The organism is Epilithonimonas sp. (genome assembly GCF_032054305.1).
In the GTDB taxonomy this organism is placed as follows: domain Bacteria; phylum Bacteroidota; class Bacteroidia; order Flavobacteriales; family Weeksellaceae; genus Epilithonimonas.
The window spans coordinates 13,399-71,069 of record NZ_DAMBSX010000007.1 but is presented as its reverse complement, the minus strand read 5'-3'; the positions used below and the strand labels follow the sequence as shown (position 1 = coordinate 71,069).

Genomic DNA, 57,671 nt, shown 5'->3' with positions numbered 1-57,671 from the left:
AAAACCAGTCTTGAATGAGTTTGAAGATGTTTCGAAAATCAAAAACAGAGAAGATAAGAATATTAAATTCTATGTAGAATCTGACAAAGATGTTCAGGATTTCTATTACAGATATGACCGTGGACAGGAGAAAGTTGATATTTCAAAAGAATATAATCTGACAACTGGAAATCTCGAAAAATTAGATGCGAAAGACATTAAAAAACAGAATAATGTAACAGCTTATCAAATCGATTTTTCTAATAAAGGCGGATTGGTAATGCCGATTATTTTAGAATTCACATTTGAAGATGGCTCAAAAGCAACGGATAAAATTAGTGTTCAAATCTGGAGACATAACGAGCAAAAAGCTTCCAAAACTTATTATTTTGATAAGAAATTAAAATCTGTCCAATTAGACCCAATGAGAGAAACGGCTGATATTGATACTTCTAACAATTTCTGGGCAGCTTCGAGTTCATCAGAAATGCCAAGCAAATTCCAGGTTTTCAAACAGAAACAAAAAGATGCTGCAAGAGGTGCGTCCAATGGAAAAGTGAATCCAATGCAAGCGGCTGGGAAAAAATAAATCCAATTTGCAGGACAGAATAAGAAATAAAAATGGTCGAGAATTTTCTCGACCATTCTTTGTTATCAAAGATAACTTTTAACAAAAAATAACTTAAATTTTTATTATTTCCATCCGCCACCTAAAGCACGATACAAATCAACAATACTGCTGAGTCTCTGTCTCTTGATGGAAGCGAGATTCAATTCGGCTTGTAAAGAATTTCCTTGAGCTGTGATGACTTCCAGATAATTGACCAAACCGCTTTTATAGAGTTTTTCAGCGCTTTGGATTCCTGATTTTAAAGTATTCACTTGTTCGCTTGCTTTCTGTTCCTGAACTTTCAGGCTTTCATTAGACACCAATGCATCAGAAACTTCGCCAACGGCATTCAGAACAGATTGACGGAAGGCCAGAACATTTTTCTCCCTTTGGATTTTTGCTACATTCAGGTTGGTTTTCAATTGCCTTTTCTGGAAAACCGGTTGCGTGATTCCTCCTAAAGCAGAACCAAATAAGGAAGCCGGAATCTGAAACCAGTTATCAAACCTGAAAGAATTAACGCCTCCATTGGCTGTGATTTTCAAAGAAGGGTACATATTCGCCTGAGCAATTCCAATCAAAGCATTAGACTCAAGCAAAACCAATTCCTGCTGACGAACATCCGGACGGCGGCTCACCATTGCTGCAGGCAATCCCGCTGAGAAATTCTGAGGTAACGATGTATCAGACATCTCGATTGTTCTGCTGATTTTCGCCGGATTTTCGCCTACCAAAATACTCAACGCATTTTCCTGAATCTTAATATTCTGTTCCAGTTGCGTAATCAGAAGTTCTGTATATTCCTTTTGTGCTTTGGATTGCTGAACCCCTAAAGAGGTTGCATCACCGCTTTGCCAGATTTTTTCTGTAATATTAAGTGTGTTCTTACTTAATTCTAAATTTGATTTTGCAATTTCCAATTGTTTATCCAACATCAAAAGGTTATAATAACCTTGAGCAATGGCTGCCACAACTTGGGTTTGAATGGCTTTTGTCGCTTCATAGGTTTGCAGATATTGCATTTTGGAAACTTCCTGCTGATTCTTTATTTTGCCCCAGATATCGGCTTCCCAAGACAGATTGAACGCTGCATTGTAATCTTCAACATAACTTTTTCCAAGGAACAAGTTAATGCTTTGTCCGTTCAAACTGTTGTCGGAAGGTCGTGTGATCTGGCCTGTAACGCCAAAGCCAACTTCAGGATATTGCATATATTTCGCCTGTTTCAGTCGTTCCTGCGAAGAGGCAACCTGTTTCAAGGCAATTTGCAAATCATAATTATTTTTGATGCCTTTTTCAATAAGACCTTGCAAAATCGGGTCATTGAAAAACTGTCGCCATTCCAGGTTCGCCACGCTGGCTGTGTCAGCCGTTGCCGTATATTGAAAGGTTTCCGGCAGTTCAGGGCTCACTTTGTCCAAAGCTAATTTGGGCATACAGGAAACTGCACTTGCCACAACTACGGTTGAGACCAGAATCTCTTTTATCTTAGTTATTATATTCATTTATTTTTCTTTTGTATCAATTATTCAGAACAATTTGTGGGCAGCTTAATCCGCCTTCCGTTCCCAATCTTTTCACTCCACTACGTTGCGTAAAAAGGATTTCCGCTCAAGTCGGGCTGCGTGTAATTCTCTGCTCAATTTTAATCGCAAAGGCGCAAAATTTATCCTCGGAAAGCTTCTTCAAGTCGGAAAAAAATCGAAGATTTTTAAACTTTGTGTCTTAAAAACAAAGAATCATTCAAAAAAATCTTTGTGCCTTTGCGTTTAAACTTAAATTAAATTCAAAGCTGCTTTTTCTTTTTTCAGCTTGCGTTTCTTTTTGCTTGGCATTTGCTCATGCAGATATTGGAAAATCACATACATCACCGGAATAATGAAAATCCCGAATACAACACCCGTAAACATTCCGCCAACCGTACTGATGCCGATAGAATGGTTTCCTTTAGCCGCAGCACCTTGCGTCCAAACCAACGGTAACATCCCAATAATGAAAGCAAAAGATGTCATCAGAATTGGTCTTAATCTCAATCTCGAAGCTTGTAACGCCGATTCAATCAAGGTTTTGCCTGCTTTTCTTCTCTGAACTGCAAATTCCACAATAAGGATGGCATTCTTCGCGAGCAATCCAACGAGCATAATCAATCCAACCTGAACATAAATATTATTATCTATTCCAGCCAGTCCTGTAAAAGCAAACACTCCGAAAATCCCTGTCGGAACCGTTAAAATAACGGCAAACGGAAGAATGTAACTTTCGTATTGAGCTGCTAACAAAAAGTAAACAAACAAAATACTCAAAAGGAAAACGAAAGCCGTTTGTCCTCCGGTTTTGATTTCTTCACGTGTGATTCCTGTCCATTCGTAGCCATAACCTCTTGGTAAAGATTGTTTAGCCGTTTCTTCCACTGCTCTGATGGCATCACCTGTACTGTAACCCGGTTTCGGTGTTCCGTTGATGGTAACTGCGTTGAAAAGGTTGTTTCTTGTAACAGTTTCTGGTCCGAAAGTTCTTTTCAAAGTCACCAATGTTTTCACCGGTACCATTTCGTTCTGATTATTTTTGACATAAATACCGTCCAAAGAATTCGTATCGGTACGATATGGAATATCCGCCTGCGCCATTACCCTGTAGTATTTTCCAAATCTGTTGAAATCCGAAACGAAACTACTTCCGTAATAGATTTGCATTGTCTGCATCAGTTCGGTAATCGAAACACCTAACTGGTTGGCTTTATCGGTATCGACATCGATTGTGTATTGAGGATTTCCGGCTGCATATGTGGTAAAAGCAAAAGCAATCTCGGGGCGTTTCATCAGTTCTCCGATGAAAGCCTGAGTCGTTGTTCCCAATTGTTCAAAAGAACCGTTGGTTTTATCCTGAAGCATAAACTCGAAACCGGAAACGTTACCAAATCCTTGAACTGTCGGGAAGTTGAAGAAGAACGCATTCGCATCTTTTACCTGAGACACTTTTCCCGTCAAAGCGGCTGCAATCTGATCAGGATCTTTCATATCGCCGCGGTCTTCGTAATCTTTCAGTTTGATGAAACCTGCAGAGTAGGGCGAAGCATTGGCATTACTGATGAAATTCAGTCCGTCTGCCACCCAAAGATGATTGGTCGCACTTTCACCTTTCACAATTTTATCGATTTGTTCCGTTGCTTTGTGCGTTCTTTCCAATGAACTCCCCGGAGGCGTATTCACAGCATACAACACGAAACCTTGGTCTTCGGTCGGGATAAATCCGGTCGGTGCTTTGTTGATCAGGAAAATACTCGCAGCGATGATAATTCCCAAACCTCCAATTGCAACCCATTTATTCTTAATCAAAAACTTAACACTATAAATGTATTTTCTGGTCATATTATTGAATGCCACATTAAAAGCATTGAAGAATCTTGCTCCAAAACCTTTTTTGTGACCGTGTTCGCCGTGCTCTCCCTGAGGGTCGTTCAGGAACAATGCACATAAAGCAGGACTTAATGTCAATGCATTAACCGCAGAAATCATAATGGCAATCGCCAAAGTGAAGGCAAACTGTCTGTAGAAAACACCTGCAGGACCTTGCATAAATCCAACCGGAATAAATACCGCACACATTACCAATGTAATCGAAATAATAGCGCCTGAAATCTCTGACATTGAGCTCATTGTGGCTTGTTCCACAGGCATTCCTGTATGTTCCATTTTGGAATGGACAGCTTCCACAACGACGATTGCATCATCGACGACAATACCAATGGCCAGAACCAATGCAAACAACGTCAACATATTAATACTAAATCCAAAAAGCTGCAGGAAGAAGAATGTTCCGATAATCGCAACAGGAACCGCAATAGCAGGAATCAATGTTGAACGGAAATCCTGAAGGAAAATAAAAACAACAATGAAAACGAGAATAAATGCAATGACCAAAGTCTCAACAACCTGATGAATGGACGCATCCAAAAAGTCTTTGGAGTTGTACATGATAATTGGTTTCACACCTTTTGGTAAAGTTGTTTTGAACTCCTCAACCTGTTTTTCGATTTCAGTTAAGATTTCGTTGGCGTTTGAACCTGCGGTCTGAAGGATTGCGAAACCAGAAACCGGTTTTCCGTCAACTCTGTTTGCAGCGGTGTAAGTGTAAGAACCAAATTCTACTCTTGCCACATCTTTCAATCTTAGAAATGAACCGTCATTATTGGCTTTTATGGCGATGTTTTCGTAGTCCTCGTTCTTGCTCAGTTTACCTTTATATTTTAGAATATATTCGTAAGTTTCCTTGCTTCCTTGTCCCAAACGACCAGGAGCAGCTTCAAGGTTATGGTCTTTGACAGCATTCAGAACTTCCTGAGGAGAAAGATTGTTGGCCGCCAAACGGTCCGGCTTCAGCCAAAGTCTCATCGAGTAATCCCTTGTCCCGAAAACCTGAGCCTGCGCTACACCCGGAATACGCTGCAGCTGCGGAATGATATTGATTTTCATATAGTTCTGCAGGAATAGTTCATCATATTCTTTCGGATCTTCGCTATACAAACCCATAAACATAATGAAACTGTTCTGAACTTTCTGGGTCGAGATTCCTGCCTGAACAACTTCCTGAGGAAGCTGGCTCATCGCTTTGGAAACTCGGTTCTGAACATTCACCGCAGCATTGTCCGCATCGGCGCCTTGTTTGAAAAATACGCTCAAGGTCATCGTTCCGTCGTTACTGGAGTTGGATGTCATATAGGTCATATTTTCAACACCGTTCACCGCTTCCTCAATCGGAACAGCAACAGAACGCGCCACAACTTCGGCGTTCGCACCCGGATAAAATGCAGTTACCTGAACACTTGGCGGTGCAATGTCAGGAAACAATGTGATCGGCAGATTGAACACCGACAATGCTCCCAACAGCAATAATATAATGGAGATGACCGTTGAAAGGACCGGTCTTTCTATAAATTGTTTTAACATACTAGTTTAATTTTAATCTTCTGAATAATTTTTACAAAGGATTGGCTTTTAATAAACTGTCAGAAGAGATCGTTTTTGGTTTGATAAGAACACCGTCTTTTAAGTTTCCGATTCCGGTGAATACGATTTTGTCACCTTTATTCAATCCTTCGGAAATAAAGTAATAATGTTCTGTCTTACCTGAGATTTTTACAGGCTTACCGGTGACTTTGTTATCTTTTCCAAGAACATAGACATAAGTTTTATCCTGAATTTCGAAAGTTGACTCTTGCGGTATTACAACTGCATCTGATAATAGTTGCGGCATACGGACACGGCCTGTATTTCCGGTTCTCAAAGTTCCGTTTGGATTCGGGAACACGGCACGAACACTGATTGCGCCGGTTGTTTTATCAAATTGTCCGTCGATGATACTCATTTTTCCTTTTTCAGAATAATTGCTGCCATCTGCGATCACCAGGTCAACTGCTGGCATATTCCTCAATTTTTCTTCAAGCGTTGCGCCTGCATATTTCTTTTGGAACGCAATGAAATCCAATTCGCTCAGTGAAAAATAAGCATATATTTGGCTGATGTCCGATAACAAGGTCAATGGAGTAGCGTCTGTTCTGGAGATCAGGCTTCCTTTTTTATAAGGAATTCTTCCGATATAACCGCTTACAGGAGCCGTAATGGTTGTAAACCCGACATTGATCTTACTTCCGCCCAACGAAGCCTTTGCCTGAGCAGCGGCTGCAACGGCTGCTGCATAATTGGCTTTTGCTGTTTTCAGTTGAACATCGGAAACCACTTTGTCAGCAACCAGAGGCTGAAGTCTGTCAACTTCCACTTTTGCTTTTTGGATATTGGCATTGGCAGCCTGAAGGTTAGCAGAAGCCATATTCATCTGTTCGCCATAAACGCGTGGGTCAATTTTGAACAAGGGCTGTCCGGCTCTCACAAAAGAACCTTCTTCCACATAGATCCTGTCCAGATAACCGTCTACTTGTGAACGGATTTCCACATTGTTTTTACCTTCCAATGAGGTTGGGAATTCCTGATATGTCGTAGCAGGAGAAGTGATAACGGTATAAACCGGAAGTTCCGGCGTAGGGAAAGCCATTGCCGTATTGTCTGCAGTTTTTGTACAACTTTGTAAAAAGATAATACTCGATATCAGTACAATAAGTTTAGAATTGTTAGTTATTTTCATTTTAAGTTTTTAAGTGCTAATTTTAAGTAATAGTGTAATTGAATTAAATATTGTTAATTTATCTAACATTGTTAATTCATAAATTAAAAATATTGGCATAAAGTTTTACATTGTTTCCATATTTTGAAAGTTATTATATGTTAATTAATTTATCTGAACTATGTTCTTTTTTCTAACAGTGTTAATGTAAAGAAACTATTATATCAGATATTATTTGTTAATAATTAAAATAAAATTAATACTGTGTTAATATTCCTAACAGTGTTAATTTAAAATTTAAAAAAAATTTACAACGATTTGATATAAGCAGCAACAGTCTCATCAAGTGTTGTCTTATTCATCGTAGAAGGGATATCATCATTACGCATCATCATAATTGAAATCAAGCCGTGAACTGCCGAGAATAATGCGTGTGAGGAATGACAGGCATTATCCGGGTTTGAACCTTTTTTAAGGATAATATCGTACGTACAATCATACAGTAAATCCTGAAACGAAGAAAACTCTTCTTTCATCAATCCTTTTCCGCTGCATTGCATTCCCAATCCGAACATCAGCTGATAATACTCTTTGTTCTTAAAAGCAAAATTCCAGTAAGCATCCACGATAGAAACCAATTGTTCCTCCGGTGTGTCGTGTTTCTTCTGAGCTTTTAGCAGTTCTATGTGTAACTTATGAAATCCATTTAGAGAAATCTCAAAGAGAATAGCTTCTTTGTTTTCGAAATAATCATAAACCACAGGAGCGCTGTATTCTATAGCATCAGCAATCTTTCTGATGGAAAGAGAAGCCCAACCTTCTGTTTTGGCCAAAGAAAAAGCCGCATCCAAAATATTGGCGCGTATAGATTCTTTTTCTCTTTGTCGGCGTTCGTGTACTCCCATTTTATTTTTCCTAACAGCGTTAGCAAAATTATAAACTTTTTAGTTTAAGTTCCAAATAAATTTGAATTTTATATATTAATTATAATTTGATTTGTTTTTAATATTTTGAAAATCAGTAATTTGTTTTGTTTTTTCGTTAGGCAAATAATAAGGGATTCTTACAATTTTACGTGAGTTAGCTTTTTGAAAATGATAGATGAAAAATAATTATTTGTAAATTGGAGAAGATTATTATGAATTAATTTTTAATAAAATACCTTTATAGTACGGTATTTGTTATAACATATTTTGTAAACTATAAAGATTTGAAAAAACTCAATAAAAGAAAGATCCTTAGACGTACTCTAATAACCATTATTTCCATATTGGTTTTTTTTGTTTTGCTCATATTCAGTTTGAGATTGCCTTTTGTCCAAAATTTCATCAAGGATAAAGCAATTACTTATCTTGAAGGTAAAATCAAGACAAAAGTAAGTCTGGAAAAGATTTACATCGGTTTTCCAAATAGTGTTGTGATAGAAAATCTTTACTTGAAAGGTCAAAAAATCGATACACTTCTTGCAGTTAAGAAATTCGATGTTGGATTGGATATGTGGCAATTGATCAAAACCAAAGCTGATTTGACATCAATAGATCTGGAAGGTGTTCGAGCGAATGTTGTAAGAAATCCGCAAGGCAAATTCAATTTTGATTATATTATTGATGCGTTTGCAACTTCGGAAAAGGAAGAAAGTCCTTCAAAACCATTCATTATTTCTTTGGATAAAATCAAACTGAAAGATATCGGAGTTACTTTCAACGACCAACAATCCAAAAATGATATCAAGGTTTATTTCAATTCCTTCGATACGAGAGTTAAAACCTTTGACCTTCAAAATAATAATTATGCAATAAATGATATCAATCTTGATGGATTAAAATTAAAACTGAAACAAGATTTAATTGAGGAAGTTTCCAAAAATGTCGAGAAAAAAGTAGATTCTCTCAATCAGCAAAAACCAATGAAATTAGGTTTAAGCGGAATCAAATTGACCAATTTCAATATTGACTATGGCGATGATAATACAAAGACATTTGCAAAAGTCCTTTTCAAAGAATTGAGTGCGAAAGTTAATGATCTTGACCTTCAGAATAATTCATACGATGTTGGAAATGTTTATTTGACAGGCGCCAATATCAATGCTAACCTTTTTCTTCCAACTTCCAATGCTAATCCAAAAGATGAAAAATCTTCTGAAACTCCAACTGCTTCGGCGAAAGAAAAAGCAATGAAAGTGCTTCTGGGAAAATTGATTTTCGAAGACGTAAAAGTCATTTACAACAATACTGCAATTGCTCCAACCAAAACAGGAATGGATTTCAATCACCTTGATTTTGGAAAACTGAATGTTGATGTTCGTGACTTCAAAATGGAGAATGACGGTTTTGCAGCAAGTGTGAGATCGGCAGAAATTCAGGAAAAACGAGGTTTGGATATTCAGAAATTCAATACAGATTTTGTTTATTCTGACAAAGTAGCTTACCTGAAAGACCTTTATCTTCAGACGCCGAAAACGATATTGAGAGACGAGGTTATCCTTAATTATAATTCAATAGAGCAATTATCAGCAAACCCGGGCGCAGTAAAGATCTCTGCAAATATCAAAAATTCCAAAATTGGTTTTTCGGATATTTTAAATCTGGTTCCGACCTTGAGAACAACAGTTCCGTTCAATAAATATCCAAATGCTATTCTAAATGTCAATGCCAATGTAAAAGGATTGGTGAATGACCTTTTGATCAATGATTTGAAAGTTTCCGGTCTGGATCAGTTAAGGGTTTCAGCTTCGGGAAGAATCAAAAATGCGATGAATCCTAATAATCTTTACTATGATTTAAGAATCGGCGAATTGGCTTCATCCGGGAAAACAATTTTCAATTTGGTTCCGAAAGGTACAATTCCTTCCAACATTTCTCTGCCTTCGCATTTCAGTATCAAAGGTTTTGCTAAAGGAACTACGAAAGTTGTGAATACTAATTTGAACCTATATTCAACACTTGGAAATGCCGAGGTCATTGCACAAGTAGATATGCGAAGAAAAAACCGTGAGATTTTTGATGTAAAAGCCAATCTGCAGAATCTTCAGATCGGAAAATTAATTCAGAATAAAGATATTGGAGGGATCACAGCTCAGATTAATGCAAAAGGACAAAGTTTTGATCCAAAAATAATGTCGGCTCATTTGGCTGGTAATGTGAAATCTTCGACTTATAAAGGTTATACTTACCGGAATATGAATCTAAAAGGGAAGATCGATCGAGGTGCATACGATATTGAATTAAACTCAAAAGACCCGAATGCCAATTTACAATTAACAGCTTCCGGCGTTTATAATGATAAAAATCCGACTGTGAAAGTCAATGGAAATATTAATAAATTGGATTTGAACAAATTAGGATTTTACAGTTCTCCAATGATTTTGGCTGTTGCAATTGACGGTGATTTCAAAAGTCTTGATCCGGATAATTTGAATGGCTATTTGAACTTAAAAAACTTCGCTATTTCTGATACGAAAGAAGTCTATCCGATTCAGGAAATCAATTTGAAAGCACTTTCTACAGCTGATTCTACTCAGATCAAATTCAATTCTCAGATTGCAGATGTAGAATTGAATGGAAAATACAAACTAACTCAAATTTTCGGAGCTTTGTCACAAACGGTGAATCAATATTATCAATTCCAAAAACCAGATAAGACACAGAAAATTGATGCGGGACAATACTTCACCCTTAATGCCACGATCAAGAATGACGACCTGATCAGAAAATTCGTTCCTGATTTGAAAAGTTTCGAGACCATCAATATCACAGGGAATTACAACGCAGATTCTCAAAAAATTGAATTGGATGCAAAAATTCCGCAAGTTTTATACGGAACGAATTCGCTTGAAAATACGAACTTAAAAATCACCAATGAAAGTCAAGCTTTGCAATATGATCTTGATGTCACTTCTTTGAAAAGTGAAAGCTTTGCATTGAATAAAGTCAATATCAATGGAGATATTGCGAATAATGTCATTAATTATAATATCACGACCAAAGACGAAAAAGATCAGACTCAATTCCTGATTGCCGGAAATGCCAGATCGATGAATGACATAACCGAGATCTCCTTGAATCCAAATGGTTTGAAATTAAATTATGGCGATTGGGCAGTCGCGGAAGGAAATAAGATCCAGATCGGAAGCAAGGGAATTTTTGCAGATAATTTCAGATTGTCAAATTCTGGAAGTGAAATTTTGGTTCAATCTGAAACTAATTCTCCAAATAGTCCATTGAACATTACTTTGAAAGATTTCAAAATTGAAACACTTACAGAGATCATCAAAAAAGATTCTTTGCTGGCAAAAGGAACAATCAATGGAACTGCGCAATTGCGTGATCTGAACAAGAAAATGACCTTCACCTCAGACATCAATGTTTCCGACTTGTTTGTTTACGGAAGCCCGGTTGGGAATCTTACAGTCAAAGCCAATAATGCTTCGGCAGATATTATCAATGCAGATATTGCACTTTCCGGCAATGATAATGATGTTAAGATCACAGGAAATTATAATACTTCTGCGAGTAGTTTTGATTTGAATCTTGCAATGAACCAACTTCAGATGAAAACGCTTCAAGGTTTTTCCATGAATGCCATAACGAATACAGAAGGCTATCTTTCCGGAGATCTGAAGATTACCGGAACTACAACTGAACCGAAGATCTTGGGTGATGTCAAAATGAATAATGTCGGATTGATGATCGCACAAACCGGAAGTGATTTCAGAAAGATCAATGATAAGATCTCGTTCACGAACAGAGGAATTGAATTTGATGATTTCAAGATCAATGACAAAGATGGAAACTCACTTAAGGTCTATGGTCAGGTCTTGACTCAGACTTACAGAGACTTTGGATTTAATCTGGACATCGATGCGAAAGATTTCAAGGTCGTGAATTCGGAGAAATCAAACGATGCGATGATGTATGGAATCCTTGCTATTGATGCAGCTTTACACGTTCGTGGAAACTTAGACCTTCCAAAAGTTGACGGAAGATTGGCTGTTTCAGATGATACTGATTTTACTTTTGTTTTGCCTCAATCCAGTCCTTCATTACAGGAAAGAGACGGCATTGTAGAATTCATTGACCAAGACCAAATTGCATTGAATAAGACTATTGTCGCAGATTCTTTGGCTGCCAAAAACAAGATAAAAGGAATGGACGTTAGTGTGAACATCGAGGTTAGTAAAGAAGCTAAAATGTCCATCATTATTGATAAAGCCAACGGAGATTTTGTAAAACTGCAAGGCGAGGCCGAATTGACAGGAGGAATAGATCCATCGGGAAAAACAACGCTGGTTGGTATTTATCAAGTAGAGCAGGGAAGTTATGACATGACAGTGAGCCTTCTAAAACGGAAATTCGACATTCAGAAGGGAAGTACGATCACTTGGAATGGAGAGCCGACTTCTGCAACTTTGGACATTACCGCTGTATATAAAACACAAGCTGCTCCTCTGGATCTTGTGGAACAGCAGATCAGCGGAGAAAGTGCTTCTACACTTAATCAATATAAACAAAGGATGGAATTCAGTACTCTGCTTCAGATGAAAGGTGAATTGATGAAACCTGTCATTACTTTTGATATTACGACGGAAGAAAAGAATAATTCGGTTTCCACAAATGTGAAAGATGTTGTGGATCAGAAATTGGCTCAACTCAGAACAGATGAAAATGAAATGAATAAGCAGGTTTTTGCCTTACTTCTATTGAACCGTTTTATTGGAGAGAATCCTTTTGATAACAGTGCGGGACTTTCTGCCGAAGCGATGGCGAGACAAAGTGTAAGCAAAATTCTTTCTCAGCAATTGAACAATCTGGCTTCCGGTCTTATCAAAGGCGTTGACCTTAACCTAGGTTTAGAATCTTCCGAAGATTACTCCAGCGGTTCGAAAAACACCCGAACAGACCTGAATGTCGATATCAGTAAAAAATTATTGAATGACCGTCTGAAAGTTTCTGTAGGAAGTAATTTCGGAGTAGAAGGCGATGCAAGACAAAACGAAAATACAACCAATATCGCAGGTGACGTGACTGTGGATTACAGTCTTTCCAAAGATGGCAGATATATGCTGAGAGCTTATCGCAAGGATGAATATCAGGTGGCATTGCAAGGTCAGATCGTGGAAACAGGTCTCGGTTTTATCATTACTCTGGATTATGATAAATTCCGTGAGATCTTTCAAAAAACGAAAAGAGAAAGAACTAAAAAAGTAAAAGATAATAACCAAGTCGTAGATTTTAAATAATGAAGCTTAGTATTAATAAACATTTCAAACCTCTCATTGCATTGTCTACAATCGCAATCATTTCATCGTGCAGCAATACCAGGTTTCTGAAAGAAGGGCAAATGCTTTACACTGGTGCAGAAGTGAAGATCGAAAATGACAGTATTTCAAAAAAAGAAAAGAAAGCTTTAAGAGCCGAACTTGAGGAAAATCTTACTCCGAAACCCAACTCGACATTTTTAGGTTTGCGACCAAAATTGTACGCTTATAATATTGCCAAAGAACCAAAAAAGGAAAAAGGATTCAATTATTGGTTGAAATATAAATTCGGGGAAAAACCGGTTTTGTTGGGTGATGTTGATAAGGAGTTCAATAAGGATATTTTGGTCAATTATTCTGAAAATGAAGGCTACTTCAATGCGCAGGCGACTTACGACACGGTTTCAAAGAACAAGAAAGCGAAAGTTATTTATACCGTGAAGCCGGGAAATCAATATTTAATCAGTCAGGTCAAATTTCAGGAAGATTCGACTTTAGTGAATAAAGAGATCCAGAATTTGAAAGATAAGTCTTTGCTTAAAGTGGGAAATCCCTTTGACCTTGATGTCATCAAAGCTGAAAGAGCAAGAATAGACAATGGTTTGAAGGAAAAAGGATTCTACTATTTTCATCAGGATAATATCATCGTGCAGGCTGACAGCACAGTTTCCAAAAATCATAAAGTGGAACTGAATGTCAAATTAAAAGATCAGACTCCAGATTTGGCAACACAACAATTTTCTATTGACAAAGTTGTCGTTTTCCCAAATTATAATATCCGTGATGTAAAAGAAGGGAAGTATAGCATTCCAATGAATATAGACTCTCTTTCCAAATATACTTATGGCGATATTTATGTAATCGATCCCGATCATAAATTCAAACCGAAGATCTTTGATCGTGCTTTGTATTTTAAAAGAGGAGATCTGTATAACCGGGCTGATCATAATCTGACCTTGAGCCGATTGATCAGTTTAGGAGTTTTCAAGTTTGTAAAGAATGAGTTCGTGGTCTCAGACTCTTTGAATCATAAATTTGATGCTTATTATCTTTTGACACCAAGACAGATTCAGTCCTTACGATTAGAAACTTTGGCAAGAACCAATTCTGCAAATTATGGTGGAGGAGAGGTTAACCTGAACTGGACCCATAGAAATATGTTCAGAGGAGCGGAACAGTTCAAAGCTGCGATATATGGAGCTTTCGATGTGCAGATGGGTGGTGCGAAAGATGCCAATAACATCATCAGGGTCGGAGCCAATACACAACTTTCTATTCCGAGAATTGTGGCGCCTTTCCGTTTCAATTCTTCCAGCGAGTATGTTCCTAGAACGAATATCAGTCTTGGTTATGAATATCAAAGCCGAACGCAATTGTACACACTTCACAATTTCAATGCTTCATTTGGATATGCTTGGAAAGAAAATATAAGAAAAGAGCATGAGTTGAAGGTTATTGATATTACAATGGTTGCGCCCCAAACTGTGACCGCAAAATATCAGCAGCAGATCGATGGAGATCCCGAAAATGGAATTCCCGCAAACCCAACTTTGGGGCGAGTTGTGGCTAAACAATTGATCTTTGGACCAACTTATTCCTATACTTATACCAACACAACTTCGCCAAAAACCAACACGATCTATTACAAAGGAATGTTGGATCTGGCCGGAAATATTACAGGTCTTGTAACTGGTGCCAATGCCAAAAATGGTAAGGAAAAAGAAATTTTCAATGTTCCTTTCAGCCAATATGTGAAGATGGAAAATGACTTTAGATTTTATCATAAATTCAATGAGAAAACCAACTTTGCTTCCAGGATCATTGCGGGTGTTGCTTATCCGTATGGGAATTCAGAACTGATGCCTTATTCAAAGCAATTTTTTGTTGGAGGAAGTAATAGTATCCGAGCTTTCCGTGCAAGAACGCTTGGACCGGGAAGTTATGATCCAAGAACCCAGAATGCCAGTTTCTATTTTGACCAATCTGGTGATATCAAATTAGAAATGAATGCAGAATACAGAGCAAACCTATATAAATTCCTGAATGTCGCCGCTTTTGTGGATGCAGGTAATATTTGGCTAATGAACGATGACCCGACAAGACCTGGCGGAAAATTCTCAAAAGATTTTCTGAACGAATTGGCAGTGGGAGCTGGAGTCGGACTTCGTTTGGATTTCTCAATTTTGATTTTAAGATTGGATCTAGCAATGCCTTTGAGAGTTCCTTATTATGAAAAAGGAGATCGTTGGATTTTGGACAGGATCAAATTTGGGGATGGCTCTTGGAGAAAAGATAATCTGATCCTGAATATTGCAATTGGCTATCCGTTTTAAATACTTGACCAAAGCTTGAAAAACCTATTTCTGCCTATGAATGATTTTTCAGAATTCTATAAAACATTAGAAGTGGATAACGGACTTTTGGTCATGTTGATGGTCATGAGCGTCTTTGTAGCCATTTTTCATACATTTATTTTAATCGGATTATATGAAATCAATCTAAAACCAAAATGGCTTTTCTTTGTTCTGAATCCTTTATTGATTGGTCTTTGCTCACTTTATGAAAATAGATTGGCAGCTTTGGTAGCTATTATTCTATTTCTCTCGGTTTTCGTTTTGGGAATTATCGGGATGATTGTTTCTGTCATCAGAGACGGTTACCAAAGTTCAAAGGAAGAAGATGCGCGCCGAAGAAGAATGGGGAAAACGCCACTTCCAATCTGGGAAAAAATTCTTTACACATTTTCGGGATTGTTATTTTTTGGATTTGTATTCACTTTAGGAATCCCTTATTTCATCATTGTCGTATTCATTATTCTTCCGTTTTTAACCTCATTAAAACCAAATAACAAAAAGAGGTTCTACAAATTTCAACGGACGCTTCCGACTTCTAACATTCGTTCGGTTGCGATGGGTTTGGCAGAAATTTCTGGAAATGTCAAGACGATTGAGCCAATGTTTTCAAGAATTAAAACAAAAGAGTGCATCGGATTTCTTTACACGATTGAAAAGGTGACGACTGATGATGAAGGTAAAGATTCTTACTCATTGGAATCTTCGGAAACGATTTGTAAACCATTTTATGTTCAGGATAAATCAGGACAAATTAAAGTGATTACCAACGATATCGAGTTCATTGATTTTGAAATTGATGAGCAATACCAATCCTCAATGAAACGATACACGCAATATCTTCTGAAAGACAATATGGAAGTTTTGCTGATTGGTAAAGTTGGTTTGGCAGAGAATAATGAGCCCGTTTTTCAGAAAGAAGCAATCAAAGATGTGTTCGGGATTTCGCCGGTCGCAAGTGTGGAGAATTACAATACGATGCGACCAATTCTGCAGTCTGCAGGTTATTTCGCTTATTTTTGGGTAATTATCATTGCACTTATTTTTCTGACACCCATTTCAATTAAAAATAATACGATCGTATTTGGAAATATCAATCTTGATTTGCCTTTTCAAAATTCCAAACCTGTGAAATCTGTGACGGATTTTTATGATAATATATACGACAGCTACAAAAAAACAGAACCTGTTGAAAATGAATATAAACAAGACGCTGACAGTGCAGAGGTAACAGTTGCTCCAGCAGAATGAACTTAACAAAAAAATATAAAAACTATGATACAGATTTTCGCTTACGTCATCATCGGATTAGTCGTTTTAGGACTTCTGAACGTAATTGTTTCCACTTACAATAGGCTTGTAATGCTCAAAAATAATGTCGATAAATCATTCGGAAATATCGATGTTCTTCTGAAACAACGCGCAGACGAAATCCCAAATCTCATCAAGGTTGTAAAGGAATCAATGCGGTTTGAAGAATCGATGCTGACAAAATTGACGGAATTGAGAACCAGTTTTCTAAACGCCAATTCTGTTGAGGAAAAAGTAGAGTTGTCTAATAAGATGCAAAATCAGTTAAAATCAATCTTCGCTGTTGCAGAGAATTATCCTGATATCAAAACCAACCAGAATTTCCAATTGCTTCAAGGTCGTGTGTCTCAGATTGAAGATGCTATCGCAGACAGAAGAGAATTTTATAACGAAAGCGTTACCATGTACAATATCGGAATCGCAGAATTCCCGAATTTGCTTCTTGCCAAACCAATGATATACAGCAAAAAGCAATTGCTTCAGATCACCGAACAAGAAAAAAAATACGATGGAGTTACCTTTTGAAATCATCAACATCATCCGAAATATTGATGCGGAACCTGGAACTTTAGTTGCCTTTGCAGCTTTCCATCCTTTCGCATTGATCGTTCTTATTATCCCACTTTGGATCTTAAAAAAGATCGGGCTCTACAAACCTGTTCAGAATTTGAATTTATTTGGCTTCTCCATAGTTGTTATTTTTACAGTTGGCTGGTTACTTGGTTTCGTTTCTCAGATTTTATTGATGTTCGTGGGAGTTTCGGGACTCAAAATGCTGATGATCTATTTTTCCATGTATCTCTGCATCAGTGCTTTTGTTATTGTGAATGCATCAGGTTTGAGGAAAAAGTTCGATCAGGACCAATTGAAAAGGAAACCTGTGAATAGTTGATTATATTTACATCGAGATATAAGTCCCGATAAAATTTCGTTTTTTTGCAAAATCTTATTTTAACAGAAGTATGTCGAAGATTGATGATATCAGGTATTTTTATGATGAAGAAGTTAATGATGCTTTGCTAGGTGTTGCCAAACATCCAATGATGAAAGCGCTTATGCAGTTCACGTTTCCGAACCGGGAAGAAAGTCTTTGGCTTGAAGAATTTAAAAATATCCATTCAATAAATGATTTCCAGAATAGGATCATTTCCTATACTGTTCGTAGGATTCTTGAAAAAAGCTCAGAGGGGCTAAGTACTTCAGGATTTGATAAACTGGATAAAGATACGGCCTATCTTTTCATTTCTAATCATAGAGATATTGTATTGGATACCTCTTTGCTGAATCTGGCTTTGCTGGATAACGGATTGATCCTCACAGCTTCAGCTATTGGAGATAATCTTGTTCAAAAGCCATTTATACATGCTTTGGCAAAATTGACCCGTAATTTTTTGGTACAAAGAGATCTGCCGATTCGTGAACAGTTGAGTAGTTCAAAAATTCTGTCAGAATATATCTATGACCTTTTGAAGAAAGAAAATCGTTCTGTGTGGATGGCACAGCGAGAAGGACGGGCCAAAGACGGAAATGATCTTACACAACAAGGGATACTAAAGATGTTGGCAATGGCTAGTGGAGACATACCGATAACAGATTTTTTTAAAAGTTTGAAAATCGTTCCACTATCGATTTCTTATGAGTATGATCCAACAGATGCTCAGAAAATTCCACAATTGTTAGCAAAGTCGAGAAATGAGGCTTATATAAAAGATGATAATGAAGATTTCAAGACTATCCTGAATGGGGTTTTGGGACAAAAAAAACATATCCACTTGCATGCAGGCAATATCCTTAATGAAGAGTTGGATAACATCGCATTTGAACATGAAAATAAGAACAAGCAGCTTCAGGCGATTGCTCAGGTCATAGACGACTCCATTATAAAAAATTATAAACTTTGGCCCACCAAATATATTGCTTACGACCTTCTTTATGAAAGTGGTCAATATTGTGAGCATTATACGGAAGAGGAGAAGCAATTGTTTCAGCGCAGACTCGAGATGCGTATCAATAGCTTTGACGAGGTTCTTAAAAATAGCTTCCTAAAAATGTACGCTAATCCTGTGATCAACAAAATTCATACAGGCAAATAGATCTTTATTCAATAATAAAATTACATAAAAAGAAAAAGGCAAACCATAATGATTCGCCTTTTCAAACAAAATATAATTGTCTGTTAAGCCTCGATAAACTCCAAAAGGTCTTTATTGATCGTTTCGTGTTCTGTCGTAGGCATTCCGTGAGGGAAACCAGGATAAGTGATCAATTTTCCGTTTTTCAGCAATTTTGCAGATTTGATTGCAGAATTTTCGATTGGAACAATCTGATCATCTTCGCCGTGAAGAACCAAAACAGGAATGTCCACCGCTTTCAGATCTTCTGTAAAATCAGTCTCAGAAAACGCTTTGATTCCGTCATAATGAGCAACAATTCCGCCCATCAATCCTTGTCTCCACCAGTTTCTTTGGATTCCTTCTTTCACATTGGCGCCTTCTCTGTTATAGCCGTAGAAAGGGAAAGTCAAATCAAAATAAAATTGGTTTCTATTGTTCAAGGTTTGGTCTCTGATGTCATCAAAAACAGACATCGGAACACCATCAGGATTGCTTTCACTTTTCACCATTACTGGAGGAACCGCACTGATTAAAACCGCTTTTTTCGCTCTTCCGTTAGAATATTTGTTCACGTAACGGATAACTTCACCACCTCCAGTTGAGTGTCCGATGTGGATAACATCTGTCAATCCAAGGAAATCTACCAATTCCGCTGCGTCAGAAGCATATTGCTCAATCGTGTGGTTATATATATTCTGGCTGGAACGTCCGTGACCTCTTCTGTCGTGAGTAACAACTCTGTAACCTCTCTGCAGGAAGAAAATCACCTGTGCATCCCAATCATCAGAAGATAGTGGCCATCCGTGGTGGAACATTAATACTGGTCCTTCTCCTTGGTCTTTGTAAAAAATCTCTGTTCCGTCTTTTAATTTTAATGTGCTCATAATTTAATTTTTTAATTGTTTGTGATTAATTTATTTGATAATTATTTGTTGTCTTATTTCTTTAGCAAATGTATGGCGGTTAAATCTCTTGGAAATTAATCTAGTTTAATTTCGTCCATTTTATTGAATATTTTTTATTGGGGCAGCTTTATTCGCCTGGAGTTTATCCTGAGCTTGTCGAAGGGCTCCCGCTTTTTTTGTCATTGCGAACGAAGTGAAGCAATCTGTAGAACTTTTAGTCAATCGCAAAGACAAAAAAGAGTTCCGCTCAAGTCGGGCTGCGTGAGATTAGCTGTTTTAAAAAAGCTTAAGTGTATTTATAATACAGTTTAATAAAAACTTATAACAAACTTAAGTGTCAAAAGACTATTGTACCTTTTACGGTTTAACCAACCGCATTTTCCCGTATCAGCTGAAGCAACTCCATCGCACTTCCATTGAATTTTTTATCATTCACGAAAAACGATGGCGTTCCGTTCACTCCGCTCATAACCCCGCTTTCAAAATCCGAATCTACTTTCTCTTCCAATTCTACTTTCCGCAAATCTTTCTCAAACTGTGCAATATTCAGTTTCAATTTCTCTGCCAGTTTCATCAAGAAGTTTTCATTCAGGTCTCCCTGATTTTCATAAATCGCATCGTGCATTTCCCAGAATTTCCCCTGAAGATTGGCGGCTTCTGCTGCAATGGCTGCAATTCTCGCATATTGATGCATTTCCGACAAAGGAAAATTCCTGTAAACAAATTTTACCTGACCTCCGAATTCTTTCATTAACGCTTTCAAAACAGGATAAGCAGCTCCGCAATACGGACATTGATAATCGCCGTATTCTACGATGACCAGATCGGAATTCAAATTTCCTTGTGCATGGTCATTTTTGTTGACTGTTGGTTTTAGTGACATAATTATTTTGTGTTAAGTATTTCTAAAGCTTCCAAAATTCCGTCTGCTCCGGGATTAATGGCAGTAGGAGACAGGTAGCTCCATTCTATGATTCCATCTTTGTTGATGACGAATAACGCTCGTTTGCATTCGCCTTCTTCATCGTCGTAAACACCATATTTTTTTGCAATCTCTCCTTTGGCTTCAAAGTCTGCCAATAATGGAAAATGCAAGTTTCTGGATTGTGAAAATGCAAGATGACACCATTTGCTATCCACAGAGATTCCAAAGAGTTCCGCATCATATTTATGGAAGAACTTCAAAGTTTCGTTATACAAAGCCATTTGGTCGCTGCAAACAGGACTCCAGTCTGCCGGATAAAAAGCTAAGATGACATTTTTTCCTTTAAACTCAGATAAAGTTATTTTCTGGTCTGGCGTCGCAAACAATGTAAAATCGGGAGCAACAGTGCCTTTTTGTAACATAATATTTAGTTTTTTTTGGTTATCGAACTGGGAATTAATCTACTACAAGTTAATAATAAAACGGCAGGTAAAATTAAAGTCCAGTTTACCAATACATTAATTAAGATAGGAGCAAGCGCAGCGCCGGATAAAAATCCCATCCACAAAAGCAGGAGATGAATTGCATTGGCTCTAGACTCCTTCTTCTCATTTCCATCATTGCTCATTGTAAATATTGCGGTATTTCTGGCAAGGCTATTTAAAGTTCCGGTTACGAAATCGGTATTTACCTTTTGATTTCCCACGGTTGTTACAATCGTATTCATTATTCCCATCGCAAAACCAATAATAGCAATCGACGGAATATTACCCACTTGAAAATAGTAATTGAGAAGCGTATAAAGAATCAATATTCCTGAAACAATATAAAAAGCAATGGTTTTGATGTTGCATTTCTTCCATAATGATAAACACGTTCCTGCATAAATTCCTATCAAAAAGCTTACAATGACCATTGCTGATGAAATAATGATTCCAAATTTCTCACTGAAAAAAGCAGTTCCCAATTGCGTGGTGTTTCCACTCATAAAGGAAACGTAGGTTTTCCATTTGATCAATCCGGTTGCGTCTATATATCCTGCGATGAAGGCTAAAAAGATGGCTAATTTCTCCTGTACTTTGATTTCTTCGGAAGACAGAAGAGATTTTTCCGCAATCAAAACCATTATTTTTCAGGTTGAATGAATACTTTTTTTGAAGGGAATTTTTCAATTTCACCTTCTTTCAATCCAAAATTGGTTACTACTATATCTTTCGGATTTCCGGCTAACCATTCGCTTAAATCGATTGATTCATATGTTCCGCTATTAAATCCGATCAAAACTTTGCAAACCGTGTTGCCTGTATTTTTAATGTAATGTCCGGCTCCCATCGGAACATATCCGACATCTCCTGCATGAAACTGCTCAGTAACAATCGTACCTTCCGCCAAGAAAACCGACATCTCAGCCTGTCCGGAAATAAAATACTGCCATTCATCAGCGTTCGGATGCCAGTGCATTTCTCTCAAAGCCCCGGGTTGAAGTTCCAAAACAGAACCTGCCATTGTTTTACTTATTGGGAATTCTTTACTTGTTACCAATCTCTGCAAACCACCTCCGGGAATGATTCTCGGCTGTTGAGAATGCAAAGGATAATGGTGAAGGTTGGTCAATTCTATATCAGATTCTTCTGGTCGAGCAGTGGCATTGAAAGATAATTCATCAGGAACAATTCCCGCAGCAAAATAAGCTTCTTTTTGTGGTAATGCTGCGACTTCTTCAAGAGTTAATCCTAAGTTTTGGGCTGCAATTTCAGGTGGTACACTCGAAACAAAATCTGTAACGCTAAATGTGTGGTCTTCCGAAAAATTACCGTTATCAAAAATTAAAATGAAATGACATTCCTCCGTTCCTGTCGCCTGAATCGAGTGTCCGTACCCTTTTGGGAAATACCAGACATCTCCGGGTTCGAAGTTATCAGTATAGCTTTTTCCATCAGGATGGATAATGGTTGTACGAACCGTTCCGGAAATCACGTAAGCCCATTCTGCAGCGTTGGCGTGCCAGTGCAATTCTCTCATACTTCCCGGCTGTAGTCTCATAGAAACTCCGGCAATGCCGATAGAGGCTGGGAAATCTTTTACAGATGCGCCTCTGGTTGTTCCGCCATCATTGGTGCGAGCTTCTTTTTTCTCTAGTTCGTATTTGAAACTAAGTGATTCGGTATTCATAATTATATTTTTAGATTAAATCAGTTTATGTCTTTATTTCTACTGTAAAGTTACTTCCGAATCAGGCTTTTTTGAGTTCTCATTCGGTGAATGGGCAAAATCACTCGTTGAGTTTTATAATGGATCAGATGATGTTTAATTGAAACAACTTGTTCGGACGAAATGTAAATTGTATTTGGTTTAAAACAGACTCGCTAAAGAAAATGTAAGTTGTGTTTTGGTTTAAACAAGTTGCGGGAAAAAAAGTACAAAGTTGTTTTACTCTAAACAAGTTGCAGGAAATAAAACACAAAGTGGTTTTGTTCTAAACAGATTGCGGGAAACAAAACACAAAGTTGTTTAGTTTTAAAACGGTCGTTTTCTAATAAAAGTAAAATTTATTTGGTTTCAAAACGACAGCAGGAAACAAAACACAAAGTTGTTTAGTTACAAAACGGTCGTTTTTAAATAAAAGTAAAAGTTGTTTTGTCTTAAACAAACCGTGGGAAACTAAATAGAAAGTTATTTGATTTCAAAACGGTTGTTTTTAAATAAAGGTAGAGGTCGTTTTGTCTCAAACCAATCGTGGAAACAAAACACAAAAAATCACTGGAAAACTCCAATGATTTAATAAAATATAATTTATTGATTCTTTAAAAAGGCTGATTGTATTTGCCTGTCAATGCTTTGTTTTCGATGCTTTTTGCAAAGTTTGGCGTTTCCTCGTGGTTGTGAGCATCGGAAGCAGCTTGTCTAGAGGTAGCAGCATCAGTAAGGTTGACATTATGTTCTTTCAGATATTCGAACATTTCCGGAGTTGCCGTTGCGTGAATTTCGTTGGTGTACAAAGTCGTGTTGTCATCAATCTTTGTTGCTTTCAGTTCCCATAAAACCTGAACTTTCGTTCTTCCGTTTTTGGTGATCGAATCTGATATGGATAACATTCTGCAGTAATCCGGACGATAAACAGTTGCCACATAATGCTGAATCATCAAGGCATCGCCTATCGTCTCAACGTTTAAAGAAACCGGTTGTCCATCAAAAGTGGTAGAAATGGCTGCTCCGATGTGTTGTGTTGAGCATCTTTGATATTCCGCATCTGGTAAGTTTAATAACCAATCTGCGATATTAACTTTTTCGATTGGGGCATTGATGATTGCAGTTACACTTGAGTGGGACAATGCATTTTCTGTTGTTTGGAGAATTTCCATAATGTTTAAATTTTTATTGTTTGATTAATTTGATGATGTAAAGCTACAGACAACTAAATGGGAAATCTACCGAAGTTCGGTGAACAGGCGAAAAGTATCGTTAAATCAGTATGATGAAATTTTGTAGCCTGAAATTGTCTGTAAAATAAAAAATCACTGCATTTTTACAGTTATTCTTAGTTATAAATTGAAGGTAATTATATTATTTAAAAAGCCATTTCCTAATCAGTTTCGTATAATTCGGCATCACTACAAAAATGACCAGAAAAACCAGGCAACCAGTGCTTATTAAAGTGTCAGAATAGCGATTGGCAGGGATGCCAAGCTGCCTTAAAAATGGCAACAAAACCAATTGCATCAAAAGTGACAAAGGAAAGATGGCAGACCACGTTGCCAGATATTGCTTCCACCGAACAGGCGTTTTCACATCTGTTTTTTCGCCGTAGAAAAGAAAATCCAGTCCGGATTTGATTTCGTAATTGTCTTTCTTTGTAAACAAAGCATGTGCTTTTTCGATCAATTGTTTTCTGGCATCTGATTCCATCCAGCTTCTGAGATGCTCGATGGTATCAAAACGGATGATAACTGTATAAACAAACGTGAGATTAGGAATCGGGCGAACCATCTGCCAATCGATAAAACCATCTGCATTTTTGGCAATGGGCATGATCTAGTCCAGCCATCTTTCATATTCCGGCTGTTTTCCCTTGAGAATATGATGGGTAATAACAACAGATGCACCCTGGGTTTCCATAATGAAATTGGTTTTAATTAATTCAGTTGCTAATAGATCTCAAAAATAATTTGGCTTCGAAAAAAGATTTCAGCAAAACATCTTTTACTTCTTCCAAAGCCTCTTTTGATGCTGGATTTTCTTGTTGAGTTAATTCCAAAATGTTGAGTTTTTCCTCTAATAGTGGTAGTAATCCCATGATTGCGACACTCGATTTCAAATCGTGCGCTCTTAATTTCATCAGTTTGAAATCTTTGTTATCATACGCTAATTTCAATTCCTGTAAATGACTTGGTACTTTATCCAAAAACTGTTGCGTCACTGTTCTTTCAAAATCTTTATCATCGTTGCTGATGGATTTCATATAGCTAAGTTCTATGAACTCGTAATTAGAAGCGGTTTTTGCAACTTGTGTTTCAGTTTTTTCAGCTTCTTTCAACCCGAAATTGGAGATTAACTTGAATAATTCTTCCTCTTTGATAGGTTTGGAAATGTACTCGTTCATTCCACGGCTCATGCATCTTTCACGTTCGCCAGCCAAAGCGTGTGCAGTCATCGCGATGATTGGAATATCAAGATTCAATTCTTCACGGATTTTTTGAGTGGCGACATAACCATCCATTTGTGGCATCTGGATGTCCATTAAAACCAAATCACAATCATTATTTCTGAGGAATTCTACCGCTTCCAGACCGTTGAAAGCTACAGCGAAATCTATGTTCCATTGGGAAAGAAGATGTTTCATCAGACTTTGGTTAATGACATTATCATCCACAACCAAAACTTTCAATGGAGCGTTAGATTTATCTTTAAAATAATTGGTATCAACTTTCGTAATTACATTAAGTTGTTCTTTAGCGATTGTATAAGGAATGTAAAAATGGAAAGTCGTGCCTTTTCCTTGTTCGCTGATAACTTCGATATCACCATTTTGGAGCTGAATCAAGCTTTTCACAATCGATAAACCAAGTCCGGTTCCGCCATAATTTCTGGTCGTTGAATCTTCGCCTTGATTGAATCTTTCAAAGACTTCAAGGAGTTTTTCTTTATCAATTCCGATTCCTGTGTCAGAAACTTTGAAACCAACAATCACTTCGTTTTCAGTTTGCTGCTTATTGTAAATTTCGATGTTGATATTTCCCTGATGCGTAAATTTGATGGCATTTCCGATGAGGTTGACCAAGATCTGAGTGAGTCTCGTCGCATCACCATTCAAAGTATCAGGAATAGACGAATCTATTTTGCTGGAAATCGTTAATCCTTTTTCTTTAGCCCGTTCCACAAAAAAAGTTTCGACAGAATTTACCAATCCGTTAATGCTGAATATTCCTTTGGTAATGCGCATCATTCCGGCTTCAATTTTTGATAGATCGAGAATATCATTGATAATTGCCATCAGATTTTCTCCAGAACGCTGAATGGAGGAGACGAACTCTTTTGAAGTTTCATCCAAAGGTCTTTTCTCCAAAAGGTTGGTAAAGCCCAAAATTCCGCTCAGAGGCGTTCTTATTTCGTGGCTCATATTGGCGAGGAAATTTTCTTTGGTTTGTGCTGCGACAGAAGCTTTTTTCTCAGCAATATCCAAATCCTGAATCAATAATCTCTGACGTTTAAACTGACGAAGAATGTGATAACCGACAATGGAACCACTTAAAATCAGTAAAATCAATAAAGAAATATCATATAACCTTGCTTTTTGTCCCATGGTCTCGGTCTTTTTGCTGAGGTCAACCATATGAAGTTTTCTGCTTTCGTAGATTTTTGCTGTGATAGAAGTGATCTCATTGGATATTTTTCTGGCTCTGGGATTGGCGATAGATGTGTTGTCATCCATATTTCCAAGAGTGTGATAACGAAGCAATAATTTGTCCTTGGTCGTTTTCTTTTCCATCGCAAGAACGCTCAGTCTGTGAATCAGTTTTTCTTCAACATCGTCTGAATTGTCTTTAGAAAGGGAATCTAGGAAGTTTTCTATCTGACTGATTTTTTGATCGATTCCTTCGAGATGAGTAGTGTCATTGGTTGCTATTGAAGCTCTGATTCTACTTTCAACACCCAGAATGTCACGGTCGATTTCACGCAGATGATTACTCGAACGCAATTCGTTGAGCAGTTTATTGTTATTCTGAATTAGTTCCTTCGTATTTTGAGCTGAATTGATTTGAACCGCTATCAATAGGAGAGAACCCGCAATAAATGTGAGAATGATAAAGTAACTGAATCTTTTGTTGCCCATTACTGAGGATATTTTTTTCATAAGTGAATATGTGCTTTTATAACATATAGTTTGTAATCCCGTAGGAATTTAAACTGTTGAGATTCCTACGGAATGACAAAACACTGTTTTATGACAATATTTTTATACGCTGAATCTGCAGCCCGGCTTGAACGGAAATCCTTTTTTGCTGGTTCTTCAAGTTCTATTTAAACCAAAATTGTTTGCAAAAAAGATTGGGAGTGGAAGACGGAAATAGCTGCCCAAACCTACAAAGTGGTTAGACGTAGTCAAATAAAAATTAAAATTCTAAAAGACATTCATTCTCGTATTGAGTGCTTTTCTGTAAGCATCCGCAACGGGAATGAATTTTCCATTGATCATAATCCCGCCATCCTGAAGCGTGTCTATCTTGCCGACGGAAACGATGTAGGAGCGATGAACTCTGATAAAATTGTCTTTCGGAAGGCGTTCTTCCGCAGTTTTCATTTTGCCGTGGATAGCAAACATTTTTTCCCGAGTGTAGAATTTCACATAATCGCCCATTGCTTCTGCGTAAAAAATATCGTCCAGCTTCAACCGTCTTGTAATATTGGAATCTCTTACGAAAAGGAACTCATCTCTGGTCACTTCTACATTTTCTTTTCTGCTGTCAAGAATTGCCTGAGCTTTACTCACTGCCTGTAAAAACCTTGCAGGCATCACAGGTTTCAGGATATAATCTACGATATTGAGTTCGAAAGCTTCGAGTGCGTATTCTTTGTTCGAGGTCGTGAAAATGATGAGCGTGTCTTTCCCAGAAAGGTTTTTTGTGAGTTCGATACCGGTCATTTCCGGCATTTCGATATCTAGAAAAATCAAATCGACGTGGTTGGACTGCAAGTGGTTGTAAGCATCTATGGCATTAGAAAATTCGTTTTCAATCGTGAGATTGGGAATCTGTTTTGCCAAGTGTGCGAGTGTTGTTCTTGCAATATCGTTATCATCGACGATGAGAGCTTTCATAGGGATAGTTATTTATGGGTTACACAAATATAATTATTCCTTTCTGTTTTTCCCAATTATCTGAAGTATGAACGGATCATCCAAGCCATTTCTTCGTGCGTTTCCATCAATCCTGTGATGAAGTCGCTTGTACCATAATCTTTGAACTCTTCTGCAAAAGGTGTGATGTTTCCTCTTAGAAATTCGATAATGCTTTCGTGGTCACTTAATAAATCTTTCATATAACCTAAACCGTCGTTGGTTCTGTCGCTGTATTCGGTAAGATGGGTTAATTCAAGATAGCTTTTCATTGTGGCAGGAGCGTAATGTCCGATTTTTCGCATACGTTCTGCAACACTGTCTATCAGTTCGTCCAATTGTTTGTATTGCTCTTCAAAAAAAATATGATTGGCATGGAAGTTATCTCCGGTTACGTTCCAATGTGCATTTCTTGTTTTGATATACAATAAAGTTTCATCAGCTAATAGTTTTGCTAATTGTTCTGCAACTGCTTCTGTGTTTTGTTCTGTGATTCCGATTTTTGCTTTCATAATAGTAAGATTTAAGTTGTTCTTTTTTACTGGTGTAAAGTTCGGTTGGAATATTACTGAATTGAGATATTTTTCGTTGAATGGGCAAAATGAATCGTTGAATAAAAATTTTATCAAAGAAAGAGTTTTTACATTTTATTAAAATTTAAGAAGCTTTACTCCAAATGTGAAAAAAATCAATCTTTTTTTGATAATCTTTTAAACCATAATTCCAGGTCTTCATCTGCTGGTATTTGTAATTTGTTTCGGAGATTCTGTCGTCTGTTTCTAACAGTATTTATGGATTTAAAAGTATATAAAGCTATTTCTTTTGTAGTAAATCCCAGGAAAAAATATGCACAGAGTGTTAGCTCTGATATTCTTAATTTGTTGTTTATGGAAAGAATAGCATCTATTACTTCGGGATATGTTTCTTGAAAACGAGTGAAAAACTCAGGATTGTTACTTTTTGCCATAGCAAAGATGTCATCCAATGACCGATTGAGCTTTTGTTCCAGATTTTTTGTGTCTTCTTTGTAACGCAGAGTGATTTCTTCCTTTTGCTGAGTTAATATTTCTTCCTTTTGCGAAGATGTGTTTTCAAGATGTTTCAGTTTTTTTCTTTTTCTACTATACAATCTCCATGATCCTATGGATAAGGATACGATGACAATAGCCAGTGCAATTATTATACGATTGGTTTTTGTGTCTTTTTTTGTGAATTCTGCTTTTTGATCAGAAAGTACGGAGTTGATTATCAGATTAGAGGCGGAAAGCATTTCAGATTTTAGATTGTTTTGAAGTTCAAGCGATTTTAATTTGTACTTTTCTTCTAAGGGCCGATTTCCTAAAAGATGATAGGCATTGCTGATCTTTTGATAAATAGAGGGGATCTCACTTTTTAATTTTGTCTGTTCCGAAATTTCCAATGCTTTTTTGTAGTATATTATAGCTGAATCATTTTCTTTGTTATACATCATCAAATCACCATAGGACTTAAATGTGTATGACAGAAAAGGGTAGTTATGGCCTTTTGCTATTTTGATTGCTTTGGTCAGAAAAGCCCGGGCATCTTTTGGGTTGTCAATAGATATGTAATAATTGCCAAATTCTACATAATTGTTTATAATATTTGGGAGGTATTTTTGTGTATCCAAAGTTTCTAGTATCAATCGACTTTCTTTAAGATAATGGAAAACAGAGTCAGATTTTTCCATAGAATCATAGATCAGGGAGAGATTCTCATTGATCAAAGCTCGGGCTAATTTTTTTTCTGTCTCGGTTTTTGTAAGATCTGGAACAATATTCATTGCTTTTCTGTTTTCTGCAATGGCATTGTTAAATAATTTCATATTGCCGTAAATACGACCACGGATCCGCCTTATTTCAAAATTCAAAGCTTGATCTTTAAGGGTTTCATTTTCCTTTCGAGATTTATCGAGATATTCTAATCCTTGTCTGAATATGTTTAATTCTGCTAAACATTGGCCAATGCGAAAATTTCCTATCGCAATACCACGAGAGTACTTTCTTTGTTCACTTATTTTTAGTGCTTTTTGAGCATATTCTATGCTTTTGGGTAAATTATATTCGAGTGTTTTTATGTAAGAGGAATCTAAGAGTATTTCGATTTCCTTTATTTTTTTTTGCTCATTTTGTGAGAATAAAAGATTAGGAATACAGAAAAATAGATAAAGTAAAGTTTTATTCATAATAATTAAGGACTCCTGGTTTATTCTGATTGACAAAATTAAATATTATAAATTTTTCTGATGTAATGTAATATTAATGATTTAAATTGATAAATATCATTGATTAATTTTAAATATAATTTCTAAAATATATTATTGTTAGAATAAATGAAGTTTTATTTTGTCGAATTGTTTATTATTTATAAAACCACCCTTATCTATATTTTCAAAAGAAAAACTTTGACTTTGTGTGCGTAAACAAAAAAGATTCAGTTGAGGAATATGGCTAAAGGTGGTTTTGATGAAGCTTACAATTAGATTAATTAAAAAAGCTGTAGTTGATTTCAATCAATACTTTTGCATCTTTCCCATCTTAAGGTTTCCAAAAAGACCATACTGTTCCGTTAAAAACAGCCAACTGACGAGATGCCGTGTCATAAGCGATCATTCCCGCAGCTGGATTTATAATATTGAGATGAGGGCTTTCTACTTTAGGAAGGACCATCGCCTTATCTGTGTCTGAAAGCACCAAGATTCCTGGAGTGGGATTCGAAATACCATCAGAGCCTATTACAACTTTTGCAGAAGGGTTCTCACTCAAAGCATCCTGGACATTATTAATTACCTTGCCGGTGTTATCAACACTCAAGTCGAACCAGTTGCCATCTTTGAGATACTTTACTTTTTTTTCGATCAGATCGTAAATAATAGTTCCGTCTACGGCTCCTGCGACCGAAGCTGTAGAAGTGACCCAAGGAAGTAATAAGCCTTTATTTGCTGATCCGAACTCCAAAGAAACAGAATTGTTTGTGACATTGTCCTTCCCGATAGCTACCTGTGAATGAACACAGGTCGCTATGGAAATTGATAATAATATGAATATGTTTTTCATTTTGTGTTAAAATTTTAAATAATTATTATTTGCTTGGGCAAGCTTGGTTTGTCAAGCAATGCCACGCCATGGCAGATGCTCCATCTTTTAGGGTATAAACTTTCAAGCATTTGGCCTCCATATCATACACCATCATTCCTTCTATTGGATCTGGGATTGCATTTAGTTGGGCAGTAGTAGGAATTCTGTTGACCACAAATCCTTTTGTTTTGGCTTCAAGGGCTGTCCAGGCTCCTTTTTGTACCATTGGCCAGTTGTCTTTGTCCTCACTGCCTGCTCTTCCAAGGGCGGAGATTCCGTGTCTTGTTGGTAATCCGGTTCCGGAAATACCTGGTTTGTAGCAAACTGGGTTACATTGATTATTTGTAGATACAGGAATTTCCATATAGTTATTATTGTCATCTCCGTCTACTGCAGCATGGTAAATGTTGATGCCAACGGTTCCATTATAGTTCTGTGCATCATCTATTTCCAATCCTGTTGCCTTCCAAGTAATTATTGTTCCAAAAGGAATGACAGCATCCTGTTTTAAAACTAATTTGAGACTATGGTCTGCTTCTATGTAAGGAGTCTCCCAATATACCACGCCATCACTACTTGTCACCGTCATCTGCAAATTAAAGTTCGTTTCATTATTTACTTCCGTTCTAGTGCCTGGATCATTTGGAACCCGGGTATAAAGAAAACCTGGTAACATGATTGCCATTTCTGACCAGTGATTTGCATTGTTGTAACCTGTCGCGATAGGTCCTGTGAATCCAAAAGATGCGGTTACGGTTACTGTGCCACATGAAGATAAAACCCCACCTGGTTGTACCGAGAGTCCATAGGCAAATGCATCATCTGGCATTTCTACAATATTAGAAAAATCAGATTCAATATATATTTGAGTTGCTGAAGTTGAGTAATCTGGTTCTGCATAATGAATTATAGCTGCTCTGTTATTTGGATTAATTTTATCTATTGATGCTTTGGTTGAATTGATCTGGCTGGTCCATTCATTAGAACTGATTGATCCGGAATTATCCATCGATAAAATAATGTCCGCCCCTTGTGCTTTCACCGAGGTTGATGATAAAAGTATGAGTAAGGGTAGGAATAATATCCTGATCATTATGGAAAGTTTCGTATTTATCATTATTGCGTACTTAGTTTAATTTTATTAATTGATTTTTAACAATGTTGTAGTCCTATTATTGCTAAAATTAGTTTCTCCACCAGAACCATTGATAACCATGGCATCCACATTGTATACCGCATTTTCATTAGAACCATTATGAGTATAGATGGTATTCATAATGAGAGCATTGACTAAGCCTGGTTGTACGATCTTATTTGATGTAATGAAGTAGCCTGTTGCATTCTCGGTAATTGTCCATCCTGTTTGGTTCAAATTTCCTATTGTTAAAGTTCCGGCTTGAGGTTTATAAATAAAATAGGTAATTGTTGTTTCATCAGTACCACCTGTTCCAATATTTGAAAAAGTGTAAGTTATATTACTTGTCCCACCCATGTTTATGGTTGCAGGATTAGCACGTATGCCTATCGTGAGATCTGGACTTCCGGCAGGGCCACACGTATTGATTGCAACTGTAACAGGATTCGAAGCCAAAGAGTAGCATCCATTTTCATAGTAAAATGCGTAATATGTGCCAGTGCCCGCTTGTGTTATCTGAGTACCTGAAAGTGGAGTACCTGAATGGTTGTTGTTGGTAAACCATCTTATAGATGAAGCTCCCGGAGTAGTTCCGGTATGTGCATTACTTAAGTCAACAGTCATTAGAGGACATGAATTAGTAAGATTCTGTACTGATGGTTTTGAATTTTCTACCGGACAAGTTGGTTCACAGCTGTTTATTGTTACTATAACAGGACTTGAAGCATTGCTGTAGCATCCACTTATTGAACTATAATAGAACGCATAATATGTTCCTGCACCAGCTTGTGTAACCTGAGTTCCTGACAGTGCTGTCCCTGTATGTGCGCTATTGGTAAACCAAACTACAGATGTCCCTGATGGCGCAGTTCCTGTATGGGCTGTATTAAGGTCTGCATATGTGACAGGACAAGAATATGATAGATTTTTGACAGTTGGAGCTGTAAGTGTAGGATTGGCAACTATAACAGCGTTCGATGCGGAGCTGTAACAATTTCCCGTACTGCTGTAATAGAACGCATAATATGTTCCTGCACCAGCTTGTGTAACCTGAGTTCCTGACAATGCCGTTCCTGTATGTGCATTATTGGTGAACCAAACTACAGATGTCCCTGACGGCGCAGTTCCTGTATGGGCTGTATTAAGGTTTATAGAACTGTTAGGACATGAATATGAAAGATTCTGAACAGGAGGAGCCGCAATGACAGTATTCGTAACCGTGACAATGTTGGATGAAGAGCTGTAACAATTTCCCGTGCTACTGTAATAGAACGCATAATATTTTCCTGCGCCAGCTTGTGTAACCTGAGTACCAGATAGGGCAGTTCCTGCATGTGTACTATTTTTAAACCAAACTAGGGATGTCCCCGATGGCGCAGTTCCTGTATGGGCTGTGTTAAGATCTACATATGTCGCAGGACAAGAATATGATAGATTTTTGACAGGTGGAGCTGTGAGTGTAGGGTTTGTTATAATAACGGAATTTGAAACTGGGCTGTAACATCCATTTGTACTGTCATAGTAAAATGCATAATAAGTTCCTGCACCAGCTTGTGTAACTTGAGTTCCGGAAAGTGCTGTTCCTATATGTGTACTATTGGTGAACCAAACTAAGGAAGCTCCGGATGGAGTAGTTCCTGTGTGCGCAGTGTTAAGATTTATATAAGAGGTAGGACATGAGTATGATATATTTTTAACAGATGGAGCCAAAGTTCCAGCTGTACAAGAGGGTTTTATTGATACTCCACATATTGCCATAAGTGACCCTGCTAGGCCGCCATTTCCATTAATAGTTAAACTGGTATAGGCAGTAGGCGCTGATATTTTAAACAATCCACCGCCACCGCCACTTGTTCCGCTTGTATCAAGAGGAGCGCCTGCACCAGAATAAATAGTGTTTCCACTTATGGTAGAATAACAATTTGTTCCAGCTGTAATTTTGACCGTACCTCCATTGGAATTAAATACAAAATTCTCATTATATGAAGAGAATCCTCCTGTTCCTGTAGCAGTCAGAACAACAACTAGGTCATTAACAGGTTTATTGAAATTTAACTTGACACTCCAAGGGCTGTATGCTGTTGGATTCCATAGATCTCCTGTGCCTACAATTAATGAATTATTAGAGGTGGTAACTGATCCGGAACAACTGGACCAAGCTCCATAGGTGTAATTTTGAACATCACCCGTATAAGTGCTGGTAACAGTTACTCCATTTATAACAACAGATCCCGATCTGGGTATATTAGTCGTTCCGCCACTACATGTTACCTGTGCATTACCAGTTATGCTAGATAAAAAGAAAAGTAGTAGTACGATTATTTTTGTGTTTTTTAATATTATTTTCATGTCTTTTTTGTTAATGTTGGTCTTTGTTGTTTGAAATGACTGAAGAATTATATGGCAAATGTTCCAGCCTCAACCATGTTTTTTTATTCGCATCATAGTAGTAATAGCCTTTTGCGGTGATATTAATGGTCTTGCCTTGCGGTTTGGAATCTGGTTCTGATATAAATACGACTTTCTTGTCATTGAACTCAGGTTTGTCGGCAATCCTGAGTTCGTTACCTGTCCATATCTCAGCAATGAGGCCGGACCTTGTTGTGTTGCGAGTGTTTTTATCAACCTGCGAAAAAGCTGAAGTAGAAAACACGACGGTAATTATGAAAATAATTTTTTTCATTCTAGAATGTTTTTGATTTTAAAAATTAATTATTGGAACAATTGTAATAAGGATCATTTGTGCATGATCTTTATTAAATTTTTATAAGTTTTAATCGAGATGATCGATAATGATTTAATTAGTTCCATTAAATTTCGACATGCAAATCCCTGGACCTTCAGAAAAAATAGTTTCCGAAAATCGAAAATTTATGATAGGATAATTGAATCTATATGCCGATTTGTTTAATAACAGGACAATATCATTCTGTTCCAAATAGATTTTTGGAATGATTGATAAAGTTTAGACGCGTTTTGTCATTATGGTCACGAATTGACCTTACAACTTGGAAGCAAGCAGTAGTTTTATGATTTTGATTTCATCATTCGCATTACTTTGTGCTTAATTCAAGTCTTATTCATAACAAGTGTCTATGAAATTACAAAAAATGGAGGAGGGCGCACAGGATATAAGAAAGTCTGAGACTTTAGAATTTTAATGCTTTTACTATAAAAACCTGTGAAAATTACAATTGAAGTAAATAAAGTAAGCTTTGCAAAATATTTCAGGTAATATACTTTTGACTTAGGATCTTGAGATGAAGTAACTGTTGCAACGTCTAGTTTGCCAGCTTTTTCGAATAATAATTCAGAAGAGAATGGTTTTGGAAGAAACTTCTTTGTAATAACAGCTTGTTTTATTATTGCATTTTTTTGTTTCTTTAGCTTAGAGGTCGCTACAACTGGAGCTGCTTTGTTTTTTTTGCATTCTTTTTTAGTAGACGTGCTTTTAATTGAAACAATCTGTACTTTCTCACTTAAATTAGTAATTATTGTTCCTTCAACTATGTAGATTTTGGATTTTTCGAGTTTAGAATCCTCTTCTTTGGAAATCGTGGATTTGCAATCAGTATCTGAAAAGGTTTTTTCACCGACAAGAATTTCGGCAAAACCAGAATTGGAGAGTAGTAATAAAAATATACCAAAAGCTTTCACAATAAATTGCGAAACCATAGTTTTCTTTTCCATCATTTGTGTTTTTACCATCCATACGTATATCGTAAGAATTGGTATGCAAATGAACAGAAATCATGCTGTTTTACAATAATTTCTATATACTATAATTGCACTATTTTGATTTAAAGTGCTGATAGACAATTGTGTTTTTTTGTTACATATTTTTAATTTGTCTCTATAGAAAAATAAAAGCCGATCATATGATCGGCTTTTATATATAGCTTTATAATCTATTCTGCTCATCCGTTTTTCGTCCGGCTTTTGCATCTTTCACTTTTTGATTTCCGAAATTATATTTCAGATTGATTGTAAAATATTGCGTGTCGCGATAATCTTTAAAATATTGATTCTGGTCTGCATATCTCGTCGAGATTGTATTTTTATTCGTTCTGAAAATATCATTGAAAACCAAACCTGCTTCCAGTTTTTTATCAAACATTTTCTTATTGATGATGATATTCGTGTTTTGGGATGAACTGATGTCAAACGAACCCTGGATCGTCTTCGAATTATAAACATAAGACACATTCAAATCCCAAGTTTTTGCTTTGTCTAATGTGATTTGAGTCGAAACATTTGCATTGTAAAAGAATACATCATTTTTATATAAAATCTTATCTGTTCCCATAAAATAATTCTCCTGATATTCTCCCATTGCAAAAAGATTCAGTTTCCAGAATGATTTTATAGAAAAGCTTTTAGAGAAATTAGCTCCAAGATTTTGTCCGTGGTCGATGTTGGTATAATTGTAAACCGTCTCAAAAGTCTGCGGATTTTGGATAGAGATTTCCATTGATGGATCTTTGATATAGCTATAGTAAGCCTCAAAATTCCAATCTTTTACAGTGTAAGTCAGACTCAGGTTATGAATGATGGTTGATTTCAGATTTGCATCGCCTTGGAAGTAAGAATACAAGTTGTAATAAGATTTCGAAGGATTCAGAAAATCATAATTAGGTCTGTCTATTCTTTTTCCGTAGGAGAATCCTAATTGCTGGTCTTCTTTCAAATTATACATCAGGTAAAAAGTAGGGAAGAGTCCGGTTCTGGTCGTCTTATTTTCCACAACCGGATTATCAGAATTAGTTTTAATCAAAGTCGTTTCCGAACGCAGACCGGCTTTCATTTCCCATTTTTTCCATTTGTATTCCGATGAAATATAACCAGCAAAAATATTCTCTTTATAATTAAATAGGTTGCTTTTTGTCAAATCCTGAATCAAAATTCCGCTTGTTCCGTCAAAGAAATCAAGGTCATTTTTATTCTTTACAAAACTGTATTTCAGTCCGCTTTCCAATGTGAATTTATCTTTTGAAAATCGGTAATCTAATTGCGTGGCATAAAGTGAAATATCCTGAATGCTGTTATTCGCAAATCGATTTTGACTTTCTGGCTGTCCGTCAAAATTCAACAAAGTTTCAACATCCTGATTTTCCTTAAACCGTTTTGTACTCGAGTTATTCGTCCAGGTCAGATTATGATTCCCAAATTTTTTATCATAAACCAAGTAAGAATTAAAGCTGTTATCATACTGTCTTTTCTTGTTTGAGGTCAAGTAATAAGATTGTAATTGATTATTTTCCGTGTTGTAAATATTGGTGGGAACATTGTAATGTCCGTTGTTATTGGGCGCATTATAACCATCAAAACCAAACTGAATGGTGGACAAACTATCCAAAGTATATTGTCCTGAGAAATTGTAGACGTGCTGTTCGTGAGCGTGCGTTTTTCTCACCATATCGCTTTCCCAACGGGTTTTGTCCTTATTAAAAATCACAACATCGAAGTTTCTTCGGACATAATCTCCGGTTACAAAATTGTAATTCCCGGTTAGTTGCCATTTATCAGTATTATAAGATTGCGAAGTCCCGATTAATCCCTTGGCATAAGTTGCCTGAGTATATCTTGTCGAGACTCTTCCTTTGTAGCCGGACAATACGTTTTGCTTCATTTTGATATTGATGATCGCACTTCCTTGCGCTTCGTATTTTGCAGGCGGATTGGTGATGACTTCAACGGAAGAGACATTGTTGCCGTCGGTATTTTCAAGAAGTTGTTTCAATTGCTCTTGCATCATCAATGTTTTTTTATCATTGATGGTCACAATAATTTGAGAATTTCCTCTGACGCTTAATTCTTCATTTTTCACCAAAATATTGGGTGTGCTTTTCAAGATATCCCAGGCATTCAGATTTTGAAGTGGTGTTTTGTCGATATTAAATTCCAGTCGGTCAATTTTCCTTTTTAATAAAGGTTTGTTTGCTTTTATCGTTACACCTGCAATTGATTTTACAGTATCTTTTTTGAGGATAATATTCAGAAATTCATTGTTTTCAAGAGTAATTTCATAATCCTGGTAATCTTGTTTTTTGATGACAATTGACACAGGAAATTTCGAAATACCTTCAAGACTGAAATTCCCTTCTTTATCAGAATAGAATATTGATTGATTATCATTAATTTCAATGCTTGATTCAGAGATAGGTTCCTGATTTTCATTCTCAATGTGCCCTTTGATATTCTGACTCCAGATTGCAGTCGGTATCAATAATATCATTATCAAATAAGTTTTCATAGCTAACAATTTCATTTCAATAATTTTGAACAAAATTGAGACGAAACGCAGGAAAGTTTTGTTAATGAATGGTTAATGGAAGGTTAATGCCTTTTTTCAAAGAAAATTGATTGTATTTTTGGGATATTAAATAAAGGCTTCGACATAGTTTATATTGAGCGAAGCCGAAATACTCAGCCTGACAATGTTTAACAATTAGTATTAGAGATGTCATCCTGAGCGGAGTCGAAGGATTTCAAATAGATTAAAAACTTTTGTAGTTTAGAAAAATCAATATGAATCGGAAAAAAAATATCACGATTATTTTGTTCACCTTCAGTCTTGTTATCTTGGTTGTTCTGCAGGGTTATTATATCTACAATTCATACCGTCTTCAGGAAAGAGACCTTATCATACAAGCGAGAGCCATTGCGGACAAAACGCTTGAAACAATGGAAAAATATGAAACCGAAACCAATGAGGAAAAACTGGTAGGCGATTTCGACAGACTTAAAAAAGGAATTGTTATCCAAAAAGAGCAGATTACACATCCGGAAAGAATTCATAGTTCAGAAAAATTGTATAATCGGAGATTGGAAAAAATTCTTAAAGATAATATTGGAGATTCAGGTTTTGAGATCGCGATGAAAAGTGAAATCTATTCGATATTGGATGAGGTTCAGAAAAAAGAACTTTTGCCTGCCAACCGTTCTCTCGTTTTGTATCAAACTGTAAAAAAAATGTCAAAACCTTTGACGATCAATGAAGGAAAATGGTCGAGTCGTCAATCTAAAAAAAATACAGATTTAAATTTGGATGAGAAGAACAATTATTTGGTAAAATCTAAATCGACTTTTCAGCTTTTGAATGTCAAAGGTTTAGTTTTGAAGAAAATAATTCCATTGATCTTCATTAGTTTATTGATTATTATCTTGATTATTTATTTGTTTAGAAATAGTCTTAAAAATCTAAATCGCCAAGAAAAGAAAATATCACAACTTCACACAACCATAGATTCCATCGCTCATGAACTGAATACGCCGATTACAACCTTGAAGTTCTCAGTCGCTCAATCTTCTGATACAGAAACTAGGTCTTTGCTAGAACGTCAAATCAAACGCCTTGAAAATATCGTTTCGTCCATTCATAACAATGATTCTGATGATATTTTGATTGACAAAAAAGAGATTGAGAATTACTTTTCTGAGGTTAAAAAGTCTTTTGATAACATCGATTTCAAAATCAAGATTGATTTTGCCGAGAATAAATCTTTGTATCAGAATGATTTCAGGCAAATTATGGATAATCTCATCGATAATTCATCAAAATATGGCGCAAAGGAAATCGAAGTTTTAATTAAGGTTAATAATCTGATTGAAATGGAAGTTTCCGACGATGGAATCGGAATCCCGAAAGATGAAAAGCAACATATTTTTGAGAAATATTACCGAATTTCAAGAAATGAAAATAATCACATTAACGGTCTTGGTGTCGGACTTTTTTTGGTAAAGAAAATTGTTGACAAATACAAAGGTGATATCAATGTGAGTCCAAAACAAAAAGGCGTTGCATTTAAAATTATAATCCCGAATGAAGCCTAAAATTTTATTAGTTGAAGACGACCAGGATCTGGGAATGGTTCTGAAACAATATTTGGAATTTTCTGATTTCGATGTGAATTGGATTCCGAATCCTGAAGAAATTCTGAAAAACAAAAAACAATTGGAGCAATATCAAATAGCAATTCTTGATGTAATGTTACCTGTAATTGATGGCTTCGAATTGTCTAAAGAAATCCGAAAATCATCTGATATTCCATTTTTATTTTTAACGGCAAAAGGTCAAAGTATCGATAGGATTTTAGGGTTAAAGCTTGGTGCAGATGATTATATCACAAAACCTTGCGAACCCGAAGAATTGATTCTAAGAATCAAAAATATTCTCAAAAGAAACGAATCTTCAACAAAATTAATTATCAATCTCGGAAATTATTCCTTCATTCCATCACAATTTCAGTTACTTTTCGAAAATGAAACCATTCAGTTAACCGAAAAAGAGTCGGAGTTGTTGCTTTTGCTTTCCAAAAACAATCAGAAAATCATCAATCGAAAAGAAATCCTGGAAACACTTTGGGGCGAAAATGATTATTTCTTGGGAAGAAGTCTTGATGTTTTTATGTCGAGACTGCGAAAATATTTTCACAAAGATGAAAGAATCAAATTCGATTCTGTCCGTGGAATCGGTTTCAAGGTCGAGTTTCCGGAATAAACATTGGATTTCATAATAATCATATTTTCATCTAGAATATTAGGGAAATGTATTTCTTTGGTTTTTTTTGTATTTAATTGGTTTTTAGTGGATTAAATTTTATTTTGTAAACTGCCATTTTTTGATATATTTGAGAGCTTAGTATATATCATAGACCTTAAAAATATATTCTCCAAGTGCAATCTCAATTTGAAAAACTATATTCTGATTACAAAAATCAGGTTTATTTTTTCGTGAAAAAATATGTTCACGGGCAGGATGATATTGAGGATATAGTTCAGGATATTTTTGTCCATCTGTGGAAGCATAGAGACTCTTTGAATAAGAATAAAGAAGCCATTGTTTTCAAAACTGCAAAACAAGAAATTGCCAATTTTTACAGGAAAAATAAACTGTCTTTTTCAGATTTCAAAGAAGAATCTCATCTCAGCATTGTTAAGGATGAATATGATGAGGAAGAATTTAAATCATATTCTGAACAAGCGGAAAAATTACTTAAACTAATTCCTGAAAAAAGTAGATCCTTTTTCCTGAAACATAAAATCGACGGACTGAGCTATTCCGAAATTGCAAAAGAAAACAGTATCTCCAAAAATGCTGTAGCCAAGCACGTTAATAAGGTTCTTCACATCCTAAAAACAAACATTAATCTCTTTTTTCTGCTATTGATTTTCATTAAAAAACTTTTTTAAGGTTGACGATTTCGGTAGGTCTGCGTAATTAATCGTAAGACAGAAATCAATCTGAAACTAAAATAAGTTTATAATGAAGAAATCATTTTCTATTCTGCTTCTCGCAGCTTCCTTTTTTTATCAGGGACAAACTACCAAAGAAGAAATCCTTTCAGACCTGAATCAAACCGGTGGTGTTTACTACACTTATCCAACTCCGACAAAAAAACTGACTGCTGTTCCGTCCGGATTTCAGCCTTTTTATATCAGTCATTACGGAAGGCACGGTTCAAGATGGCTCATCAGTGATAAAGATTTTTCAGGTGTGATGGACATCCTGAAAAAAGCTAATGAGAATAATGCCTTGACAGAAAACGGAAAATCAGCATTACAGCGTCTGGAGAAAATCTGGAAAATTGCTGAAGGTCACAACGGAGATTTGACGGAATTAGGAGGATTGCAACATAAGCAGATTTCGCAGAGAATGTTCAAAAATAATCCTCAGGCGTTTGGAAATAATGCGTTTGTTACTGCAAAATCTACCGTTGTTCCGAGATGCATCATCAGTATGGCTTATTTTACAAACGAATTGACAGCGAATAATCCAAAGCTGAACATAAGTATAGAATCTTCCGATAAGTATATGAAATATCTGAATCATCATACGAAGGAATCTATCGATTTTAAAAGTCAGGATAATTTCTGGCAGGAAGAGAAAAGGAAACTCAAGCAAGATGCATTACATTCAGACCGATTTATCAAAAATCTTTTTAATAATGATGAATATGTTTACAAAAATGTTAACCCGGAAAAAGTAGTGGAATCTTTTTATTGGATTGCTAGTGATATGCAGAATCTGGAAACGGATATTTCCTTCTACGATCTATTCACGAAAGATGAATTGTTCAATATTTATCAGGCAATCAATTATCAATTCTATGTTAATGATGCTGCATCGCCATTGAGCAAAGGATTGGTGAAAGATAATGCAATTCCTTTAGTCAAAAATATTCTGGAAGAAGCAAATGATTATATTAAAAATGGTAAAAGTGGAGCATCGCTTAGATTTGGTCACGACGGTAATATTGCACCGTTATTAGCCTTTATGAGAGTTGAAGGAATGGACAAGGAAGAAATCAATCCGAGAGAAGTCTATAGAGTTTGGAATACTTTTCAGGCGGCACCGATGGCTGCCAATCTCCAGATGATTTTTTATAAGAATAAGAAAAATGATGTTCTGGTGAAATTTCTTCTGAATGAAAATGAAGTCAGCATTCCTGTTGAAACTAAGAGTTTTCCTTACTACCAATGGAATGATGTAAAAGCTTATTTGGAAGAAATAACCAGGTCAAATTAATATCAAATTTTTTGAATTAAAATAATTTTTTAAAAAAATTAAATAAAAAGGTTGACGATTTAAAAATCCTGCGTAATACTGAATATGAATAACATAGACGACGAAAATTTTAAAAAGAACTGGAAAAAAACTTACGAAGAAAACCAGCGAATAGATTCGGAGACGGATGCACGAATCCAAGCGGGAATTCAAAGTAAGATAAAATCCGGTAGCCAGTTCAAGAAATTATATTGGGTTGCTGCAGCTGCTGTAATCACAGGATTTGGTGTTCTTTTTTACACGCCTTCTTCGCCAGCTTCTGTGGTGAAAGTTCAGACTCAATTTTATTCCAGTGTGGATTTTACGAAAAAAATTAGTCTTCCCGACGGAAGTAATATTGTCTTAGAACCTCACAGTACAATCGAATTAGCAAAGGATTTCGGAAAATCGGACCGTAAAATCACATTCACAGGAAAGGCGACTTTTGATATCGCAAAAGATAAAACCAGACCTTTCAGAATCAACGCAAAAGATTTCACGGTACAGGTTTTAGGAACCAAATTTTTCCTGGACCAAACAAGTGGAAAAGAAAAAGTAGAGCTTTTTGAAGGAAAAGTGAAGGTTGATCATCAAGGAAAAATCACTTACCTGCTTCCAAACGAATCTTGGAACAAGAATGTGGAAGAGAAGGCTCAAACTTATATTGTTGCAAATGTTAAAAGGAATTTCTCCTTCGATGATGAAAATTTTGAAAATATCATCAATGAATTGGAAGTAGTTTATAATGTTAAAATCGATTATCCTCAGGAATATTCCAAAAAGAAAATCAAAGGCTCATTCTCCGGCGATATGAACGAGGTTTTGTTCGCAATCTGTTATCCTTTCAATCTTAAAGCTGAAAAAAAATCTGACAATCAAATACAATTAAAATAAAAAAAGCACCGATAATGACGGTTATCGATGCAATAAATGATTCGACTCGCTAAAGTATAATCAAATTAATCCTCAAATTTATGAAAAAAACAGTAATGTCTGTAATCTTATTGGTTGCCACAGGTCTTCCAATCGCTTACGGGCAAACCGGACAAACACCGCCGGTTACTATGAAAAAAGAGAATCGGGTGTCTATTATCAAAGTTTTTGATAAGCTCAGCAGATCTTCCAAGATTCCGTTTCTTTATTCCAGCACAGATTTCAAAGATGTTTTTGTGAATGCTAGCGCTATCAACTATTCATCTTTGGAATCATCTTTAAAATATCTCAAAAAATTCTATCCGATAGAATATGAAATAAAAAATAACACGGTTGTTCTTAGAAAAACCACTGCTAAATTTATCTCCCAATCAGAAAATTTTCCCATTCCCAAAGACACTATTGCGGTGCAGGAGAAAAAGATTGATGAGGTTGTGATCATCGGTTACGGTAAAGTTAAAAAGTCCGATGCAACAGGTTCTCTCACAACTGTTAAAATTGATAGTGAGAATGACGGAAGTCCTGTTTCTGCACAAGAAGCTTTGACGGGAAAAGCGGCTGGAGTTAATATTATTTCTCCCGGCGGAGCTCCTGGTGCGGGTTCAACTATCCGAATCAGAGGTGGTTCTTCTTTGTCAGCCAATAATGACCCGCTTATCGTGATTGACGGAATTGCGATTGACAACTCTTCAACCTCAGGTTCCAGTAATATTCTTGGGATGATAAACCCGAATGATATCGAAACTTACACGGTTCTGAAAGATGCTTCTTCAACGGCTATTTATGGTTCCAGAGCTTCGAATGGTGTCATTATCATTACAACTAAAAAAGGCAGTAAAAAGACGAGATTCCAATATTCTTCCAATACAAAAGTGAGCTATAATCCAAAGATGCTGGGTGTTTTAAGTGGCGATGAATACAGAAGTTTTATCAAGGATTATTATCCCGGAAACAATACGATTATCAACGGTCTTGGAACGGGAAACACCGATTGGCAAAAGGAAATCTACAGAACTTCTGTCAGTAATGACCAGAACTTCAGTATGACTGGAGCTGTAAAAGATATTCCTTATCGCTTGTCTTTAGGTTATACTGACCAGCAAGGGATTATCAGGAAAAATTCTTACGAGAGAATAAATGCGAGTTTGGCGATCAATCCTTCATTCTTTGATAAACATTTGAATATTAATCTTAATTATAAACCAAGTATCGAGAACAACGATTTCATTTCTAATCCGGCAAGTTCGGCTGTGGGATTTGACCCGACTCGTCCTGTTTATGACAATTCTTCTCAGTATGGTTTAGGTTATTTTATTTGGACAGATGCTTCGGGAAAACCGATTACGATTGCAAGTGCCAATCCTGTTTCTGTCCTTGATCTAAGAAAAGATGAGTCCAAGGTTGTTCGTCATATTGGGAACGTTCAGTTGGACTATAAAATTCACGGTTTTGAAGATTTGAAATTAAATGCCAATGCCGGTTTTGATATTTTGAAAAGTAATGGAGACATCTTCGTTCCTGATAATGCGCCTTTAGCTTGGACTTCCATTGGAAACGATGGACAAGGTCTGATTGAAAATTATACTCAGAAGAAAAATAATACTCAGTTAGACCTATATGCGAATTACACCAAAACACTTTCCGATCATAAAATTGATGTGATGGGAGGTTATTCCTGGCAGAAGTTCTGGCAAAGTTATGATGATGATCAAACCAATATTTCCGGAAATAAAGTCTATCAGAATATCATTTCGAAGTCAGAATATTATCTGGTTTCATTTTATGGACGTTTGAATTATACTTTTAAAGACCGTTATCTTTTTACAGGAACACTTAGAAATGACGGTTCTTCGCGTTTTTCCAAAGATAATCATTGGGGACTTTTCCCGTCGGCAGCGTTTGCCTGGAAAATCAATGAAGAAAGTTTTCTGAAAGACAGTGGTTTTTTCTCTGATTTGAAATTAAGATTAAGTTATGGAAAAACCGGTCAGCAGGATATTGGCGGAGATTATGAATGGATGCAGACTTATACCTTTAGCCAGTCCAATGCTTTGTATCAGTTGGGAAATCAATACTATCAGACCATCCGACCAAACGGTTACGACCCGAATCTGAAGTGGGAAACTACTTCTACTTATAATGTGGGTTTGGATTTCGGAATTCTTAAGAACAGAATTTCCGGTTCAGTCGAAGTTTATAAAAGAACAACAGATGATCTGTTGAATAAAATTTCCGTAGCAGCAGGTTCTAACCTTACCAATATGATCTTCACAAATATCGGCTCAATGGAAAATAAAGGTGTTGAAGTTTCATTGAATACCATTCCGATTAAAACGACTGATTGGCAATGGACCTTGGATGCAAATATTACATTCAATGAATCGAAAATTACCAAACTAACACTTGTTGATAGCCCAAATTACGGTGTGAACATCGGAAATGTTTCTGGTTCAACAGCTGGAACAATTCAGACACATTCTGTAGGGTATTCGCCTTATACTTTTTATTTGTATCAGCAGGAATATGATGAATCAGGAAAGCCGATTGAAGGAAAATATAAAGGCGGACTCGTGAAAGATAAAAATCCGATGCCTAAATCTTTTCTTGGAATCTCTTCAAAACTGAGTTATAAGAATTGGTATTTAGGCTTCAATGGTCACGCTAATTTTGGGAACTATGTTTATAATAATGTGAAATCCAAAGATTATAAGACCAAAGCGACTTTAGGAAACGGAACTTATTCCAATCTTTTGAGTTATACAGCAGAACAAGGTTTTGATAATCTGCAGCTTTACTCTGATTTTTTCCTTGAGAAAGCTTCTTTTTTCAGAATGGACAATATCACGCTGGGACATAATTTCAAGACTATCAGTGACAAGTTCGATCTGGGTGTTAATCTATCTGTACAGAATGCTTTTGTGATCACAGGATATAGCGGACTTGACCCGGAGGTTTATCTTGGAATCGATAATAATATGTATTCCAGACCTCGTTCATTCCTTTTCGGACTTAATGTTAACTTCAAATAATCCAATTATGAAACGTATATATATAACCCTTATATTTTCTATTTTCACATTAAGCTCTTGTGTCAACGACCTTGATACATCTCCAATAGACCCCAATATCGTAACAACAGACCAGGTCTATTCTGATCCCGATAATTACAAAGGTGTGCTTGCAAAATGTTACGCAGCATTATGTCTCAGCGGACAACAAGGACCGACTGGAGATCCTGATATCAGTAATTTTGACGAAGGTTACAGCTCATTTATCCGGTTAGCTTTTTATGTTCAGATCTTATCGACGGATGAGGCAATAATGGGTTCGCAGACCAACGGATTGAGACAGATGGCTACCAACACCTGGGATTCTAACACTGCTATCCTGAATGGTTATTATGCAAGACTATATCAGATCATCGGTTACAGCAATGAATTTCTAAGACAAACAACCGATGCCAAACTACAGGAGAGAGGACACACCGATTCTGGTTTTAAACAGCAGGTTAATTATTTCCGTGCAGAAGCTCGTTTTCTGAGAGCTTATTCTTACTGGGTTTTATTGGATACATTTGGTAAAGTTCCATTCGTAACAGATTCTGATAAATTAGATCCACAGTTTTTACCAAAACAGATATCAAGAACTGATCTTTATTCTTATATAGAAAATGAACTTAAAGAAATTGAAACAGCGCTTCCTGATACTAATGAATATGGAAGAGTTGATAAAACAGCAGCTGACTTTTTATTATCAAGACTTTATCTGAATGCACAAGTTTATACCAATTCGCCTCAATGGGATAAAGCCGCCGAATATGCTGAAAAAGTGATTCACAGTCATTACGGTCTTGCACCAAAATATCTTTACAATTTCCTCGCTGACAACAATACTTCCCCGGAGATCATCTGGTCCCTGAATATGGACGGTGTCCAATCCAAAACTTACGGAGGAACTACTTTTTTCGTTTTAGCACAAACGGGAGGAACTATGCTCAACTACCTGAACCTGGGAATTGCCGGAGGTTGGGGCAATATCCGTCTTCGTCCGGAATTTGTCAATAAGTTTCAAACTTCGGATCAGGATTTTGTAACCACGGATCCTAATGCATTTTCAAAAAATGATAGCAGAGCTTTATTTTTCAATATTGGACATAAGAAAGAAATTGCCGCACTCCCCGGAACATTTCAGGATGGTTATGCTTTTACGAAATGGAGAAATGTAACTAAGAATGGAGTAGCAGGTTCTGATGCGGCTTATGTAGACACTGATTTTCCGATGTTCCGCCTTGCAGAAGCTTATCTTACAGCTGCCGAAGCAAACTTCAGATCGGGGAAATCCTCAGAAGCACTTAATTATATTAATGTCGTTAGAAACAGAGCTTATAATAATGGAAACGGAGCAATTGCCCTTTCTGATCTTAACCTGAATTTTATCCTTGATGAAAGATCTCGAGAATTATCTTGGGAATTATTAAGAAGAACCGATCTCATTCGTTTTAATAGATTTACTACAGCAGATTATCTCTGGAGCTGGAAAGGCAATGCTCAACCCGGGAAAGAAGTGGATTCCAAATTCAATATTTATCCGCTTCCCTCAGCAGATATCACCGCTAATCCGAATTTGACACAGAATGACGGATACTAACAAGAATTGATCTCACAATCAAAGTTTATATTATTTTCTTTTAAAGAACTTCTCATCGGTTTTGATGGGAAGTTTTATTATGGTGTATTCGTTTCCTATATTTCATAACTCGCTCATATAAAATGTTATAATTGTTGATAAATCTCATAATTGTTAATTATTGAATAACTTTTTTGAAAAATAGTTGTATTTAATTTAAAATAATTAAATTGCGCCCCCTTCTTGATACAGGAGGTTTATATCGAAGATCTTATGACCAAAAAAGGCCAAATAGTTGAAATACCTGCAAGCTCTCCAATCTATAGTAGAGAATTGCCGGGATTTCATTCAAAAAAAGATGAACTCATCTGGAAATCCCAAAAAAAAGAGTACTCGCTATTTGATGGGTTTTTGGTTGGAGAACATCACGGTGTTGAAAATTTTAAGATTGGACAGCGAAAAGGAATCAATGTAGGTGGAAAAAAAGAGCCTTTGTACGTCATCTGGATTGATGAGAAGGAAAACCGGCTTTTTGTTGGTGCAGGAGTTTCGCATCCGGGAATTATAACAGACGTTATTCGTCTTGGAGAAAATTTAGAATTAGATGATATCAGTTTTTCTAAGGGAGAATTAGAAAATGGAATTGATCTAGAGGTGTCAACTCAAGTTAGTGAGGATAAAATTCCGGCTAAGCTTTATGGGTTTGATAACAGCTTTTTTCTGGAGTTTGAAAACAAGGTTTCAGTAATTATAGAAGAACATCCATTCGATATCATTTATCAAAATAGAATTATAAAGAGTTATTAAAAAATAATTAAATATTTACTTATGAAATTAAAGGTTTCTTTTTTTGCAAGTATTATTTCGTTGGTTGGTTTTGCACAGTCGGCTCCATCTTATTATTCAGGAGTTAACTTCAACAAAACTAAAAACGAATTAAAGAGTGAACTTGCAACTTTAATCACAACAACACACACAAAAACTATTTCTTACAGCGAGTTGCAAACGCTTTTGAAAAGCAGTGATGTTGACCCGCAGAATCCGTCAAATCTATTGTTGATCTACGGTTCTCAAGCTTCTGGGACACACCAGAGAAGTCGTGCTATCAATGGCTCTTGGAACCGTGAGCACGTTTATGCAAAATCAAAAGGAACACCAAACTTGGGAACTTCTGGTCCTGGCGCGGATGGGCACCATCTTCGTCCAGCAGACAATACTTTGAACAGTACAAGAGGAAGTTTGTTATTTGATGACGGAACTGGAGCAACAGCTTACAAAACTAGCCGTGGAGGTTGGTATCCAGGTGAAGAGTGGAAAGGCGACGTTGCAAGAATCCTGATGTATATGTATGTAAGATACAACTCAAGATGTCTGCCTTTGAACATCACTATGAATCCTGCAACTTATTCGTCAGATTTCCCGGATATTCTTTTGAAATGGAATGTGGAAGACCCTGTTTCTGATTTCGAAAGACAAAGAAATAATGTGGTTGCTAACACGCAAAAGAACAGAAATCCATTCATCGATAATCCTTATTTGGCAACGGTAATTTGGGGTGGTCCTGCTGCTCAGAATACTTGGCCGGATACTTTCAATGGCGGAACATCTGGCGATACAGAAGCACCAACAGTACCTACAAACCTTAGTGTTACAGGTACAACTTCTTCCAGCGTTTCATTATCTTGGACAGCTTCTACCGATAATGTGGGTGTTAGCGGATATGATATCTATGCAGACAATGTTTATAAAACTACAGTTTCTACAACTAGTGGAACAGTTTCAGATCTTACTTCTTCTAAAACTTATATTTTCTACGTTGTAGCTAGAGATGCAGCAGGTAATAAATCGAATAATAGTGATACTGTAGAGGGGAGAACATCTGGACACGGAAATCCTGGTGAACCGGAAACCACTTGTGGAACGGAAGACTTTGAAACGATACCGGCTACCAATTCGTCATACCTTGACAGACAATGGGTGAGTAAAGGTATTACTTGGACTGCTACGTATGCTAGAACAGATAAACAAATTCATATCGATGGCGATAATAACAGGGCAATCTGTTTGAGAAAAGGTTCTTTAACGTCTTCTCCAATCTCTGGAGGTATTGGATCATTAACAATTAAAACGTTCCTGCCATTTAATGATTCTGCGGGTAACTATGTTTTGAAAGTCAATGGTGTTGTAAAAGGACAAATTCCTTATTCTAAAACACCTACTACGACTACAATTTCTGAGATTAATGTGGAAGATAATGTAATAATAGAATTGGTGGATACTACAACAAACAACAGAGTATCTTTTGATGATCTTTCTTGGACTTGCTACGAAAAATTAGCTGTTTCAGAATCTGATGCTAAAAACCAAAAATTAACGGTTTATCCAAATCCAGTTAAAAACAGCGAATTGTTCATAAGTGGAATTTCTAAAAACGAAACAGTTCAGATTTACAGCGCAAACGGGCAATTGGTTCAGACGGTTAATAACGTAAACAACAACGAAAAGATTAACTTGAAAAAGCTTTCTAAAGGTGTTTACTTTGTGAAAACAAAATCTGGAAGTTCGAAAGTAATTGTTGATTAATCAATTTTCAAATCATAATTCAAATCACAACAAAAGGTCAGGAGCTTTCTTCTGGCCTTTTTTATTTTAAATGACATGGATTAATATTGAATAAACTTTGTGACTTCTTAACCTATCGTAATGTCATTCAGTTAACTTTCGATGTGTGATTAAGATCTGTTGCAAAAGAATAAACTCAATATAAAGAATTTGCTCCGTAGGAGCAAAATGTTTGTAAAAGAATAGAAAAGAAAAAGGGAGCGCCGTAGGTGCGAAACTTTTCTGATCCTGTCAAATATCATTGGATATCTGAGATCAATGCTTTATTTTTGTTGTATTGAAAGCATTCATTTCTATATTTATTATTTTCACAATCGCATTACGTCCGGTGATGCCGTTGATTGATTATACCGTGAATTACAATTACATCACCAAAAACCTTTGCGAAAACAGAGCAAAAAAGGAAATGAACTGTAAAGGAAAATGTTACTTGGCCAAAGAACTTTCCAAATCTTCTCAGAACTCCGCCAAGCAAGACCAACTGAAGCTTTCCGTATTCTCAGAATTATTTACTGTTAAGGATATTTTCACAGTTTTGAATGATTTTAATTTCAATCTGGACAATCAAAAACAGAATTCTTTTCTGTCTCAATTCTATAATTTCTCACTAGATTCAAGGATATTCCATCCACCGTTAGTTTAATAATATCTCTGAGTTTTTAACTTTTTAAATGAGCAAATTGTCTTTGTGATTTTAAAACAGTTAATTGCTAAAATCTTTTTTTAGCGAAGCGCCTTTGTGAACCTTAATAAGCATCAAGTAAAAATCAATGTGCGCTTTGTGTTCAAAAGCTTTCGTAAAACATTAAATCAACTTCAAAAAATGAAATCCAACATATTAATGATACTACTTTTGGTATCTGCATTGTCTTGTGCGCAGGAAACACCCAAAGTAAAACAGGTTTCCAAAATGAAACCGAAAACAGACTTAAAAGGCGTAAAGGTCGTGAATGCTGATGACCCGATTTGCCATATGAAGACTTCCGAATTCCTAAAAGATACTGTCGTTTACAAAGGCAAAACTTATGGATTCTGTAGCGACCATTGCAAAAAAGAATTCAAGAAAGGTCCGGCCAAATACGCTTTGAAATGATAAACCGAAAGAAACAAAAGTCTTTCCGGAAAAGCAAACTGATTCTTCCGATAATAGTCTTTGCGGTATTATTTTTGGTGATAGGAATTGGGATGAGCTATTTCAAAAAGAGTCTTTATACGGTAATGAAAGTCCCGGAATTTGCGCTCACAGACCAGAATTCCAAGAAGATTACTAATAAAGATATGCTGGGAAAAGTTTATCTCGTAGAGTTCTTTTACAGTCGTTGTCCCACGATTTGTCCTGTGATGAATTCGAATATGAAATATATCGATGAGCAGATCAACGATCCGGATTTCGGGATCATCTCCATCAGCATAGACCCAACCAACGATACGCCGGAAGTGCTGAAAAACCACGCTAGAATGATTGGTGCTGATTCGCCTAATTGGCATTTCCTATCAGGAGACCGGGATTATATCGGTAACTTAGCGGATATGTTCGATATCTATGTAGGGGACAAAGAAGATGATTCAGAAAGTCTCAATCACAGCGGGATGATTGCTTTGATAGACAAAGAAGGAAACCTGCGTTGTCGATTCGATGAGAACAATATGCCGATTCTTTATTATTCAGGTTTGAATTACGAAGATGAAGCTGGAACCAAAACTAGTCTGAGAGGAAAGTACCATCCGGACAGGGAAAAATTGATAGAAGATATCAGAAAATTATTAAAATAATAAATGTCTAATTACTAAAAAAGTTATTATGAAAATCAAGAAAATATTTCTGGCAAGTGCTATATCTGCAGCGACTTTTGCAGCGGCACAATTCAAGCAGACGGCTCTTCCTTATGCTTACAACGCTTTGGAAGGCTCTGTAGATGCGCAGACTATGGAGATCCATTACACCAAACATGCAGCAGCTTATGTAGCTAATTTGAACAAAGCTATTGCAGGAACACCATTGGAAAAAGAAAGCTTGGAAAAGATTCTTTCCCACATTTCCAAAGAAAGTCCTGCCGTTAGAAACAACGCCGGCGGACACTACAACCACGAGTTATTCTGGACCGTATTGACGCCTGAGAAAAACACACAGCCTTCTGCAAAATTGTCAAAAGCAATCAACGATTCTTTCGGTAGTTTAGACGCTTTGAAGGAAAAACTGAGCAAAGCTGGTGCAGACCGTTTTGGTTCAGGCTGGGCTTGGTTGGTAGTGACGGCTGATAAAAAATTAGCAGTGACTTCTACAGGCAATCAGGACAATCCTTTGATGGATCTTGCTGAGGTAAAAGGAACGCCTATCTTCGGGATTGATGTTTGGGAGCACGCTTATTACCTAAAATATCAGAACAAAAGAGCGGATTACTTGGCTGCACTTTGGAACGTTACCAACTGGAAAGAAATCAGCAGAAGATACGAGGAAGCTATCAAATAACAACCTCAATATATCAAAAAAGCACAGCTTGTCTGTGCTTTTTAAAATCCTCAAAACAAATTCTTGAAACTCATCTTTAATCTCTTACTCGTCTTTTATCTGGTGCTCAAACCTGTGTTGCCATTGGTAGAGTATGCGGTTAACTATGATTATATTTCGGATGTTTTGTGTATCAACAAGAAAAAACCGGAGCTGCATTGCAACGGCAAATGTTACTTGGGGAAAGAGCTCGCCAAAAATAGCTCAGAAGATTCCAAATCCAAAAACTCGACACAGAAAATCATTGACTGTTACATTCCGGTTGAGATTGCTGCAGTCAAAACAGTAGGGCGAAGATTCTTTACCAGCCTTACTTTCACACACACCACAGATTATTCTTATCTGTATCTGAAACACGTTTTCAGACCTCCAATTGTTTAGATAATATAGGTAATTAGGGCGATTCCCTCTCCAGCGCTAAAGCAGCCACTCGGGTCGGGCTGTACACTCATATCTTTTTGTCTTATGATGATTAGACTTCATCACGAACGTTTCAGTCAAGACAAAAAGGATAACCGTTACCATCCCTATCGCAGCAGAGCACAAAACTCACATTTCAGCAAAAAATAACAGTCTTTATCAATATTGACGAAGTCACCTTTGCGCCTTAAAAATAAAGAATCGCTCAAAAAAACCTTTTGTGCCTTTGCGTTAACAAAAACCTTAAACACAAAGACTAGCTCAAAACATAATATTGACGAAGTCAAACCTTTGTGCATTAGAAACGAAGAATTGCTCAAAAAACTTAGCGTTTTTGGAGTTCAAAAAAATAACAATACGACATCTAAACAAATGAAAATCTATAAACTCTTATCATTACTATTCATCACAATACTAACTCTTTCATCGTGCAGCAACAGCGACGATGATAATATCCAAGACAATACAGCTGGAAGTCTTCAGGTCAAGTTCGAGAACGGTTTCAACAATCTTGGTGATATAGTTTTGAATCAGACCACTCAAACCTCAGTCAATGGACAGAAACACCAGTTTTCTAAACTCAAATACATCATCAGCAACATCTCACTCGTCGATGAAAACGGAACAGAATTCAAATACAATTATAACAATCCGGACAAAGGCGCTTTCATCATCAACCAGGAAGAAGCAAAAGGCGGGATTGTCTATATCAACCTTACCGAGATCCCCAAAGGCAATTACAAGAAAATAAAATTGGGTTTAGGCATTAGCCCCACGGCTTATCTTATTGGTCAGGACGGACAAGGTTTGTTCTGGGAAAAAGCCAAGCAGGAAGGGATGGCTTGGTCTTGGGCAGCGGGTTACATCTTCACAAAACTGGAAGGTAGGTATGGAACATCAACGCCTGACACCGAGTTTATGAACCATTGTGGTAATATGGGCGACACAACGGCTAACGATACGGCAAATCTTTACAGAGAAGTGGTTTTGGACTTACCAACTACGGCGAGAGTATCGAAAGATATTAGACCTTCTGTCCATATCCTTGCAGATTTCAACCAGTATCTGAGTGGGAAAACTGCTTTGTCATTGGATGCTTCTAACAATATGGCGATGGGAAGCAGCGCGCATTTGGTCAATGTCAGCAACAACCTTGTCAATATGTTCAAAGTTGATCACGTTCATAATGATTAGTTTAATTCAACATTTCCAAAGAGAACGATTATGTTCTCTTTGGATTTTCTTCATAGCACTTTCTGGGATATTGATCTCTTGTTCCAACGAATATGAAGGAGAAGCTTTTGAAGAAGACAAAGGGTACAATCTGGATATTCCTATCAACTTTCCCGCGCTAGAATTTGATGCTAATAAAAATCCGGTCACAGTGAATGGAGTAGCTCTGGGCAAGAAATTATTTTATGAAGGCAAATTGTCACGAAATAATACCATTTCTTGCGGATTCTGTCATATTCAGGAATATGCGTTCACGCACCACGGACATCCTGTGAGTCATGGTATTGATGATAAATTGGGCATTCGCAATGCACCACCGATCCAGAATATGGCATTTCTCAAAAACTATACTTGGGATGGCGTGAGCCATAATCTGGACGAACGCTCGTTGGTTCCCATCACTACAGATTTTGAAATGGACAGTTCTCTGCCCGAAGTAGTTTCAAGACTAAGTCAAGATGCCAATTATAAAAAGTTATTCAAAGCAGCTTATGGCGATGATGATATTACAGGAGAGAGAGTATTGAAAGCTTTGACCCAGTTTATGGTAACAATGATTTCCGCCGATTCCAAGTATGACAAAATGAAGAAAGGAACTGCTTCTTTCACCAATGAAGAATCTCAAGGAATAGCATTATTTCAAACCAAGTGTGCCAGTTGCCATTCAGGGGAATTGTTTACGGATGAAAGTTACCGAAATACCGGGATGTATTACAATGCGCAGTATGACGACCGTGGCAGATACCGTGTGACATTGGACTGGAATGACAATATGAAATTCCGTGTCCCAAGTCTCCGAAATGTAGAATACACAGCACCCTATATGCACGATGGTCGTTTTTATTCGCTCGAGGCTGTGCTTAATTTTTATTCGGATAATGTCGAGAATCAAACCAATCTCGATCCGATCCTGAAACAGAACGGACACATTGGTATTCCAATGACCACTTTGGAAAAACAATATATCATCGCTTTCCTGAAAACCCTCAGCGACCAGCAATTTATTACCAACAAACAATTCGCAGAATAATTATAAAACCACTTAAATAATGATTGATCACAAATCGCAGATTCTAAGAAGTCAAAAGACACAAAAGGAAATAAATAATAAGTTTTCCATTATCGCAGACTTATCTAAGCGAAGCGCCTTTGTGAGCCTTAATAAGTATAATAAAAAATCCTTGTGCACTTTGTGTTCAAATAAAACAATTCATCTCGCAGATCAAACAGGTCAAGCAGATTTAACAACCTGCAAAATCCAAACAATCTGCGAGAAATAAAATCGACCTTATCTAAGTAAGTGCCTTTGCGCTTCTAACAAGTAAAGATCCTCGTGAACTTTGTGTTCAAAAACCATCAAAATTTTTGTGCCCTTGTGGTTTAAACAATCCCAATCAAATGAAAAAATCAATCATACTTATAATACTGATCATCCTGTCTCAGCAAATAAAGGCCAACCGGGACAGTCTTTACATTCCTAAATATGAAAACCAGTTGCAATATCTATCCAGAGACGAGGAATTTTTCTGCGATGCATGCGGTTGTGCTGCCGGCAATGGCTCGTCAGGCTTCGAGTCTTTGCTTAATCCCCAATTTATCGGTGTCAAATATTTTGCACAGCATTACAAAGCCAAGGAGAACTTGTTCACACAGGATTTGACACAGGACCAATATTTTAATACCATTCAGGTTTGGGGTAAGATTCCGGTAACTCGGAAATTGAGTATCTATGGAAGTATTCCGTTCCAGTTTCACGAGAAGAAAACCTTACAGGGCAATATCAACATCAGTGGGATTGGAGATGCAAGCATGATGGGAATTTACGAAATCCTAAAATCCAAAAACGAATATCATCAGCTGAATGGAGGCGTGGGAATTAAGATTCCGTTGGGTAAATTTGATGAGAAAGGAATTACAGGTGTCAACCCGAGTTTCCAGCTGGGAACGGGTAGTTGGGATTACCAGCTGGCATTGAGCTACAAATTCCAGAAAAACCTCTTTGCGCTGATGCTGAATACCGATTATACCATCAAAACCGAAAATAAAAAACATTATCAGTTCGGTAACCAATGGAACTATGCAGTCACAGGATTTTACAGGTTATGGAGAAACGAAAATAGTGTTTTTTCTGGAAAACTGGGAATGCAGGGTGAGGTGTATGACTGGAACAAACAGTTTGGAGAAGTAATGCCCAGAACTGCTGGAAGTGCTTTGTACGGTAAGCTGGGCTTTGAGGTGTCTTACAAGAAGTTCAGCCTTGGCAATGAGTTGATGTTGCCTGCTTATACCCAATTAGCTGGTGGTGATATAGAAGCCAGGTCCAGATTCAGTTTGTTTATCAATTTTGGAATTTAGTCATCAGTTTATTAAGTTGATTCATTATTAATTCAACAACCTTCAAGCTTGGTCTATTTGAGAAAAGAATTTTAACTTCCGTCAGTTCGAGTGATTTTTCGTAGTAAAGCATAGAAAAATTGTATCGAGAACGTTTGTATTTCATAAAACAAGGTTCTCGATACGCTCCATTTCATTCTGCTACTCGAACTGACGATTTGATTGTATTTTGGTAGAGTAACAACACGTCAGTTCGAGTGATTTTTTCGTAGCAGGGGCGGAGAAAAATTGTATCGAGAACAGTTATATTTCATAAG

45 protein-coding genes (1 of these 45 running past the window's edge) are annotated in these 57,671 nt (G+C 36.7%); 24 read left to right on the top strand and 21 right to left on the bottom strand.

Annotation, left to right across the window (positions count from 1 at the left end; translation table 11 throughout):
* A protein-coding gene (locus tag RTX21_RS15700) for a M1 family metallopeptidase (protein ID WP_312769083.1) crosses the window boundary here: on the top strand, window positions 1-568 show its end. 1,805 nt of this gene lie to the left of the window's left edge; the window shows 568 of its 2,373 coding nt (coding positions 1,806-2,373); its start codon lies off the left edge, out of view; its stop codon occupies window positions 566-568.
* 104 nt (window positions 569-672) lie between these two features.
* On the opposite strand, the gene RTX21_RS15695 is transcribed toward RTX21_RS15700, so the two are convergent.
* The 4 genes from RTX21_RS15695 to RTX21_RS15680 all read right to left on the bottom strand — a co-directional run bounded on the left by RTX21_RS15695 (window position 673) and on the right by RTX21_RS15680 (window position 7,611).
* Complete coding sequence (locus RTX21_RS15695; protein WP_312769081.1) at window positions 673-2,094, bottom strand: efflux transporter outer membrane subunit; 1,422 nt, start codon at window positions 2,092-2,094, stop codon at window positions 673-675.
* A 270-nt stretch (window positions 2,095-2,364) separates the two neighbouring features.
* On the bottom strand, window positions 2,365-5,535 hold the full coding sequence (locus RTX21_RS15690; protein ID WP_312769079.1) for an efflux RND transporter permease subunit: 3,171 nt from the start codon (window positions 5,533-5,535) through the stop codon (window positions 2,365-2,367).
* 31 nt (window positions 5,536-5,566) lie between these two features.
* Entirely contained in the window at window positions 5,567-6,727 is a 1,161-nt protein-coding gene (locus RTX21_RS15685) for an efflux RND transporter periplasmic adaptor subunit (RefSeq protein WP_312769077.1), read from the bottom strand.
* Window positions 6,728-7,014: 287 nt separating this feature from the next.
* Entirely contained in the window at window positions 7,015-7,611 is a 597-nt protein-coding gene (locus tag RTX21_RS15680; RefSeq protein ID WP_312769075.1) for a TetR/AcrR family transcriptional regulator, read from the bottom strand.
* A gap of 305 nt (window positions 7,612-7,916) precedes the next feature.
* Between RTX21_RS15680 and RTX21_RS15675 the strand changes: the two genes are divergently transcribed.
* From RTX21_RS15675 to RTX21_RS15650, 6 genes are all read left to right on the top strand, one after another.
* Entirely contained in the window at window positions 7,917-12,944 is a 5,028-nt protein-coding gene (locus tag RTX21_RS15675; RefSeq protein ID WP_312769072.1) for a translocation/assembly module TamB domain-containing protein, read from the top strand.
* Window positions 12,944-15,295, top strand: coding sequence for a BamA/TamA family outer membrane protein (locus RTX21_RS15670; protein ID WP_312769069.1), 2,352 nt, complete (start codon window positions 12,944-12,946; stop codon window positions 15,293-15,295). Before RTX21_RS15675 ends, RTX21_RS15670 begins: the two co-directional genes overlap by 1 nt.
* Window positions 15,296-15,331: 36 nt before the next feature.
* A complete protein-coding gene (locus tag RTX21_RS15665) occupies window positions 15,332-16,564 on the top strand; it encodes a hypothetical protein (protein ID WP_312769066.1) in 1,233 nt (410 codons plus the stop codon).
* Between the two features lie 24 nt (window positions 16,565-16,588).
* Window positions 16,589-17,149, top strand: a complete 561-nt coding sequence (locus RTX21_RS15660; RefSeq protein WP_312769064.1) for a LemA family protein — start codon at window positions 16,589-16,591, stop codon at window positions 17,147-17,149.
* Window positions 17,133-17,516, top strand: coding sequence for a hypothetical protein (locus RTX21_RS15655; protein ID WP_312769062.1), 384 nt, complete (start codon window positions 17,133-17,135; stop codon window positions 17,514-17,516). Before RTX21_RS15660 ends, RTX21_RS15655 begins: the two co-directional genes overlap by 17 nt.
* Before the next feature lie 70 nt (window positions 17,517-17,586).
* A complete protein-coding gene (locus RTX21_RS15650; protein WP_312769059.1) occupies window positions 17,587-18,717 on the top strand; it encodes a 1-acyl-sn-glycerol-3-phosphate acyltransferase in 1,131 nt (376 codons plus the stop codon).
* An 83-nt stretch (window positions 18,718-18,800) separates the two neighbouring features.
* On the opposite strand, the gene RTX21_RS15645 is transcribed toward RTX21_RS15650, so the two are convergent.
* The 17 genes from RTX21_RS15645 to RTX21_RS15565 form a co-directional block, all read right to left on the bottom strand.
* Window positions 18,801-19,622, bottom strand: a complete 822-nt coding sequence (locus RTX21_RS15645; RefSeq protein WP_312769057.1) for an alpha/beta hydrolase — start codon at window positions 19,620-19,622, stop codon at window positions 18,801-18,803.
* A gap of 385 nt (window positions 19,623-20,007) precedes the next feature.
* On the bottom strand, window positions 20,008-20,526 hold the full coding sequence (locus tag RTX21_RS15640; protein WP_312769056.1) for a thioredoxin domain-containing protein: 519 nt from the start codon (window positions 20,524-20,526) through the stop codon (window positions 20,008-20,010).
* A gap of 2 nt (window positions 20,527-20,528) precedes the next feature.
* Complete coding sequence (locus tag RTX21_RS15635; protein ID WP_312769054.1) at window positions 20,529-20,990, bottom strand: redoxin domain-containing protein; 462 nt, start codon at window positions 20,988-20,990, stop codon at window positions 20,529-20,531.
* A gap of 5 nt (window positions 20,991-20,995) precedes the next feature.
* Window positions 20,996-21,694 (bottom strand): YoaK family protein, encoded by a 699-nt coding sequence (locus RTX21_RS15630; RefSeq protein WP_312769052.1) that lies wholly within the window; start codon window positions 21,692-21,694, stop codon window positions 20,996-20,998.
* Window positions 21,694-22,740, bottom strand: coding sequence for a cupin domain-containing protein (locus tag RTX21_RS15625; protein WP_312769051.1), 1,047 nt, complete (start codon window positions 22,738-22,740; stop codon window positions 21,694-21,696). Before RTX21_RS15625 ends, RTX21_RS15630 begins: the two co-directional genes overlap by 1 nt.
* Window positions 22,741-23,372: 632 nt before the next feature.
* A complete protein-coding gene (locus RTX21_RS15620; protein WP_312769050.1) occupies window positions 23,373-23,930 on the bottom strand; it encodes a hypothetical protein in 558 nt (185 codons plus the stop codon).
* A gap of 202 nt (window positions 23,931-24,132) precedes the next feature.
* Window positions 24,133-24,597 carry an antibiotic biosynthesis monooxygenase gene (locus tag RTX21_RS15615; RefSeq protein WP_312769049.1) on the bottom strand — a complete coding sequence of 155 codons (465 nt, stop codon included), beginning with the start codon at window positions 24,595-24,597 and terminating at the stop codon, window positions 24,133-24,135.
* 109 nt (window positions 24,598-24,706) lie between these two features.
* The gene (locus RTX21_RS15610; protein WP_312769047.1) at window positions 24,707-26,920 is read right to left on the bottom strand and encodes an ATP-binding protein; all 2,214 of its coding nucleotides are present in this window, start codon (window positions 26,918-26,920) and stop codon (window positions 24,707-24,709) included.
* A 267-nt stretch (window positions 26,921-27,187) separates the two neighbouring features.
* Complete coding sequence (locus RTX21_RS15605; protein ID WP_312769045.1) at window positions 27,188-27,883, bottom strand: LytTR family DNA-binding domain-containing protein; 696 nt, start codon at window positions 27,881-27,883, stop codon at window positions 27,188-27,190.
* Between the two features lie 56 nt (window positions 27,884-27,939).
* Complete coding sequence (locus tag RTX21_RS15600; RefSeq protein ID WP_312769040.1) at window positions 27,940-28,413, bottom strand: DNA starvation/stationary phase protection protein; 474 nt, start codon at window positions 28,411-28,413, stop codon at window positions 27,940-27,942.
* Between the two features lie 176 nt (window positions 28,414-28,589).
* On the bottom strand, window positions 28,590-30,104 hold the full coding sequence (locus tag RTX21_RS15595) for a hypothetical protein (RefSeq protein ID WP_312769038.1): 1,515 nt from the start codon (window positions 30,102-30,104) through the stop codon (window positions 28,590-28,592).
* A gap of 352 nt (window positions 30,105-30,456) precedes the next feature.
* The gene (locus RTX21_RS15590; protein ID WP_312769037.1) at window positions 30,457-30,975 is read right to left on the bottom strand and encodes a hypothetical protein; all 519 of its coding nucleotides are present in this window, start codon (window positions 30,973-30,975) and stop codon (window positions 30,457-30,459) included.
* 25 nt (window positions 30,976-31,000) lie between these two features.
* Window positions 31,001-32,089, bottom strand: coding sequence for a hypothetical protein (locus RTX21_RS15585; protein ID WP_312769036.1), 1,089 nt, complete (start codon window positions 32,087-32,089; stop codon window positions 31,001-31,003).
* Window positions 32,090-32,137: 48 nt separating this feature from the next.
* Window positions 32,138-34,480, bottom strand: coding sequence for a hypothetical protein (locus tag RTX21_RS15580; RefSeq protein ID WP_312769035.1), 2,343 nt, complete (start codon window positions 34,478-34,480; stop codon window positions 32,138-32,140).
* Between the two features lie 10 nt (window positions 34,481-34,490).
* The gene (locus RTX21_RS15575) at window positions 34,491-34,814 is read right to left on the bottom strand and encodes a hypothetical protein (RefSeq protein ID WP_312769034.1); all 324 of its coding nucleotides are present in this window, start codon (window positions 34,812-34,814) and stop codon (window positions 34,491-34,493) included.
* Window positions 34,815-35,224: 410 nt separating this feature from the next.
* Window positions 35,225-35,821, bottom strand: coding sequence for a hypothetical protein (locus RTX21_RS15570; RefSeq protein WP_312769032.1), 597 nt, complete (start codon window positions 35,819-35,821; stop codon window positions 35,225-35,227).
* 211 nt (window positions 35,822-36,032) lie between these two features.
* On the bottom strand, window positions 36,033-38,399 hold the full coding sequence (locus tag RTX21_RS15565; protein ID WP_312769030.1) for an outer membrane beta-barrel family protein: 2,367 nt from the start codon (window positions 38,397-38,399) through the stop codon (window positions 36,033-36,035).
* Between the two features lie 260 nt (window positions 38,400-38,659).
* Between RTX21_RS15565 and RTX21_RS15560 the strand changes: the two genes are divergently transcribed.
* The 17 genes from RTX21_RS15560 (at window position 38,660) to RTX21_RS15480 (ending at window position 57,375) form a co-directional block, all read left to right on the top strand.
* On the top strand, window positions 38,660-39,964 hold the full coding sequence (locus RTX21_RS15560) for a HAMP domain-containing sensor histidine kinase (RefSeq protein WP_312769028.1): 1,305 nt from the start codon (window positions 38,660-38,662) through the stop codon (window positions 39,962-39,964).
* Window positions 39,954-40,631 carry a response regulator transcription factor gene (locus tag RTX21_RS15555; protein ID WP_312769027.1) on the top strand — a complete coding sequence of 226 codons (678 nt, stop codon included), beginning with the start codon at window positions 39,954-39,956 and terminating at the stop codon, window positions 40,629-40,631. The genes RTX21_RS15560 and RTX21_RS15555 overlap by 11 nt, the downstream gene beginning before the upstream one ends.
* Window positions 40,632-40,807: 176 nt before the next feature.
* Entirely contained in the window at window positions 40,808-41,323 is a 516-nt protein-coding gene (locus tag RTX21_RS15550) for a sigma-70 family RNA polymerase sigma factor (protein ID WP_312769025.1), read from the top strand.
* 73 nt (window positions 41,324-41,396) lie between these two features.
* Window positions 41,397-42,659, top strand: coding sequence for a histidine-type phosphatase (locus RTX21_RS15545; RefSeq protein WP_312769024.1), 1,263 nt, complete (start codon window positions 41,397-41,399; stop codon window positions 42,657-42,659).
* Window positions 42,660-42,743: 84 nt separating this feature from the next.
* Complete coding sequence (locus tag RTX21_RS15540) at window positions 42,744-43,571, top strand: FecR family protein (protein ID WP_312769022.1); 828 nt, start codon at window positions 42,744-42,746, stop codon at window positions 43,569-43,571.
* Between the two features lie 80 nt (window positions 43,572-43,651).
* Window positions 43,652-46,639: a SusC/RagA family TonB-linked outer membrane protein gene (locus RTX21_RS15535; RefSeq protein WP_312769021.1), complete on the top strand. Its 2,988-nt coding sequence runs from the start codon at window positions 43,652-43,654 to the stop codon at window positions 46,637-46,639.
* Window positions 46,640-46,646: 7 nt separating this feature from the next.
* Window positions 46,647-48,257 carry a RagB/SusD family nutrient uptake outer membrane protein gene (locus RTX21_RS15530; protein WP_312769020.1) on the top strand — a complete coding sequence of 537 codons (1,611 nt, stop codon included), beginning with the start codon at window positions 46,647-46,649 and terminating at the stop codon, window positions 48,255-48,257.
* A gap of 252 nt (window positions 48,258-48,509) precedes the next feature.
* Window positions 48,510-49,043, top strand: coding sequence for a tRNA methyl transferase PRC-barrel domain-containing protein (locus tag RTX21_RS15525; protein WP_312769017.1), 534 nt, complete (start codon window positions 48,510-48,512; stop codon window positions 49,041-49,043).
* A gap of 21 nt (window positions 49,044-49,064) precedes the next feature.
* The gene (locus RTX21_RS15520) at window positions 49,065-50,819 is read left to right on the top strand and encodes an endonuclease (protein ID WP_312769014.1); all 1,755 of its coding nucleotides are present in this window, start codon (window positions 49,065-49,067) and stop codon (window positions 50,817-50,819) included.
* A 316-nt stretch (window positions 50,820-51,135) separates the two neighbouring features.
* Window positions 51,136-51,501 (top strand): hypothetical protein, encoded by a 366-nt coding sequence (locus tag RTX21_RS15515; RefSeq protein WP_312769012.1) that lies wholly within the window; start codon window positions 51,136-51,138, stop codon window positions 51,499-51,501.
* A 180-nt stretch (window positions 51,502-51,681) separates the two neighbouring features.
* Window positions 51,682-51,951: a YHS domain-containing protein gene (locus tag RTX21_RS15510; RefSeq protein ID WP_312769011.1), complete on the top strand. Its 270-nt coding sequence runs from the start codon at window positions 51,682-51,684 to the stop codon at window positions 51,949-51,951.
* On the top strand, window positions 51,948-52,631 hold the full coding sequence (locus RTX21_RS15505) for an SCO family protein (RefSeq protein ID WP_312769009.1): 684 nt from the start codon (window positions 51,948-51,950) through the stop codon (window positions 52,629-52,631). The genes RTX21_RS15510 and RTX21_RS15505 overlap by 4 nt, the downstream gene beginning before the upstream one ends.
* 28 nt (window positions 52,632-52,659) lie before the next feature.
* Window positions 52,660-53,328, top strand: coding sequence for a superoxide dismutase (locus tag RTX21_RS15500; RefSeq protein ID WP_312769007.1), 669 nt, complete (start codon window positions 52,660-52,662; stop codon window positions 53,326-53,328).
* 63 nt (window positions 53,329-53,391) lie between these two features.
* Window positions 53,392-53,748 (top strand): hypothetical protein, encoded by a 357-nt coding sequence (locus RTX21_RS15495; protein ID WP_312769004.1) that lies wholly within the window; start codon window positions 53,392-53,394, stop codon window positions 53,746-53,748.
* Window positions 53,749-54,159: 411 nt separating this feature from the next.
* Window positions 54,160-54,981: an MbnP family protein gene (locus RTX21_RS15490; RefSeq protein WP_312769002.1), complete on the top strand. Its 822-nt coding sequence runs from the start codon at window positions 54,160-54,162 to the stop codon at window positions 54,979-54,981.
* Complete coding sequence (locus RTX21_RS15485) at window positions 54,974-56,050, top strand: cytochrome c peroxidase (protein ID WP_312768999.1); 1,077 nt, start codon at window positions 54,974-54,976, stop codon at window positions 56,048-56,050. Before RTX21_RS15490 ends, RTX21_RS15485 begins: the two co-directional genes overlap by 8 nt.
* Window positions 56,051-56,418: 368 nt before the next feature.
* Window positions 56,419-57,375 carry a transporter gene (locus tag RTX21_RS15480; RefSeq protein WP_312768996.1) on the top strand — a complete coding sequence of 319 codons (957 nt, stop codon included), beginning with the start codon at window positions 56,419-56,421 and terminating at the stop codon, window positions 57,373-57,375.
* Window positions 57,376-57,671: the final 296 nt, after the last annotated feature.

Bases quoted from the DNA above. Each gene is read 5' to 3' on its own strand.
- RTX21_RS15695 (WP_312769081.1), bottom strand. From the start codon at position 2,094: ATGAATATAATAACTAAGATAAAAGAGATTCTGGTCTCAACCGTAGTT.
- RTX21_RS15690 (WP_312769079.1), bottom strand. From the start codon at position 5,535: ATGTTAAAACAATTTATAGAAAGACCGGTCCTTTCAACGGTCATCTCC.
- RTX21_RS15685 (WP_312769077.1), bottom strand. From the start codon at position 6,727: ATGAAAATAACTAACAATTCTAAACTTATTGTACTGATATCGAGTATT.
- RTX21_RS15680 (WP_312769075.1), bottom strand. From the start codon at position 7,611: ATGGGAGTACACGAACGCCGACAAAGAGAAAAAGAATCTATACGCGCC.
- RTX21_RS15670 (WP_312769069.1), top strand. From the start codon at position 12,944: ATGAAGCTTAGTATTAATAAACATTTCAAACCTCTCATTGCATTGTCT.
- RTX21_RS15665 (WP_312769066.1), top strand. From the start codon at position 15,332: ATGAATGATTTTTCAGAATTCTATAAAACATTAGAAGTGGATAACGGA.
- RTX21_RS15660 (WP_312769064.1), top strand. From the start codon at position 16,589: ATGATACAGATTTTCGCTTACGTCATCATCGGATTAGTCGTTTTAGGA.
- RTX21_RS15655 (WP_312769062.1), top strand. From the start codon at position 17,133: ATGGAGTTACCTTTTGAAATCATCAACATCATCCGAAATATTGATGCG.
- RTX21_RS15650 (WP_312769059.1), top strand. From the start codon at position 17,587: ATGTCGAAGATTGATGATATCAGGTATTTTTATGATGAAGAAGTTAAT.
- RTX21_RS15645 (WP_312769057.1), bottom strand. From the start codon at position 19,622: ATGAGCACATTAAAATTAAAAGACGGAACAGAGATTTTTTACAAAGAC.
- RTX21_RS15640 (WP_312769056.1), bottom strand. From the start codon at position 20,526: ATGTCACTAAAACCAACAGTCAACAAAAATGACCATGCACAAGGAAAT.
- RTX21_RS15635 (WP_312769054.1), bottom strand. From the start codon at position 20,990: ATGTTACAAAAAGGCACTGTTGCTCCCGATTTTACATTGTTTGCGACG.
- RTX21_RS15630 (WP_312769052.1), bottom strand. From the start codon at position 21,694: ATGGTTTTGATTGCGGAAAAATCTCTTCTGTCTTCCGAAGAAATCAAA.
- RTX21_RS15625 (WP_312769051.1), bottom strand. From the start codon at position 22,740: ATGAATACCGAATCACTTAGTTTCAAATACGAACTAGAGAAAAAAGAA.
- RTX21_RS15620 (WP_312769050.1), bottom strand. From the start codon at position 23,930: ATGGAAATTCTCCAAACAACAGAAAATGCATTGTCCCACTCAAGTGTA.
- RTX21_RS15615 (WP_312769049.1), bottom strand. From the start codon at position 24,597: ATGCCCATTGCCAAAAATGCAGATGGTTTTATCGATTGGCAGATGGTT.
- RTX21_RS15610 (WP_312769047.1), bottom strand. From the start codon at position 26,920: ATGAAAAAAATATCCTCAGTAATGGGCAACAAAAGATTCAGTTACTTT.
- RTX21_RS15605 (WP_312769045.1), bottom strand. From the start codon at position 27,883: ATGAAAGCTCTCATCGTCGATGATAACGATATTGCAAGAACAACACTC.
- RTX21_RS15600 (WP_312769040.1), bottom strand. From the start codon at position 28,413: ATGAAAGCAAAAATCGGAATCACAGAACAAAACACAGAAGCAGTTGCA.
- RTX21_RS15595 (WP_312769038.1), bottom strand. From the start codon at position 30,104: ATGAATAAAACTTTACTTTATCTATTTTTCTGTATTCCTAATCTTTTA.
- RTX21_RS15590 (WP_312769037.1), bottom strand. From the start codon at position 30,975: ATGAAAAACATATTCATATTATTATCAATTTCCATAGCGACCTGTGTT.
- RTX21_RS15585 (WP_312769036.1), bottom strand. From the start codon at position 32,089: ATGATCAGGATATTATTCCTACCCTTACTCATACTTTTATCATCAACC.
- RTX21_RS15580 (WP_312769035.1), bottom strand. From the start codon at position 34,480: ATGAAAATAATATTAAAAAACACAAAAATAATCGTACTACTACTTTTC.
- RTX21_RS15575 (WP_312769034.1), bottom strand. From the start codon at position 34,814: ATGAAAAAAATTATTTTCATAATTACCGTCGTGTTTTCTACTTCAGCT.
- RTX21_RS15570 (WP_312769032.1), bottom strand. From the start codon at position 35,821: ATGGAAAAGAAAACTATGGTTTCGCAATTTATTGTGAAAGCTTTTGGT.
- RTX21_RS15565 (WP_312769030.1), bottom strand. From the start codon at position 38,399: ATGAAATTGTTAGCTATGAAAACTTATTTGATAATGATATTATTGATA.
- RTX21_RS15560 (WP_312769028.1), top strand. From the start codon at position 38,660: ATGAATCGGAAAAAAAATATCACGATTATTTTGTTCACCTTCAGTCTT.
- RTX21_RS15555 (WP_312769027.1), top strand. From the start codon at position 39,954: ATGAAGCCTAAAATTTTATTAGTTGAAGACGACCAGGATCTGGGAATG.
- RTX21_RS15545 (WP_312769024.1), top strand. From the start codon at position 41,397: ATGAAGAAATCATTTTCTATTCTGCTTCTCGCAGCTTCCTTTTTTTAT.
- RTX21_RS15540 (WP_312769022.1), top strand. From the start codon at position 42,744: ATGAATAACATAGACGACGAAAATTTTAAAAAGAACTGGAAAAAAACT.
- RTX21_RS15535 (WP_312769021.1), top strand. From the start codon at position 43,652: ATGAAAAAAACAGTAATGTCTGTAATCTTATTGGTTGCCACAGGTCTT.
- RTX21_RS15530 (WP_312769020.1), top strand. From the start codon at position 46,647: ATGAAACGTATATATATAACCCTTATATTTTCTATTTTCACATTAAGC.
- RTX21_RS15525 (WP_312769017.1), top strand. From the start codon at position 48,510: ATGACCAAAAAAGGCCAAATAGTTGAAATACCTGCAAGCTCTCCAATC.
- RTX21_RS15520 (WP_312769014.1), top strand. From the start codon at position 49,065: ATGAAATTAAAGGTTTCTTTTTTTGCAAGTATTATTTCGTTGGTTGGT.
- RTX21_RS15510 (WP_312769011.1), top strand. From the start codon at position 51,682: ATGAAATCCAACATATTAATGATACTACTTTTGGTATCTGCATTGTCT.
- RTX21_RS15505 (WP_312769009.1), top strand. From the start codon at position 51,948: ATGATAAACCGAAAGAAACAAAAGTCTTTCCGGAAAAGCAAACTGATT.
- RTX21_RS15500 (WP_312769007.1), top strand. From the start codon at position 52,660: ATGAAAATCAAGAAAATATTTCTGGCAAGTGCTATATCTGCAGCGACT.
- RTX21_RS15490 (WP_312769002.1), top strand. From the start codon at position 54,160: ATGAAAATCTATAAACTCTTATCATTACTATTCATCACAATACTAACT.
- RTX21_RS15485 (WP_312768999.1), top strand. From the start codon at position 54,974: ATGATTAGTTTAATTCAACATTTCCAAAGAGAACGATTATGTTCTCTT.
- RTX21_RS15480 (WP_312768996.1), top strand. From the start codon at position 56,419: ATGAAAAAATCAATCATACTTATAATACTGATCATCCTGTCTCAGCAA.